This window comes from Thalassolituus marinus (genome assembly GCF_020320395.1).
GTDB classification, from domain to species: Bacteria; Pseudomonadota; Gammaproteobacteria; order Pseudomonadales; family Oceanobacteraceae; genus Venatoribacter; species Venatoribacter marinus.
Genome location: NZ_JAEDAH010000046.1, coordinates 13,954 through 71,624, shown reverse-complemented (window position 1 = coordinate 71,624; position 57,671 = coordinate 13,954). Strand labels below are relative to the sequence as shown.

The window sequence follows — 57,671 nt, the reverse complement described above, 5'->3', positions numbered from 1 at the left end:
GGTTGCTTGTTTGCCAGAAAACCAAGGACCGACAAAGTACCATTCATTTCTGTAAAATAAATCCGTACCCCAGCAATCAGGAGGTGATTCCGAGCCACCATATACCCGCTCCCACTGCCCCTTTAATATGTTCATCAATCCGGGTTTAACACCATCAACAGAATCACCATCCCCAAAAAGACCAAAAACTGGATTCGACCTTGGCGCTTTAAAATAAAAAGCAGAGTCATCAAATATCCACTTATTATTGACAGGAGTCGTCAGATACGGTCCACGAATTTCGTTTGCTTTTGGGTGCACATTTCTAGGGTGTTCAAAAGGAAAGAACTTCAGCCAATCCCACATAGAAACTCTACCTGTTATCTCATGGTCACGCGGTGTATTCTTCAACAACTTCAACCTGCATCTACGTTCGCGCTCTCTGGCTCACAGATATTTACGATCTGTGAGGAATGAACATCGATTCATCAGCGGATTTAACCTCCCGCTCCTTAACTTTCTTTCCCGGCTTGTCTTTAAACAGCGGCCATGGCAATTCACCAAACTCTTCAGTGATCGACATATCCGGGCATTCTTCTTTCAATTTGTTCCACTTCGCCAACGTAGACTCACCAACCGTCATATGCATCGAATTAATAATCGAATCACACAGTTCCATTAAAGGTTTAGTTCTCATCTCATCGCGGTAGATTGCAACACCACCAAAATCAAACATAACCTGAACAAATTGATGATCAGTAACCGGAAAAAAAACAAGCCGCCTAAGCATAGGGTTATCCTTTCCACCATTGTGTATATGATGGATATCGCAGACCACCGCCTGGATCGTTGAAGATAACGGCATAACACGCCAGTTTAACGGCCCCCGGTAAATAGACTTCTTGCCTGAGCGATGATACCCATAAGTGCTATCAAGGTAATCCGCGACAGCCATCTCAAAGACTCTTGGATGAAACAGACTGGTCTTTAAAAATTTTGAGTCCTTATCTGCTGAAATAAGAGTCCCGTAAGCTGATAAGGCTGCCTGCCTGCCGACAAACCACGGACCAACGAAATACCAGGTGTTCGCATAGAACAAATCTCTGTCCCAGAAGTCCGGGGGGGCATCACTATTGCCACTGTATACCCTCTGCCAGCTACCCTTTAATATATTTTTCAAGCCGGGTTTAACCGCGTCGACGGAATTACCATCCCCAAAAAGGCCAAATATAGGATTGGCCCGGGGGGCTTTAAAATAAAAAGCACAGTCACCAAAAATCCATTTATTTTTGATAGGTGTACTCAGATAAGGCCCACGAATCTCATCTGGCTTTGGGTGTTTATTTCGACGATCTTCAAAAGGAAAGAATTTCAGCCAGTCCCACATAGTTCTTTATCCTCTGTCGTGGCGTTCTTTCAGTTTTTGAAAGATAAACTGAAGTGCGCCGACAGTCCCCGTAACGGTTCCTGCCGTAGCAAGCCATGGTGCAGCACTACTGCCCAGAGCCGCCATCGTGGAAGTAGCACCCAATGCACCGATGCCAGCAAGCGTATTGCCTACCATAGCCCCGGTATATACCTCGCCACCAAAATCATTCCAGCCATAGGGATCTTTTTTATCCGCTGCTCGCTGAAAATTACCAACCGTAGCACTAAGAGCCGCCTTGACGTGGCTACCACTACGAAGAATGTCTTTATCAGCCAGCATTCCCATTTTTGTTGCCGCCTTAAAAGCTGGTTTTGGATCGGAGCTTGACCAACACATTTTCACAATATGCTTCTGATCATTAAAGGAGACGCCTTTTTTTTCCAGAGTTGTCAGCGCCTGAGTGAATACTACTGAGCCCCCCCGCTCAGAGGACCACTCAACGCCTTTACTGCTTCGTGACTGCTCCATTTCGTTTGCCAAAACCGCAGCAAAAGCGTAGGTTTTATTGACTACAGCAGCATTATAATTTCGCATTCCTTTAAGCTTCTCCCCTAATGGAGAATAGAACAGATCAAAATCACACTTTATAGCAGCGTTACTACTGAACAGTGTTTCTAATCTTTTTTCTGCTTCTTGTGCTGCTTCTAAGGGACTTGTAAAACGGGGATCGGCAATCACTACCTGGCGATTGTTTTCAGACAAAATTGGACCATCCTTTCTAAATTTTACTTCCACCTCACCTGTGTCCTTAGACACACTATAAACACCCGGTTTTGCCTTACTTCCTCGCTCAATAGTTTTATACTCATCACTCAAGTCCAGTCTGGTAATCGCCAGCGTATCATTCGGACGCCGTTCTACAGTGGCGGCGATACCCGGCACAAAAACCACTACTTGCTGAAAGCTGTTGGTTTTGAAGTCATTGATATTGGGAATAAAGACATTGGTCTTGCCACCCAGACCGGTGGATAAAGCTTCCAGTTGCTTTAATGCCATCAGCGGGTAGTAGTAACCCTCTCTGGCGGCTTGTGCGAGTATCTGAGCCGCCTTATGGGTTACAGGAGTGAAAACGACTCTTTTGCCGATATCCGGGCTGCTAAGCTGCAAGCCCTCTGATGTTTTTACCAGATTCATCCAGTCAATCCCTTTGACAAATATTTATATACATTCCTTTAGCCGGCTGGCCAACCGGCAAGGCAATATACCATAAGAATCCGGTGATTCACCGACCAAATAGGTATCGCACCATATCACTAATAAGGAAGTGTGAATCAGATCAGGACATAGATTAAGGAACCCAGAGCTACCCGGGTTTTACTCAGAAAAGCAGCAATCAACCAATGCTTTCGGCGTATTATTAATGCCATTAATTATTGGTGAGGCATAGCTCATAATTTTTACCGACTGGTCAGAAGCAAAAACCCTACTCAGGATTTGAAGGTTGTGATCAGGCAAAAAACAGCGGCTATCATCATTCCTTAATGTTCAACGCTGCTGCCATCTCATACGAGCCTGCGCAAGATAGTGCGCCATCAGACCTTCCTGATTCATTTTCTGCAGCTCGGCACTGATGCGTTGCTTCAGCTCTGGCGTGTTACAGGCCGATTTAAGAGACATGGTCAGATACAAGGGCTCACGACTGACGGGCACCTCAAGCATCTGCAGATTGGTAATCTGCGCCCGTTCAATGTAGGCCAGCCCCGGCTGTTCCTCGTACAGCAGGTAATCCACACGGCCGTTGCTGATCATACGCAGTGCCTGCTCAAAACCACCGACCTGCAGAATACTCAGATGTTCTCGGGCATATTCATCGAAGGCCTGACCGAAGGAATTGTTGATCACGGTGACGCCGCGCTTGCCAACCAGATCGCTGAAATCACGGAAGTCGAAGACGTTGTTGTTGCGCACCCACAGTACAGAGCGCGTTTCCTGAAAGGCCGGACGAAGATAATCCATGCGTTCACTTCGGGCTTTGGTGTAGAACGCTCCCGCGATCAGATCAATATTGCCGTTAGCAACCTCTTCCTGCGTACGCCCCCACGGCCCGACAAACTGCACCTGCACAGGGATGCCTATGCGTTCGCCAAGCGTAGTCATCAGCTGTGTGATGGCGCCATCAAGAGCGTCTGTATTGTCGGCAGCATGCCACAGATAGGGAGGATATTCAGCGTTACCGCTGGCGGTCAGAGCCGTGCAATCAGCTCGGGCGAACAGTGGTATACAGAGCAGCAGGAACGCGCTGAACAGCTCACGCATCTCAGACCTCACCATTGGCGTTAGGAATATCGACTGAGATTGAGTATAGCTGCCCTGTCATCTGACGACAGTATTACTATGGCCCGTCAGGGAAAATCAGGCAGCAGAGAGCTCTGCGTCAAGTTCATCAATGGCCGCTTTCATCAGAGTGTGACAGCGTTCGGATAGCTCTCGCACATCGGCCTCACCCAGTCCGTCGGTGCTGACCGGCTCCAGGTAGCGGCCAAGACACGGGCCCGAGTGCAAACGGTTCAGATCGATATGCTTATGAGTGCTACTGAATACGATAGGCACAATTGGCAACCCTGCTTCAATCGCCAGCGCAAAGGCGCCGCTCTTGAAAGGTTGCAGGCCCTTACCATTACTACGGGTACCTTCCGGGAACATATAAATGGCACGTTGGCGGCGGCGCACAACCTCGGCCACCGACTTCATCGTGTCCCAGGCTTTCTGCTTATTCTGACGGTTGATATACAGATTGCCGGCCAACCAGAAGGCCAGACCGAACACAGGGATATAACGCAATTCTGTCTTACCCAGAATCGCGATATTCTTCGGCAGCATCGCTGTGCAGATAAAGACGTCGAGGACGTCCTGATGGTTGATAATGTACACCGCTGGCTGCTCGCCGACCGGCGAGTCGTTCAGTGCTTTGAATCGTACGCCCAGCACCGGACGCAGAATTAACGACATCCAGCTGGCACACAGGTGGGTGTTATTACGATGAAAAGGTCGAACCAAACAAACCAGCAGAGTGGCACAACACACCAGAAGGAAATGTGAAGCCGTGATGCATGCCCGGATACTAAATAACATTGATATTCTCGTTCTTATTATGCAGATAACGCTAACGGTCCGGCGCAGACACTGCCGGATAAAACGGAGGCCGTCATTGTCGTTATTACCCGTCTGCGCACAAGGCGCAAACGGGCCATCTGTCGGTCACTCAGCGTAAAAACAACTGGTAGGCCATGTTGTCACTTTCGTCCCAATAGCCGTAGCCAAGCTCTTCCAGAAATGCGTGCAATTGCGCCACTTTATCGTCAGAGACCTGCAACCCGACCAGTACGCGCCCATAAGCAGCGCCGTGGTTGCGGTAATGGAACAGGGAGATATTAAAGTGTTTCCCCAGTTTGCGCAGGAAATTCAGTAATGCCCCGGGACGTTCAGGAAACTCAAAGCGGTATACGCGCTCATCGTTAACTGACGCCGGCGCATGGCCACCCACCATGTGACGGATATGGTACTTGGCCATTTCATCATCGGTGATATCCAGTACCGGGTAGTTCTCCGCCCGCAGTTCATCCAGCAGGTTCTGACGCGCCCCCGGTTCAGCACCAACTTTTACGCCGACATAGATCTGCGCGCGCTCATCATCGCCATAACGATAGTTGAACTCGGTGATCGGGCGCTTACCAATCAGACTGCAGAATTTCTGGAAACTTCCGGCTTTTTCCGCAATGGTAACCGCCAGAATGATTTCGCGGCCTTCACCGATTTCAGCCACTTCCGAAATGTAGCGCAGGCGATCGAAGTTAACGTTGGCGCCGCTGAGAATGGTCACCAGATTCTGGTTCTCACAGCCTTCTCGCTCAATGTACTTTTTCACCCCGGCAACACTCAGCGCACCGGCAGGCTCACACACTGCGCGGGTATCGTCGAAGATGTCCTTAATCGCTGCACAGATTTCATCCGGCGTGCAGGTGATCACTTCATCGATGTGATCCTTACAGATTTCCCAGGTGTTCTTGCCGATCTGCGCCACCGCCACACCGTCGGCAAAGATACCCACCTGCGGCAGCACAACCCGCTGCTCTTCTGCCAGCGCTGCGGCCAGACAGGCAGATTCGGTGCTTTCGACACCAATCACTTTAATTTCCGGGCGCAGGGCTTTGATATAGGCCGCAACGCCAGCTGCCAGACCACCGCCACCTACAGGCACAAATACGGCATCAACCGGGCCGCTGAGCTGACGCAGGATTTCCATACCAATAGTACCCTGACCAGCAATGACTTCCGGGTCGTCATACGGGTGGATATAGGTCATACCTTTTTCTTCCACCAGTTTCTGCGAGTAGGCGAAGGCATCGTCAAAAGCGTCGCCCTGCAGCACCACACGGGCGCCGCGAGCCTTTACCGAGCGCACCTTGATATCCGGCGTGGTACGCGGCATCACGATGGTGGCTTTAATGCCCAGACGCTGAGCCGCCAGCGCCAGACCTTGCGCATGATTACCTGCCGATGCAGCAACAACGCCTTTGGCTTTTTCCTCATCCGTCAGCTGTACAACCTTGTTGTAAGCGCCACGGATTTTGAAGGAATACACCGGCTGCTGATCTTCACGTTTAACCCAGATCTGGTTACCCAGTCGCTCACTGAGAAACGAAGCAATGTGCAGTGGCGATTCAATCGCAACATCGTACACACGGGCAGACAGAATCTTTTTCAGGTAATCGTTAAGCATGGGATTTTCCGGATCAGACAAAAAAGCGGCGCGAATCGCACTCAGGGGACGCATTGTAACGCATCAGCGCTTATAATTCTTTCAGTCCTTTAGCCAACAGACTCTGCCCAATGACTCAAGATGAACTGAAAAAAGCCGTCGGCCAGGCCGCCGTCGACTATATCCGCCCACACCTGGAAGATGACAGCATCGTCGGTGTTGGAACCGGCTCGACCGCCAACTGTTTTATTGATGCACTGGCCCAGTACAAACACCTGTTTGATGGTGCCGTTGCCAGCTCGGAAACCTCGGCCCAGCGCCTGCGCGACCACGGCATCCCGGTTTACGATCTGAACGCAGTAGATGGCATGGATTTCTACATCGATGGTGCAGATGAAATCAACGAGCACCTGGAGATGATCAAAGGCGGTGGCGCCGCACTGACCCGTGAAAAAATCGTTGCTGCGGTGGCCCGTGAATTTGTCTGCGTTGCTGATGAATCCAAACTGGTTGAACGCATGGGTACCTTCCCGCTGCCAGTGGAAGTGATTCCAATGGCGCGCTCCTTCGTTGCCCGCGAGCTGGTTAAGCTCGGAGGTGATCCGGTTTATCGTGAAGGTGTTGTTACCGACAATGGCGGCCACATTCTCGACGTGCACAACCTCAGCATCGCTTCCGCCATGGAGCTGGAAAGCAAGATCAACCAGATCACTGGTGTCATCACCAACGGTCTGTTTGCCCTGCGCCCTGCCAACGTGTTGCTGCTTGGCACCCAGGACGGGGTCAGAACCATTAAGGCGAAGTAAGTCACTATGGTTTTCAGCAAAGGATTGCTGCGCCGGGTTCTGCTGATTGCAGGCCTGGCACTGCTACTCAGTGCAGCCGTTCTGGCCGCCCTGCCTTCTCTGTTGAAACCAGCACTCAATCGCTGGTTGCCGGGAGCTCTGTCTGACAACGAGCAGACCATCGCTGTCATCAGCCAACTCAGCTGGACCCGCATTGGCATCGACGAGTTGCTGCTGCCACTGCCTGACGGCACAGTGATTCATCTCAACGACCTGCAAATCCGTTTTCATCCGAGCGAATTGTTTCAGGGCCGCTTACGCACCCTCAGCGCCGATAGTCTGAGCGTTACCCTGCCTGCCCCCAGTGCAGTGAAAGTCGCCGCTGCGGCCGCCGCCAACGCGGGCGAAAAAGCCCGCAGCCAGTTTAACCAGCCGGTTTCCATCCCGGCCTTTGCCCAATGGCTGAGCCTGCCGGCGGAGCGTGTCGACATCCACCGGTTCAGCCTGCAGCACCCGGCTCTGAGCGCCGATCTGAGCGTCAGCCTGACACCGGAATTGTGGCGTGTGCACGGCCAGTTACAGGTGGATAACCAGCCACTGCCGTGGAATACCGAATTTCAGTTACAGCAAAGCGGCGACTGGTTATTACTGCTGGCAGAAAACGAAGTCCTGCTGACCCAGACCTCCGGACACATAGCCCAGACTGAGCAGCACACTATGATCAGTGTTGACCAGCGTCTCGATCTGCAAGCCCTGAGTCAGCGTCTGCCGCAACTGGCCGATCTGCCATTGCCACTGCACAAGCTTACCCTGAAAGCGGAAGTCACACTGCCGAACGAAGGCATTTTGCCGGCCGACGCCGTACTCGGTGCTGCCGCGACACTGACCACTCATGCCGCACCGCTGCCGGGTGGCGTCGACTGGCAGCAAGGCAGCTGGTTGATATCAGTCACCAAACCCAATGCTGAAGCCGACTGGCAGCTGCGCCTGGATAGTCAGCAACAACAGGTCAGCGTGAGTGGGCTGCTGGACGATGCGGATGTACAGGTTCGTTCGCAGCAGACCCTGACCGGTTTCTGCACACCGCAATTCAGTCTGTGTGAGCTCGAGGGCGACCTGAATAACAACCTGACGGTGGCCGCCCAGCAGCAGGCCAGCCTGAAACTGCAGCCTGCCATCAACTGGCAGCAGGACAGCGCACTGAGTGTGGTACTGCCGCTGCAACTGGATACATCATCCGATCTGGCCAGCGCACTGCAATTGCCACTGGCCGACAGTCAGCTAAGCGGCGAACTCATCGCCCTGCTAAGCCCCGACGGCGACTGGCAGGTAAGTACCATTCCCGGATTCAGTGCACGACTGCAGCCCTTCGCGGTCAGTGACTGGCAGGTTTCAGCACTGACTCTGACGCTGCTGCCACAGCTTTATGTGCACGGTAATTTCAATGCCAGAGATGCCGCCGGCAAGCTGTCTATGGAACCTGTCATTGTGCAAATGAGCCCGGCGACACTCAGCCAGTCGGCCAACGCTGACAATCCGGGCTCAACCCTGCAGCTGGCGGCCAGCGAACTGCAATGCCTGCCCGAAGCTCATAGTCAGGGTATCAATGTCCGCTGTCAGTTTGATGCCGGAGTGGATGCCTCCGACGTCAATGGCTGGCCACTGCCTGCAACGAAGATCAGCGGGCCGTTCACGCTGGCCATAAATGATCAGAGTGGTGAACAGCAGATCAGTGCCGACGTCAGCATTCGCGCCGCGCTCGATAAACTGACCATGCGCCTGCGCCTGGAGCACAACCTGATCAGCGCTGAAGGTAATGCTCAGTGGTACCTCAATGACACCTATCTCGACTGGCACAGTCTGCAACTGCCGACCATGGCGGCGCTGAGTAAAATCGAGTGGCTGGGAGGCTCTGTATCAGGTCAGGGATGGGTCGACTGGAGTCAGCAGGCCGACGGCTTTTCCTTTAAGCCGGACCTTACGCTGCGCGCTGACAACCTGAGTGCGGTTTACGACAGCAGTATCGCGCTGGAAAACTGGAATGCGCTGATTTCACTCCGTCGGCCGTTCAGTGGTGACTACCTGCTGGATGCGCAGCTCAGCGGTGCCAGCCTCAACCCCGGCATCGAACTGAAAGATATTCTGGCACGCAGTCAGACCCGTATACCGGCAGATTTCTCCTACGCTGTCGCCGAAATCCATGAAATGCATACCGATGTACTGGGTGGAAGAATTCACACACCACTGATCCGCTTTGACAGTCGTAAAGACATCAACGCCTTTGGTATTGAACTGGAGCATATCCAGCTGGCACAGATCGCAGCACTGGAGGCCAACGCCCAGGTGAATGCCAGCGGCACACTGGATGGACTGTTGCCAATTGTGATCAGCCCGGAGGGAGTCAGCATCCCTGGCGGAACACTGTTCGCTCGCGCACCCGGCGGCGTCATTCAATACAACAATGCAACCTCTGAAGCACTGGGACAAAGCGACCAGACCGTCGGACTGGCAATGCAGTTACTGCAGAACTTCCAGTACGAGCAGCTGAAAAATGACATTCAGTATCAACCCGATGGCGAACTGAATCTTGGCCTGCAGTTTCAGGGGAAGAACCCCGACTTCTTTGGCGGCCAGAAAACTCACCTTAATGTTAACCTCGAATACAACCTGCTCGACCTGCTCGAAAGCCTGCGCGTGACTCAGGATGTCATCAGTCGTCTGGAACAGAAATATCAGTAATTAGCGCCATACGATATGGCCTGATACAAACCACTCATATTAATTCCCACCATATACGCCAATTTTATTAATGACGTTTATCTTCTAATTTATCTGCAATTAATGGAACCATAGAACCATAATTTAGAAAGTTAACACCGTTTACTAAGGGCATTTCATGCCAGTGTTCCATTCCCCGGGTATTTTCATTTACCTCATAAATATCAACTGTGCTTCAATCCGCCGCCTATAAAAATAAAACAACATTCTCACGGTAAATATTATGAGCACATCCAATAAAGTCGTCCTGATTGAATAACCATGATCCGCGTGGCCTGAGCCGCAAACAACGCTAATCATCTGTTAATCCGCATCGTTAATGCCACAAATCTTTGTCCGGCCTTACGGTCTGCTATTGCCTGAAAAGGGGTTCATCATGACTCAGAAAAAAAGCAAATTATTCTGCACGTTTTTACCAATAAAACGCGTATCCATTAAGCAGTTTAAAAATATGTATACGCTTTTTTCCCAGTATTATGAGAATACCGATCTGGAAACCTTCCTCAACGATATGAATAAGAAAAGCGGCGTCTTTGTCCTGCGCGAAAAAGACACCGGCCATATTGTTGGTTTCAGCACCTGGACAGTAATGCCTTTAAGCTTTGGCAAGAAACCAACAATGGGGATTTTCAGTGGCGACACCATTTTAGAAAAACGCTACTGGGGCAATAAAAAACTGCAGCAGGCATTTGCCTTGCGCCTGGTAAAAATGAAGCTTAAACATCCGGGTACACGTATTTTCTGGCTGCTGATTTCCAAGGGTTATAAAACCTACCTTCTGCTGGCGAATAACTTCATCCGTCATTTTCCTAATCACCAAAGCCGCAACACCCGCCTTGAACAGGTAATTGATCTGTATTGCGAACAGCTGTTTCCGCAATATTACGATAAGGAAAAGCGGCTGCTGGACTTCGGCGACAGCTACCAGTTCCTGAAAGGCGATGTTGCCGAAATTACCGAAGAGATGCGCGGCGCCAATGCCAGAATCCGTTTCTTTGATGACGTCAATCCAACCTGGCGCCGTGGTACCGAGTTACCTTGCGTCGGTGAAGTTTGCATGGGCACGCTGCTGTCGTTTTTCCACAAACAGATCAGCGGACGCAGTCGTCAGTTACCGGCGGCATGAGGCACAGGTTATGGCTTTATCTTCATTACTTCATCGTGCCTCGTTCGCTCTGAGCCGACGCGGCAGTCGTCACTTTAAAGAGGCGACCTTTAATTTGCAGGACACCCAGGTGCGTCGGCTGCGGAGTATCATGGCACTGGTTGAGGGCACAGAAACAGCTGCCCGCTACAGCCTCAGTACAGCCACCTGTCCTGTACGTTTTGCCCGCCAGGTACCACTCAGCAATTACGAAGACTGGCAGGCCGCCATCCAGCGCCAGCGTGACGGCGATGGCCAGCTTACCAGTGAAACATGCGAGCGTTACCAGCCCACCAGTGGCTCCACTTCACAGGTGAAGTGGATCCCCTACACGCCAGCCTTCCTGCACGAACTGGATCAGGCCATTGCGCCCTGGATAAGCGATCTCTATCAGCGCTACCCTGCAATCCGTCATGGTCGCCACTACTGGTCCTTATCCTGGGTGCCGCAAGCATTGCGCAGTGAGGCTGCCAGCGTTAATGACGACCTGAAATTACTGCCCTGGTGGAAGCGGCTGTTTATGGCCGGCACCATGGCAGTACCGGAAAATGTTTCACTGGCGCCAACGTCAGAATTATCGATGTTTGCCTCGCTTTGCTACCTGGCGTCCAGCCGGGATCTGACCATGATATCGGTCTGGAGCCCGACCTTTGCCATCGGACTGCTGGACACGCTGGCACAACAACGTGAGGCAGTATCCCGGGTATTGCTGTCGGGTCGCTGGCCAGCCGACAAACCTGAACTGCGTTATCTGAAAGCACCGAAGCAGCGCCATAACGGCCGGATTCTGCAGCAATGGGATGGCGCTATTAACGCAGCAACAACCGCTGCGCTGTGGCCGCAACTGGCATTGATCAGCGCCTGGGATACCTCATCTTCAGCCAGCTGGGCACAACAGCTACAGCAACTATTTGCTCACTGTAAGTTCCAGGGCAAAGGCCTGTGGGCTACAGAAGGCGTAGTCACCTTTCCCCTCAACGGCCAGTATCCACTGGCGCTGGAAAGCCATTTCTACGAATTCGAAAATCTCGAGAACGGTGAAGTTCTTTTCGCCTGGCAGCTGCAACGCGGTATGCGTGTGCGGCCGATTATTACCACCGGTAATGGCCTGCTGCGTTACGTGACCAAAGACCAGTTGCTGGTCGATGGTTTCCTTAACCAGTGTCCGAGTCTGCGTTTTATTTCGCGCCTGTCCGGCACCGATATGGTGGGCGAAAAAATGTCGCCGGAAGCCGTGCTGAATCTGTTTGATCTGCTGAGCAACCAGTTCGCCATCAAACCTGTCAGCTTGCTGGCGGTTCCGGGCAAACAGACCGACAGCAAACCCGGTTACCTGTTGTTGGCGGAAGGCAATGCGGATGCCGTTGCCGCCGTCAATGAACAACTGGAAGTGCTGCTGAATGAGCATTTTCATTACCGTCTGGCACGTGAACTCGGGCAGTTGCAGAGTGCCCAGACACAGATCAGCAGCAACGCCATGGATACATATATGCGTCTGCGCATTGCCAGTGGTGCCGTTGCCGGCAACATCAAAGTCGAACCGCTGACGCTGTGTCCTGAAGCTGCTGATTTACTTCACCACAGCGAGCAGCGGGAGGCCATCAGCGCATGAGTGAATACACTATTCGTCCGGCCCGCGCCGGGGACTCTCGCGGCTTACTGAATCTGCTGTCATCCACCGCGCAGGAAGGTGCTGTTCGCCTGACGTTTGAGCGAGAACCGGATTATTTTCATGCTGCCAGTGTCAGCACCAGCTCTCCGGAAATCTGGGTCATGGATCATCAGCATGCCGGTATTGTTGGCACCTTCAGTATCGGTAAACGTGCGGTATTTGTTAACGGTGAAAAAACCGAAGTGCGTTATGGCAGCGACCTGCGCATACATCCGGCATTTCAGCGTGGACGAGCGCTGTTTCGCATGTTTGGCCAGTATCGGGAAAGTATGCAAAACGACTGGATGCAAACCGTGATTCTCGATGACAACAAAGCATCAATGAATACAGTCGGCAGTGGCCGCAACATCCTGCCACAGTATGTACCCGCCGGTCATTTCACTACCCGCCTGATCAGCAATCGCAAGCGCACCGCATTACGTACATCCCGCGCCGTGCGCCGCGCTGACGTTAATGATATTTCAGCGATGCAGGCTTTCTTCGATCGTGAAGCAGCCAACAAACAGTTTTATCCGTGCTATGACTTTTCCCTTATCGGCAGTGATGACCCCTACTATCGCGGCCAGTCCTTGCAGGATTTCTTTATCCTGGAAGAAAAAGGTGAAATCACAGGCATCGCTGCACTGTGGAATCAGAAGTCATTTAAACAAACGCGGGTTTCCGGTTATTCCGGTTCACTGAAATATCTGCGCCCGGTCTACAACGCCAGCACCCGTTTTACCGGCATGCTGCCATTACCAGCCGTCAACGCCGTTAACCGTTACCTGACCCTGCATTCGGTGGTGGTAAAAAATAATCGTCCGGCGCGTTTCAGCAAGCTGCTGAACACCATCCGCCGCATCGCTCGCCGCTACGATGTGGATGGCATTGCCTGTGGTTTCGACAGCCGCGATCCATTGCTGAAAGTACTGCAGCGCTGTCCGGGACACACACTGACCAGCCAGCATTTTCTTGCGACCTATCAACCCGAAGCCATTGCCGATATTAATCTGTCGACGCTGGTATATCCCGAAATCAGCCGGTTGTAATTATTCATGTCACAGACAACAGACTACATCGCACAGTGGTACGAAGTTCGTGAAGAAATGGGAATCCCGGATACCATTCATTTATTTTTCCACAACCTCAGCAGCCGCCAGCAGGAATGGCAGCAGCATCGCCACCGCGATATGGATGGTATCGGCATGATCGCTAATACCCTGGAAGATATGGGCTATCAGTTTCCGTTATTACCCACCTGCCGCGACAAGCGCGAGCCGGGACTGCTGTCAGTCTGGAAACAACAACGTCAGCTGCCAAAGGACACGGCTCCAAAGCAGGTGCAATGGAAGTATTTTCGCGCCCAACACAACACGGCCTGCAACGATCCGGTGGTCGATATTATACAGCCAGCCCTGCTTGAACATCTGAAAGACTGCGCAGCCATGCGTCAGGTGTCACTCGCCAGTTTGTTGCTGGCCTGCCTGAACCGTGCGGCCTTCGAGCTGTTATTAAAACCAGACAGCACCGCCTACTGGTTTTATCCGGTCAACGTACGCGATCAGCTTAATGGCAGTAGCGATCGGGGTAATCGCTCCTCTGGTTTTTACCTGCCGGTGAAATACGACAGCAGTGCCGAATCCATTCACCAGCAAGTTCGCGAACGTTTCCGTAGTCAGCAACACTGGTGGCTGTGGAAACAGGCGCACATTGGTCGACTGGTTGGAAAATCCGGCGTGCGCTGGATTTATAAAACACTCAGCCGTAAGCAACATTATCTCGGCTCATTCAGTTTTCTCGGCGACTGGTCGATGCCGCAGCATCCGCAACTGGTGCTTGGCGTGTGTGGTGCCGGTACTGAAAATTATCCGATCGCCACCGGCATTACTGAATGCAATCAGCATATGTCGCTGGCGCTGAAGTTTCATCCCAGCATCTGTCGCGATGCACAAACATCTGCCCGCTGTCTGCAGCGCTGGATCGATATCCTGAAGGAAGAATCCGCTTATGAATAAGCTGTTGCCGTCACTGCTGGGCTGGGGCGCTGGTTTTGTTGTTACCGCATTAGCCGCGACTTACCTGATTGTGCAGGCGCCGCATCCGGATGCCGCCGCCACGGCCATTGCACCGCTGGCGGTACCGGTCACCAGCGTCACCCTGAGCGATGTTGCCATCCCGGTCATCAGCCATGGCAGGGTCAGTGTTACCCGCGAACATCAGCTCAGTGCCGCGGTGTCTGGCCGGGTACTGGAAATCAGCAAAGCATTTGTTAATGGCGCTCATATCGAAAAAGGTACGCTCTTACTGCGCACCGATCCGCGTCCATACGAACTGGAAGTTCATCAGCGCCAGTCGGACCTGGACCGCATGCTGCTGCAACTGGAAGAAACCCGCGCACTGGCAGAGGTTGCCCGCAGCCAGTCCGCCGACAGTCCGTTTGCCCGTTACATTCCGCAGATGCGTTTTGCCGAAAGTCAGGCGGCGGCCGCACGCGAAGCGCTGAAATTCGCTCGTCAGCAATTACGAGATACCCGCGTATATGCTCCCGTCAGTGGCCGTATTACCGGAGTGATGGTGCAGCCCGGTCAACAGGTATCGGCAGCTACCGTACTCGGCTTAATTCAGGATGACAGCTGGCAGGAAATCCGCTTGCCGGTCAGTGATCACGAGGCACACCTGCTCGGTATTAATGCCGATGACGGTGCAGGCGATTTCTCTCAAATCAGCGTCAGCCTGCGCACCTCAGAACAAGGGCCGGTATGGCCTGCGAAAATCGTGCGCAGTGAAGCTGAACGCGGACAGTTTCAGCAGATAATTCTGGTTGCACACCCGGATTATTCTGCCCGGCCAGGCACTCCCCATCTTCTGGCCGGTACTTTTATTTCTGCCGAAATACGTGGTGCCCAACGCAGTGATGTGCGCGTTATTCCACGTTCGGCATTGCAGGCTGATGATCGCCTGTTACTGCTTGAGCAGGGCAACCGCATCGTGACCCGCGATGCCGATATTATTCATCGTGGCCGCGATCTGATTTATCTCAGTAATGATTTACCGGCGGGAACCCTGCTGGTGAACAGCCGTCGCCAGACACTGCTGACCGGTACGCAAGTGACGCCGGTCAACAGTGACACTCTGGCCGCCACGCCGGAGAACTTTTAATGGATGCATTAATCCGCTGGTTTGTTGGCCACCGGGTGGCAGCCAATCTGGCGATGTTTGCCATTCTCGCTGCCGGTGTTGCCATACTGCCTTACCTGCGTCTGGAACTGCTTCCTAACGTCGAACTCGATCGAATAAGTATTCAGTCACAGTACCCCGGCGCTTCGGTCAGCAGCGTAGAGCAGCACCTGTGTATTCCACTGGAAAATGCCATTCACGATATTGAAGGGGCACAGGAGCTGATTTCCTGGTCTTACCCCGGACTATGCTCCATCACACTGGATATTGATGGCCAGACGGACAGCCGCAGCGCGCTGGCCACTATTCGCAGCCGCCTGGCCGATCCAACGCTGGTACCAGCAGAAGCAACTACTCCGGATGTGCAGGAGCTACTGGTGCGCAACCGCGCACTGCGGATTATCGTCAGCGGTAACGTGCCTTATGGCGATTTGCTGGCCAGCGCTCAGACCCTGCGCAGTGAATTACTCAGTTCGCCCTATATCAGCCAGGCCGATGTCAGCGACCGCGAAAAAGCAGAAATACGAATCAGCTTTTCCACCTTTAATCTGCAGAAATATGAACTGAATCTGCGCGATATTGCCAGCAGCCTGCGCCACCAGACCGGAGCCGTTGCAGGAGGTTATCTGCAGACCCGCGACGGTGATTTACTGATCGCAACACCGCAGGTGTTCCGCTATCGCAATGACTTTGCCAGCCTGGCGCTGGCTGCCGATCCGCGTGGCGATATTATCCGCAGTGGTGATATTGCCGATATTACTGACAGTCGCCAGCAAGCGATGGCACTGGCGCAGTTCGATGGCCAGCCAGCACTGGCACTGGACGTGTACCGCACCGGCAACGAAGACATCACCCTGCTGTCTCGTATCGTACGTCAGCACCTGCAGCAGCGAGCACCTCAGGCCGGAGTAGAATTCACCATCTGGGACGATCAGGCGGTAAACTTCAGCGCACGGGTGGAGCTATTGCTCAGCAATGCCTTCAGCGGGCTGCTGTTATTGTTTATTGTTCTGCTGCTATTTCTTAACGCCCACCTATCCTTCTGGGTAAGTGTTGGTATTCTGATTGCTTTTACCGGCACTCTGTTTGTATTACCAGCGACAGCGACCTCGGTTAATTTTATCTCGCTGTTCGCATTTATTCTGGTGCTCGGTATCGTCGTCGATGACGCCGTAGTCGTCGGCGAATCCATTCACAGCCAACGCCAGAGTGGGCTCGATGGAACTCAGGCAGCAATCACGGGCACCAGCGCCGTCGCGCGGCCGGTATTGTTTTCCGTGATCACCACCATTGTCGCTTTTACCCCGTTAATGTTTTTGCCGGGACCGGAAGGCATGCTGATCAGGGCGGTGCCCATTGTGGTTATCTGCACGCTGCTTTTCTCGCTGTTCGAATCCTTTTTTATTCTGCCGGCACATCTGAAAAGTGCTCCACTGAGCAACAGGTCAGTGCCGGCTTTATCTGCCCTGCAACAACGTTTCAGTAATGCACTGCAGAGCTTTATTCACACTGTTTACCTGCCTTTTCTGCGGACTGCATTGCGCCAGCCGCTGGCGATTATTATTGCCTTTATTGCTGCCTTTTTTCTGTGTTTGTTACTGATCAGTCAGGGCTGGCTGAAGTCGACGCTGATGTCGACCATTGAAGGTGACATTATTACCGCCACGGTGATGTTCCCACAGGGCTCATCCAGACAGACCACACAGCAAGCGCTGCAACAAATGACCACAGCAGCTCGCGCTGCCGAAGCCAGCAATACGGACAAACCCGGCACCATGATCCGCCATATTTATGCGGTGGTTGCACCGGATGATGGCCCTTCCAATCAGACCGTGTATAACCGCAGTTATCATCGAGGTCAGGTGCACCTGCAATTACCTCCGGCCGCAGAGCGCGAATTTTCTGCAGCCTTGTTTATTCAGCAATGGCGTCAGCAGCTGGGGGCTGTTGCCGGGGCCGAAAACGTAACCTTTTCCGCCAGTATCAATCCGGCAAAGGCCGATATTCAGATCGAATTTTCCGGCAATAAACAGACACAACTGAATGAAGCGGCGCGCCGTCTGAGCGATTATCTGAACCGCCTGAATGGTATCTACAGTCTGCAGCGCCTGCCGGACAACAGTGCCCCGCAACTGAATCTGCGGCTCAGCGATCAGGCTATCAACATGGGCCTGACGCAGGACAGCGTGCTACAGCAGGTGAATCAGGCATTTTACGGTCAGCAGGTGAGCCGCTTTTTCGATCAGGATGAAGAAGTCATCGTCTGGGCCGGTCTGAATGAGCAGGAACGAGCCTCGGCCTGGTACCTGGAAAATCTGCCGGTTGAATACAGCCCCGGACAAACCGCTCCGTTGAAAACCCTGGCAGATATTTCCCTGACCAGTGTGAATCCGTTTATCCGACATTTTATGCGCCAGCCGGTTGTAATGGTGTCGGCTTACGTCGACGCTACGCATAACAATGCCGAAACCATCCGCCAGCAGTTGTACCACGGTGTACTGGATGAAATGGTTGCCGACCTGCCCGGAGTGCGCTGGGATGTCGGAGGCTACCAGCGCGCAGTGGATTATTTTCTGCAGATTCTTGGCCAGTATTATCTGCTTGCCATCGGTCTGATGTATCTGCTGATGGCCATTCTGTTTGCATCCTATTTTCAGCCGCTGACAGTGCTGTTCGCTATCCCCTTTGGTCTGCTGGGTTCAGTAACCGGGCACGCCTTACTCGGACTGGATCTGACTCTCTGGTCGTATGTCGGCATGGTGGCTGTGAGTGGCGTAGTGGTGAATGACAATCTGGTATTACTGGATCGGATCAACCAGCTGAAAGCCCGTGGCAATGATACCCTGACGGCGGTAATTGAAGGCTGTGCCAGCCGTTTTCGCCCGGTTCTTTTGACGTCGCTGACCACGTTCGCTGGGGTACTGCCACTGATCAGCGAAAGCAGTGTGCAGGCCAAACTGCTGATTCCGATGGCGACTTCGCTTGGCTTTGGTGTGCTGTTTGCCACCCTGATCAGCCTGCTGCTGGTACCGGCCTTATGCCTGCTGGCCGACAGACGCCGCCCGGCGCTTCACCAGCCATCACAGGCAGAAGCAATAACGCAGGCCGGATAAGGTCTGCGTTTATTAACCACAAAGATACGTGCCGGTACCTACGGCAATCAGCAAACCTTCTTCGTTGTGAAATTCCATACGGGTAACAGCAACCTTGTTACCGATACGCAGCAGCGTGGCACTGGCGACAAATTCCTTACCCTTGCCCGGATGCAGAAAATCCACGCGCATATCAATGGTGCCCAGCTTGGCCAGTTTCTGCGGACGTTCGTTTTTCGGGATCTCATTTTTGTGCATCCGCTGCCAGGTAGCCACCAGCGCCATGGCCCCACCGGTTACATCCAGCGCCGTGGAAATTGCACCGCCATGCAGAATTCCCTGCAGCCAGTTACCGACCAGGTCGTCACGCATATTCATGGTGAATTCACAGCGAGTATCGCTGAGCAGCTTCGGCTTAAGGCCCAGTAATTTATTAAAGGGAATCTGGTCGAGAAAATTCATGGCCAGGTTCAGTTCGGTTTTACTGAACCCTTCTGTTTGCAATGTCATGTACTGACTACCTCTGATGTTCTTATCGTTATTGATCCAGCAATCAATGCCGGACATTGTTAACAGCCTGCATCCGGTAGTCAAACCCTGAGGCCGGTAGTGACCTCAGGAGATTACGCCTGTTCAGCCAGCTTCGGCCTGCTGCGCGGCCGGTGAGCGTGCGATGTAGGCCAGTGCCTGTGCCGTATCGCCCTCGTGCACCGGATGGAAACGCGGTGACAACCAGCGCAGCGTCGCTTTGAACAGGAAGCTGAACGCTGGTACGTGATCAGTCCGGCGACCACAACGTTCCATTTCCCGTGTCATTTTCAGCCAGCCCCAGCGCCCAATTTTCTGTACCTTCGCATCCTTATCCTGCGCTGCCAGAAAACGGGTACCAGTGAAAACAAAGTAGATAAATAACGGAAATACAAACGCCATCAGCAGCTGACGACTCAGATAGAAACCCAGTCGGGTTTTACACAAATGACGATGCAGATCGAACGCCACGGTGCGGTGTTCGACTTCTTCTGCCAGATGCCATTTGAACAGATCCGCCATCACCGGATCGGCTTTATCCCAACTGGTGTTATCCATTGCCCACTGACCGAGAATACCAGTGAAATGTTCAACGGCTCCAATGATGCCAACCCTTGTCACCAGCCACTGACGCTCCAGCCATTTCCACTGCAGCCAGCGCTGCCCCAGAGGTTCTTCACCGAGCAGGGTTTTAAACAGGAAGCGGACTTTTTCCAGATAGGGTTCACACTGAACATCATGGTGCTGCAGATAACTCTGTGCTTTGGTATGCACGCGGGAGTGCACTGCCTCCTGACGGATAAATCCTTCGACGTCTTCGCGCAGTTCGGCGTCACTGACCATTGGCAGCGCCTTGTTGTACACCCTGCAAAACCACAGCTCGCCTTCCGGTAATAACAGATGAATCGCGTTGGTCATGTAGGATGCCAGTGGGTCCTGAGGAATCCAGTGCAGCGCTGTGTTATTCAGGTCAAAACGAACCTTGCGAGCCTTCAGCAGGTGACGTTCATTGTTATCAGTCATGTCAAACACCCTCCGGCAGGTGTGATCCGTTCAGTGGTGTACGCGCCGGTGCCGATACTCGTGCTGCGCGTAACTCTGCATCTTCTTTGTTGTTGCTGACGGCATGGGCAAAGCCGCGAATCCATTGCGCCATCAGCGGGGCATGAGTCAGCGGAGCCCAGTGTGTTGCATCCAGATCACGGCGATAAAGGTGCTCAACCCATTCACCCAGCTCATCAAACAGTTGCGTGCCGACGTAATTATCACGAGTCGGTACGATCAGCTGCACCGGGCAATGAGCGTAGCGCTTCTGCGGACGCAGCATTTTGCCGATGAAGTTCGCGCGATACAGGCGAACCCCGATAACACCGTCGTTAGCCTGAGTCGGATTATCGTCCGGCTCGCTGACCTCTTCGCGCAAACGCAGGTAGCGGTTCCATTGCGCCGCAATCACCAGACGCCACAGCAGAGGTGCCAGCACGGGAATCTGAAAAAACACGATATACCAGCTGGCAAACAACTGACGAATACCGGCAAAGATGCGTAACGGTGACAACGAAAACAAATGGCTGCGCATCCAGAAACCCATGTGATCAAGGCACGGTCCGGAGACACTGCTGAACGAAATAATACGGCCCTGCAGCAGTTCAGTCGTAACCGATTCCCAGCTCTGAATAGAGCCCCAGTCATGAGCCGCCAGGTGGAAACGCTGGCCCGGAATAATCGCATCGGCGACAGCTTTCAGATCCTGCGCCAGCAACGGCATACGGTAATCCGCTACCCGTGCCGGTTTATCCGACTGGCCTGCGCCACGAACATCATAGGCAATGACAAAAAATTCGTCGGCAAGTTGTGCGGCAACCTGATCCCAGACACTGTGATTGTCCGGATAACCGTGTACCAGTATCAGTGCCGGATTCTGCGGGTTGCCACGGCTTTCTGCATACAGGTTGATGGCGCCGGTTGTTATGGCGTGACGAGTGACCGACATAACTGACTCCTTTTTTATTGTTAGCTCTGGATCTGCAAGTCGATGAGACCCGGTGAGAAGTGCCGGGAAAGTAGCAAACAATGCCATTGCGGCTGCAGGTTCCGCCGCGCCAACTTTTTCGGCCCGATTGCCCACATACCGGCAAATGAGAAACCTGATGGAATAAAAAAACGGGAGCCTTAGCTCCCGTTTTTTACAACGCATTCATGTCATCAATGAATGGTCGCGTGCCAGCGCTGATTACTGCCACCATGTACCGCATACAGAATCAGTGTACTGCCATTGCCGCCGGATACATCCAGCACCTGATTCACATCGATACGTGAACGCAGCAACTTACCTGCGTAATTGAATTGCTGTGCCGGGTTACTGGCATCGCAGTCACCCAGTTGCAGCACTGTATGGTCGTAGATCTGACCATCCGGAATTTCCAGACATTTCATCCCTGCTACGCCATTAATCATCAGCCCGGTGCCGCTGTCGTAACGCCACTGCTGATTATCACTGTCATTGCAGGCTTCCAGCGCCACCAGCGCACCGGTGTGGCTACCACCCACCGCACTGACGCACTGCCCCGTGGCTTCGCTACGGTACTGGGCGTAGCGGTTCTCCGACGACATCAGGCGCAGTTCCCACTGCTGATTTTCACCTCCGTGGTAACCCCACTGGCCGACATTGGCGCCATTACCAGTACCGTAGGCATCGGCAACGATATTGCTGTTGTGCTTACTGGCCAGTTTATTGCCACTGTAAGTCCAGCGCAGGTTATCTGAATCGACACAATCCCAGATCACCACACCGCCATCGTTGTACGCCTGACCACGGTTATCCAGGCACTTGGCCGGATTGGCTTTGTTGCGGAACATCTGTGCGTTTCTGTCGTACAGCCACTTCTGGTCCTGAGACGTCAACTGACAATCCCACAGCTGTACGTTCACGCCATTGCTCAGGTTGTCGTCATTACCCGGAATATCCATGCACTTTCCGGATTTACGGTTAACGATAGAGACCCAGTCCTGATCGTCCTGAGAATACTTTGGCGAATCGTTGGCGAGTGAACGTTCCCACATTTCCAGATACGCTTCGGCAGAATTCATAACCGACTCGTAAATACGTGAACTGGCGTGGGTGCGGATATCCTGAATGTGATCCGCCACCAGACCGTAATGCGCCAGACCTTCGTTGTTCAGGTCAAACACACGGTTACCGGTTTTTTGTTTGTCGATGACGATGCCAGCTTCGGTAACAAACGGATACTGCAGCGGATTGGTATCGGTATCACTGCGCGGATAGGCCTGTGAACCAATACCACCCATATCGGTAGAAAACGGCACACCCACCCGGTAACCAGTCGGTTCAATCAGATCAATAAACTGACCAATGCTCCATTCCAGACTGCTGGAACTGCTGTTGTACGGCGCCATCATGCCACCGGCAGCCGCGATACGTTCATGCACTTCATGCGGCGAACCGTCCGGCTTACGGTTCTGGTGACTGTGACCAGAAATAACACCGGAGTAATTGCGGGATTCGACGATATCCATAATGAAGCGAGCGGTTTTGGTAGAGGTGTGGTCAATCTCGATAATCATGCCTTTGTCGATCATGCGGTTAACCAGATACACACCCAGATCACTCAGGCCGTGAGTATTGCAGTGTCGACGGCTTTCATCGTACTGCGGGTTCAGACCAATGGCGGCGACAATATCTTTTATCACCGGCACATCGCCCAGCAGCGGGAAGCCACTGATCATGGTGCGGCCGTCGGTTTCTGCATCACAGGCTTCGGTCTCAAAGAAGCGGCCACTCGACAGCCACTGGCCGACGTTAATAAAACCGTCCTCCATACGCGCGCCGCCAAACTGGTTGTCGAAACGGTGAATCGGATACATCACCCGCACACCGGCGTCATAAACTTCCTGCAGCTGACGTTCAACGCTTTCTTTGCTGCAGCTGTCTTTCAGACCACAGTTGAACAGCTCAGACACCTCGATACCCATCAGCACCGCCAGCTTGCCATCAGCGATAACCTCACGTGCTTCCTTCGGTGTTTTAACCAGACGGAAGAAGCCTTTACCCGGCCCACCCTGCTGCGCATCGATGTAATCCTGCATCTGTTTCAGACGCTGAATCTGCAGATGAATACTGGCCATGGTGTTGCAGTTATTCGGATTGATCCAGCTGGCCGGATTCACCGTTTTCTGCACACTACACAGCACCTCGTTTTCCACCAGATGAGTCACCATCATCTGTAAGCCACCTTTATGCGCACGTTCAATCCACTTGTAGTAGTACTGCATGTGCGATACCTGGCGGCGGTTCGGCCAGGATGGGAAATCCGGCCAGCCACGGGTGTCATACCGATGATTCACATCGTCGTAGCCCATCAGGTTGCCAATAATATCCAGTGCGCCCCACGGGCCGTGATCACCGGAACTGTCATTGAGCGCAGTTTCAACGCCCCAGCGATGGAAGGGCTCACCATGAATCATTTTGCCGCCCATGAACTCATAGGAGGTAATGTGAGTATGTGGGTCGATAGCGCCGCGTACCGGCGTTCCGGCATCCCCTGCGGGCAGGTCGCCGTAGGCATTCAGTTCAGCTTCCGGAAACGGCTTACAATCATTCTGCGGCACCAGACGGAAATTGGTTTCAGAGCCTTCATTGGTCGGGTTGAGAATATCGATCACATACAGGCCGCCGTTGGTGTAGTAACCGGTACCGCCATAGTTGTGACGCAGAATCCTGGCCAGCTTCGGACCATAGAAGCTGTAAAGAAAGGTGCCATCATTCTGCTCACTGGCGCTGATTTTGAATTCGGCAAATTCACCGGCGTAGCGACCAGCAGAAATCTCGTTGGGCAGATGCGTGGCCAGATAGCGGCCATCTTCATCGGTCAGCATGAAATGGAAGAATGAGGTCGGCTTGAAATAAAAACTCGCAGCCGAGCCGATATCCGTGGCACGGAACTGCCAGCCAAGACCATCATCAATGGCACCACCTTTGGTGTAGCGATTCATGTACTTGCCATTGGTCGGTGACTGAATGGCGTAACACCCCTGAGCCAGCTGATGCACGGCATTTTCGGCATCGGCGCGGTCTTCAACCGGAGCGGGTGCCGGTGGTGGTTGAGATAATGCGGAGGCTTGCTGTGCGCCGCAGATCAGCCCTGTGAATAACAGAGTCTGGCAAATTACGGTGCTCAGCTGGCCGCTTAAAGAGCGTGCTGAGTATGTCATTATTGTTGTCCTGTTTTTCGGGCAGCAGGCTGATTCAGCCTGCTGCATACCAAACCGGACACCAGCGTTTCCTCCCAGCCGGCATCCGGGCCGAAGGCCAGCATGGTCAGTAGCGAAGATTTTCACGTAGGGCGATTCAGGCCGCAGACTGTGCAAAACCTGAATTTCACGAATCACTCAGACGAAATGCGACGCCCGCTATCACCCTCCGGGACAGCCGAATCACTACTGAGAACATAATCACTAACAACAGCGTCAGCCGGTTTTCTGGCGTCAGAAATCAACGGCGGCCGAACAACACAATTTCAGAGCACAACCTGTTGTCAGAAATTAGCCCAGACACTCCCACCAGCGGATAACGCTTTGCTCATCAAAGCGTCACATAAGCCTGTCATACTACTGCCTGAATCTGTGTGTTGCAGAAACATAATCAGTAGGCGCTCAACAAAGTTGCGTTATATCAGAGCGATTTCAGGCTAAAATCGTCATACTTTTCTTTTCTGCTTCCCGATCAGGAGATCCCCCATGGCTTTCAGCGATGCCCAACGCTTTTTCCCGGAAACCCGCATGCGCCGTATGCGTCGTGACGACTTCTCTCGCCGCCTGATGCGCGAGACAGTGCTGACCACCGACGACCTGATCTACCCGGTGTTCGTGCTGGAGGGACATGAAGAGCGTGAAGCGGTGGCCTCTATGCCGGGCGTTGAGCGCCTGTCGATTGACCTGCTGGTGAAAGAAGCCAAACACCTGTACAGCCTGGGTATTCCGGCGATGGCTCTGTTCCCGGTAACGCCGGCCAGCGCCAAATCTGAACTGGCGGAAGAAGCGTTTAATCCGAACGGTCTGGCGCAGCGTGCTGTGCGCGCCATTAAAGATGCCGTACCGGAAATGGGCATCATGACCGACGTAGCGCTGGACCCGTTCACCACCCATGGGCAGGACGGCATCATCGATCAGGAAGGTTACGTACTGAACGACCGCACTGTTGAGACGCTGGTGAAGCAAGCGCTGTCGCACGCCGAAGCTGGCGCAGACATCGTTGCACCATCCGACATGATGGACGGCCGTATCGGTGATATCCGTGAAGCGCTGGAAGAAGAAAGCTTTGTAAATACCCGTATCATGGCGTATTCCGCTAAGTACGCATCGGCGTACTACGGCCCGTTCCGTGATGCCGTTGGCTCTGCCGCCAACCTTGGTAAAGCCGACAAAAAGACCTATCAGATGGACCCGGCCAACAGCAACGAAGCCCTTCATGAAGTAGGTCTGGATCTGGCCGAAGGCGCCGACATGGTAATGATTAAACCGGGCATGCCATACCTGGATATCGTGCGCCGCATTAAAGATGAATTTCAGGCGCCCACCTTCGTCTATCAGGTGAGTGGTGAATACGCCATGCACAAAGCCGCCGCTCTGAATGGCTGGCTGGACGACAATGCCGTGATGTGTGAATCCCTGATGTGTATCAAACGCGCAGGCGCAGATGGCATTCTGACTTATTACGCAAAACAGTACGCCGAGTGGATTAACGGCTGATCTCCGTAAGGACGGATTATGACTGACGCAAGCAGCGAAATTAAACCTATCGACCTGAACAGCAGCGAGTACTACATCAACCGCGAACTGTCGCACCTGCAGTTTAATATCCGGGTGCTGGAGCAGGCGCTGGACGATACCCACCCGCTGCTTGATCGTCTGTTTTTCCTGTGTATTTTCAGTAAAAACCTTGATGAGTTTTATGAGGTTCGGGTTGCTAACCTGACACAGCAGCTGGTGTATGCACGCGAGCAGGCAGGGGCGGATGGTATGCACCCGCAACAGGTACTGAATGCCATACACACGCTGTGCAGTACCACCGTTGAGCGTCAGTACGAAATTCTCAATGACACCATGCTGCCAGCACTGGCTCAGGAAAATATCCTTTTTCTGCGTCGCGCAGACTGGACCGAGCAGCAGCGTGAGTGGGTACGCAGTTATTTCGAAGACAGCATCCAACCATTAGTCAGCCCGATTGGTCTGGATCCGTCACATCCGTTCCCACGACTGGTAAATAAATCGCTGAACTTTATCGTTGCCCTGGAAGGCAAAGATGCTTTTGGGCGTGAAACCGGCCTGGCAATTATTCCGGCGCCCCGTTCTCTGCCGCGTATTATTCGCATTCCGGATGAATTAGCCGGCGGTGGCGATAAATTTATTTTCCTATCGTCGATGATCCACGAATTTGCCGACGACCTGTTCCCCGGCATGAGCGTCAAAGGCTGCTACCAGTTCCGCGTTACCCGTAACGCCGACCTGGAAATCGACCATGACGACACCGCCGACCTGGCCACCGCACTGGAAGACGAACTGCACTCGCGTAACTTCGGCGAAGAAATGCGTCTTGAAGTGGCCGACAACTGCCCGGAAGAATTAATTAACTTCCTGCTGAAGCAATTCAATCTGGAAGCCAACGACCTGTATAAGGTGAACGGTCCGGTCAACCTTGGTCGCCTGATGGAAGTAATCGGCCAGATCAATCGTCCGGATCTGCAATACACCACCTACACTCCGGGTCTGCCAAAACACATTAAATTCAATAAGAGCATTTTTGAAAGTATCCGCGAAAAAGATGTTCTGTTACTGCATCCGTTTGAATCCTTCACACCGGTAGTCGACCTGCTGCGGGAAGCTGCAAAAGATCCGAACGTGAAAGCCATTAAACAAACGTTGTACCGTACCGGTGCCAAATCGGAAATCGTTAACGCACTGGTGGATGCAGCGCGCAGCGGCAAAGAAGTCACAGTGGTTATTGAACTGCGCGCACGCTTTGACGAAGAAGAAAACCTCTACCTGGCCAACCGTCTGCAGGAAGCGGGCGCGGTGGTTGTATATGGTGTAGTGGGCTATAAAACTCACGCCAAAATGATGCTGATTGTGCGCAAGGAAGGCGATAAATATAAACGCTACGTACACCTGGGCACCGGCAACTATCACGCCGGCAACGCCCGTGCTTACACCGACTACAGCTTTATGACCTGTGACGATTCCATCGGTGAAGACGTACACAAGGTGTTCCAGCAATTAACCGGTATGGGTGAAGCACTGCGCATTAAAAAGCTTTTCCACGCGCCGTTCACACTGCACAAAAAACTGATTGAGCTGGTTGATCGGGAACGCGCTAACGCCGAAGCAGGAAAGCCTGCGTTAATTCGCATGAAGGCCAACGGCCTGACCGAACCGAAGCTGATTAAGGCTTTGTATAAAGCCTCTCAGGCGGGCGTACGTGTTGAGCTGATTATCCGCGGTATGTGCTGCCTGCGCCCGGGCATTGAAGGTGTTTCAGAAAACATTGAAGTGCGCTCAGTGATTGGCCGTTTCCTTGAACACTCGCGCGTTTATTACTTCCTGAACAACGGCAAAGACGAAATTTACGCCGCCAGTGCCGATCTGATGGAACGTAATCTGCTGAACCGTGTGGAAACCGCATTCCCGATTGAAAACAATAAACTGAAGGAACGGATGAAGTCCGAGCTTGAGGTTTATATGCTGGATAACTGTCAGGCGTGGATTCTGCAGCAGGATGGCAGCTACGTTCGTGCGCAACCAGCCGCAGATCAGGAATTGGTTAAAGCACAGAGCATCCTGCTCGAAACCCTGGCCGCCAGCGCAGGTTAAGACAGCATTTTCACATACCGTAGCAAGGATGCTTCGTATGTATAAATCGGGGAAGATGACTACGTGCACAACATAAATAAAATTATCCTGACTCTGTTAACGATACTGTGTACTGCGCAAATCAGAGCTGCTCCAGAAAACACCAATAGTTTCAGTACCCTTTGCGCTGCTTTCAGGGAAGCTCAAACTCATTCAACAGACGAGTTGAAAATGAGTGCGTATGTGAATCAGGTCATCAAACAAAGACTATCCGGGACAGACGCTGGAAACGTAATGAGTGCAGTAGTACAGCTGCCTCCTGGGGAGCGCTATGCAGTAATCAAAGAGTCAGCCGAATACTCTTTGGGAATTGATTGGGACTGCAAAGAAATGAAGTCCCTGATGAAAAGTGCCGATCACTGAGCCGAAGCTGAGCCTCAACTTACATGAAGCTCAAAGCCGCCCGCTTTCTGGGCGGCAACCTCACCCTGTAAATCCCGCGCCGCCAGTCCATGCTCCTGCAGCCAGCCTTCCGGCATCCGCGCTTTAAGCACATCGCCGTCGACAGATAACTCCGGTACAGGTACCGGATACGCGCCGCGGCCATGATTCAGTATGACCGCCAGACGCAGTAAACGGGTGAGCCTCATAGCAACAAGCTGACGACTGCTGGCTAAACCTGCAAAGGCTTCGGCCGCCCATTTCCGACGATGACAGCGTACCAGCGCGGCCAGCTTCGCCTGCCCCTGCCGGGTAAAACCGAGCATATCCGCATGCTGCAGCAGGTAAGCACCATGCTTATGAAAACCACTATGAGCGATGGTAAGGCCTACCTCGTGCAGTTCCGCCGCCCAGCCCAGCAACTGTGCCGACTGGTCTTCCAGTTTCCACTCTTTCTGCACCTGCGTGAATAACGCCAGTGCCATGTCTTTCACACGTTCCCCCTGCGCCGGGTCGACGTAGAAGCGCTCAGCCAGAGAGCGAATCGTGCGCTCACGGACATTTTCATGGGCAGAGCGGCCTACCAGATCCCACAAAGCACCTTCGCGCAGGGCGCCATCGGAATAGATCATGCGCTCCAGCCCGAAGGTGTCGAATACCGCCTGCAGAATGGCCAGACCGCCGATAAACACCTGACGGCGTTCAGGCTTAACACCTGGCAGGGCAACGTCATCCACCGTTTTAAACTGCATCATGTGTTTACGCAGTTTTTTCATACCAGCCGACGTAATCCCTTCACTGGCCCAGCCGTTCTGAATAATGGCCTGCTCTGCGGCACGAATACTGCCGGACGAGCCCACCGCACTGTCCCAGCCCAGCTTTTTATAGTCGGCTTCGATATTCAGCAGTTCCTGACTGGCAGCGGCCACTGCTTCGTTAAAGCGCTCTTCGGTAATTTCTCCATCCGGGAAGAAACGGCGCGTGTACGACACACAGCCCATATGCAGACTTTCCAGCGCCTGCGGTTCAAAACGCTCGCCGATAATAAACTCGGTGCTGCCACCGCCAATATCGACCACCAGACGTTTGCCGGCATCGTCCGCCAGAGTATGCGCCACACCGAGGTAGATCAGACGCGCCTCTTCACGACCCGCGATCACTTCAATCGGATACCCCAACACCTCTTCAGCGCGCTCAATAAACTGCTGGCGGTTACGCGCCGCGCGCAGGGCGTTAGTGGCCAGCACGCTGACGCGCTTCGGATCCATACCCTGTAAATGCTGTCCGAATGCACGCAGGCACTCAATGCCACGCATCATAGCTTCTTCTGACAGCATGCCCTGAGCGTCCAGTCCGGCTGCCAGCTGTACCTTCTCTCCGCGCTTTTCGATGGTGCGGATTTCACCCTGAAACTCCTGAGCAATAACCATATGAAAGCTGTTGGAGCCTAAATCAACGGCCGCGATCAGGTCATGTGCCGGATTCTGGGTTTCTGTCATAGTTCATTCCCGAAAACATCGTTCTGCCAACTGCAATAAAGCAGCAGGCAGCACCAGAAAACATCTGCAGGGCTTTGATTCATAAAGATTGCCCCCATATAGTCTGAGACTATGCAGCGCCAGATATCTTACGTCCAGTCCGGAACATACAATTGATTCCCGACAAAGCCGGCGTACAATGCTGGGCTAAACCGACATTCCACAGGGGAAACACATGAGCGATAACATCCTGACCGTATCCGACGACTCTTTTGACGCTGACGTACTGGGCTCCGACCTGCCAGTACTGGTGGATTTCTGGGCTGAGTGGTGTGGTCCTTGTAAAATGATTGCTCCGGTTCTGGAAGAAATTGCAGAAGAGTATGCCGGCAAGCTGAAAGTGGCCAAACTGAACATCGACCAGAATGAAGCGACCGCACCTAAGTTCGGTATCCGCTCTATTCCGACTCTGATTCTGTTCAAGAACGGTAACGCTGAAGCCACCAAGATCGGTGCAATGAGCAAGTCAGAACTGACTGCATTCATTGAGCAGGCGATCTGATCTGACGCTTTGCCCAGCCATCAGAGCTTCGACTTTGGTGGTTTTTCTGCACATCCGGGGGGATATTCACCGCGGATGTGTAGACACCCCCAAATAATGTGTCTATAGTCTGAACACATATCTGGAGTTCTCCTACTCCGCCCTCGCCTGATAATTCGTCGAATATCCCAATCCAACTGTAATAACACCAGCCTTTATGAATCTTTCTGATCTCAAATTGAAGTCCGTTCCTGAGCTCCTTGAAATTGCCAAGGAAATGAAACTCGAGAACGTGAGCCGCACCCGTAAGCAGGACATTATCTTCGCAATCCTCAAGAACCACGCAAAAGGTGGTGAGGACATTTACGGTGATGGCGTTCTGGAAATTCTGCAGGATGGATTCGGATTCCTGCGCAGCGCGAACAGTTCTTACCTGGCTGGCCCTGATGATATCTATGTATCACCAAGTCAGATTCGTCGCTTTAACCTGCGTAAGGGTGACGAAGTATCCGGTAAGATCCGTCCGCCAAAAGACGGCGAGCGTTACTTCGCACTGCTCAAAGTTAACGCGATTAACGGCGACAAGCCTGAAAACACCAAGAACAAAGTACTGTTTGAAAACCTGACACCACTGTTCCCGCAGGAGCGCCTGGTGCTGGAAGTGGGTACTGGTTCTACCGAAGATCTGTCCTCCCGTGTGCTGGACCTGATTGCTCCGATTGGTAAAGGTCAGCGTGGTCTGATCGTTGCTCCGCCGAAAGCTGGTAAAACCATGCTGCTGCAAACCATCGCGCAAGCAATTACCCGCAACAACCCGGAAGCCGACCTGATCGTTCTGCTGATCGACGAACGTCCGGAAGAAGTAACCGAAATGAAGCGCTCTGTGCGCGGTGAAGTGGTTGCTTCGACCTTCGATGAACCACCAGCCCGTCACGTACAGGTTGCTGAAATGGTTATCGAAAAAGCCAAACGTCTGGTTGAACACAAGCGTGACGTGGTGATTCTGCTCGATTCCATTACCCGTCTGGCTCGTGCGTACAACACCGTAGTGCCGTCCTCCGGTAAAGTACTGACCGGTGGTGTGGATGCCAACGCACTGGAAAAACCAAAACGTTTCTTTGGTGCTGCGCGTAATGTTGAAGAAGGTGGCTCTCTGACCATCATCGCCACTGCACTGGTTGATACCGGCTCCAAGATGGATGAAGTTATCTTCGAAGAGTTCAAAGGTACCGGTAACCAGGAACTGCACCTGGATCGTAAGATTGCAGAGAAACGCATCTACCCGGCCATCAACATCCGTCGCTCCGGCACACGCCGCGAGGATATGATGTTCGATGAAACGTCTCTGCAGCGCCTGTGGATTCTGCGTCGTCTGCTGACTGAGATGGAAGATGTTCCGTCCATCGAATTCCTGCTCGATAAACTGCGTCAGACAAAAACCAACGACGAGTTCTTCGACAGCATGCGCGGTGGCAAATAAGCCCGGCGTAATGAAAAAAGCCTCCTGACGGAGGCTTTTTTTATGTCTGCAATAACCATCAGCGTCCTTCACGCACCTCCTGAAGTGCTTGTGCCAGACGCTGTTCCAGGCGCTGTTTCACCTCACCTGCAAATGCTCGAGAATATTCTGATTGTCCGGCAACTCAACATCGCTGAGCGATAGCGGGTAGTCGCTTTTACTGCCGCGTCTCTGTATCACTTCACGCACGACAGCGCGATAGAGGTCGCCACCGTACTGCCAGGCGCTGAACTCGATACCATCGCAGTAAATCGTCGCCTGACGCTCGGCATCCAGAGCGCCGCGCAGGTCGATGCTCGCCGTTTGCTGCGACAGATCGGGAACCCGACGACGAATCACTTCAAAATCCACCGTACGGTTTTTACGCCGGATTTCAGTCAGAACAATTTTACGGTTTTGCACCCGACCATCCTGCAGCTGCCAGCGCTGGTCGACCTGACGCAGAAATCTCAGTAACGGCATCAGCCAGAACTGACTACCGTGTTCGGTGTCCGGCCATTGCTGATGGATCAGCGCACCTTTTTCATCGACGAAGTAAAAGTACACTTTGCGATCATGGCGCCAGTAATAGATGTGCCAGAGTCCTGCTCTGGCTTCTGCAAAAATCAGGCGCAGCGGGCTGTTCAGCAGCGCCGCACGATCCAGCGTATAGGAGATGAACGTCCGCGATGGGCGCGCCAGCAATGCCAGTAGTTTCATCGGCGAATCAGCAGAACGCAGCTGCATCCCTTCGCGCCGTCCCTCAAGCAGATACCAGTTATCGGCCGCTTCAATCAGATACGGCGATTTTGGCTGCTCGATAAAATGAGTCTGCACATCAGCAATCAGTTGTTCGACCCGTAACCGAATCGCGCTGGCGCGGGATGCGCAGTGACAGTGAACATGCATGGCTGGCCAGCCGTGCTTACGCGCATAAGGCAGCTGCTGCAGAATATGCTGCAGACATTGCAGCATGGCGGCTTCGCCAGCAAAGCGTTCCACCACCCACTCGCCCCAGCTGTTGATACAGATAAGATCCAGTGTCAGCACCAGATTCTCGCGTGCGGAGCTGTACCCCAGAGCGTCATCACGGTTGCTGATTTTCTGCATGCCACGTCGACTCAGCTCGTGCTGAGGATCCACACCGACGTTCACCATCAGGTGCCAGGCCACAGGATGTGCGGGCTGCAGGAAATTCTTCGCTGCCGGTTTAAACGGCACCAGAGCTTTGATAACGCCTGCCACTTCTTTCAACTCATACTGGCTCAGCGGGTTGTGGCTGGGATAAATCGCCATCTGCGAATAGTTATCCAGCAACCCGTTAAAGCGGGCAAAGCACAGCAATTCAACCAGCCCCGGCGACTGCCGCAGTACCTGCTGCTGCTCCAGTGCCTCATCATCACTGCGATAAAAAATGCCCGGGATCAGTTGCCACACTTTGCGCTTCAGGTTTAAGGCCAGTTTTTCCTGCGCCAGCGATGGACTGATGCCGGGGTTAATATCAACGATCTTGCCGGGACGAGTATCAAAGGCGGCGTACAGGCGATTGCCGAGCGTCTGCATATCCTGGCGACTGATGTGCAGCCGGGTAACATACTTCTGACTGAACGCCGCCAGAAAACGATAACTGCCAAGCATCTCGCTGATCAGGGCATTGCGTTCGCGGGCAACCCGCAGCGGCGACCATTTCGGCCGCTGATCGAGATCGGCGAAGGTATCCTCACTCCAGCCCCAGTCGCGGCAAAGTCCGAGCATGGTTTGCGCCCGCCAGCTCTGACGTTGTGCCGGATTCATTTCCGACAGTGGCATTTTCACTTTGTAGTAGAACGCGCGCCGGGCCAGCTCTACACGTTCGCGATTGCCCTCTTTTTCCAGCTGTGCCGTCAGACGTGCGAGCAGCAACAGGTAGGCATCATTGCTGCCGACATCGGTGATACCGCGGTGAACACGTTCTTTCAGATCCCAGCACAGTGGGCGCATGTTCGGATACTGACCAGCGTAGTGGCGAGTCAGCAGCAGTTTCAGCAGCGACTTGTAGGGATCGGACAAGCCTTTGTTCAGTTGCCAGAGTCCGGCACCGACAAACTCAGCCGGTGGGATACTGGGAATAGCACCAAAATCCAGCCAGTGATCCCGGTGCACACGATGGTGCTCCAGCAGTTCATGCCAGAAATCATCGGCGTGACGTTCATGTTCGGTTGGAATCAGCCACCAGCGTGGCTGACACCCAGCCAGCCACAACGCACTGCGGTAAAACTCATCCAGCAACAGCATGTGCTGACTACTGCCGCAATCTTCGCCTTCAGCAGCCTGACTCTGGCCACTGCGGAAAGCCGACAGATTCATCAGAAAGAAATGCAGCTCCACGCCCTGACTGTCAGCCCAGCGTTCTATCAGATCACATTTGCTTTGCAGCGCAGCAATATCTTCCGGCGGCAATGATTCGTCGTAGCACAGCCACACATCGAGGTCGCTGCTACGTGCCTGAGCCAGCGAACCAAGACTGCCCATCAGATAAACTCCGCGAATCTGGCTGGCACTGAAGCCTCGCGGCAACTGAATACCACGCGCCAGGGTCTGTAACGACTGCAATGCCTGTCGTTCCGGCGTGTAGTGAGCGATACCACAGGGAATACTGTTATTAATAAACCCCGGCAGACGCGGGTTATTTACATGCAGCAGAACGGGCAGCACATCCAGTACGACCTGCTGTCTGCTTCCCATCAGCCCACGGGCCACTTCCAGGCGCGCCGTGTTCAATGTCAGAAATGAACTCTGCCACTGATGGACCTGTTGCGGGGATATCTGTCTGGAGGAGGAATACGCCATCTCATGAGTATAGACAGCGCAGGAGAATCCGGTGGCCGTATGCCACCGGATAGCATCCGAAAGACCTTATTTCATCAGGTTACGGATGTAGTTCGGCAGCGCAAATGACGCCACATGCACATCGGCATTGTAGTAACGGGTCTCGAATCCAGCCCCCGCAACGCGTGCCTGAATCTGCTCTGCAGTCTGTTGGCGCAGGGATTCATCATCTGTCGCCCATGCCAGGCTCATAAAGCCACCGATATAAGTCGGTACCGGCATCACATAGAAGCTGGCATCTTTATACAGTTTGCCCAGACGCTGATAGGTATTGGTCAGCTCGTCACCCTGCATAAAAGGTACGCCGTTCTGTGCCACCATAATGCCGCCTTCTGCCAGACAGTTGTTCTTCTCGTCGGCATAGAAATCGGAGGTGAACAGCACCTCACCCGGGCCGATAGGATCGGTGGAATCGGCGATAATAACGTCGAACTTGTCCTGGCAGCTGGCCACGAACTCTTTGCCATCGGCGATCACAATGTTCGCGCGAGGGTTGTCGTACGCGCCCTGAGAGTGGTTCGGGAAGTACTCTTTGCACATATCGATGACGCTGCCGTCGATCTCAACCTGAGTCACGTGTTCAACGTTCTGGTGACGCAGCACTTCACGCAGGATACCGCCATCACCGCCGCCGATGATCAGTACGCGCTTAGGGTTCGGGTGAGCGAACAGCGGCACGTGAACCATCATCTCGTGGTAAATGAACTCATCTTTTTCCGTAGTCTGAACCACGCCATCGAGCAGCATGACACGACCCATAAAAGGCGTCTCAACGATCTCCAGATACTGATGTTCAGTCTTAACTTCGAACAGTTGTTTGGTCACTGTGAAGGACTGCGCGTAGCCATCGTACAGGGTTTCGGAAACGACTTTCTTTTCGGACATGAGGATACCTGCAGGTGAATAAGTGAAATCGGGCCGCAGTATAACGGATTGCGCTGGCTAACCGTAGCGCTCTGTCAGGACTGGCCAGCCGGGGAATTGGCAGTAACCATCTGCTTTCGGCCATCAAAACGGTCGTACAGACGCTGATGGGCAGCACGAGACAACTCATCCTCCCGCTCATCGTAACCACGAATCCATTCCAGCAGCATCGGCAGGTTGGCATTCTGTGCGGCTTCAGACTCGTACTTGTGCGGTTCCCAGGGGCGCGAGCGGGCATTGCGCAGACAATCTTCCAGCGGCAGGTTCATGAAGATCATTTCATTGCACTCATCCACCAGCATGGCCAGCAGATCTGCATAGCAACCTTCGGCAATCCAGCCATCCGACTGGCCGATAATCTCCTGCATGGCCTGATAGCTCACCGCAGGAGCCTGCCGTATTGGTGGCACTTCATCGCGCCACGCCAGGGTGTCCAGATCCAGGTGAGGTAAGCCCTCACTATCCGCCAACTGGCGTGCCAGTGTACTTTTACCTGAACCGGAATTTCCGAAAATCAGTATTTTTCGCATCCCAACGTCCTGTTTGCTATGCCTGCCGTGAAAAACAAACGGGGCCATATGGCCCCGTTGTCTGCAGTGTTGGATCAGTCTTTGGCGACCACTTCCATGGCATCCACATTCTGGAAGCCGCGAGGCAGTTTATTGCCACGGCGACCGCGTTCACCGAGGTAGTGCTCAAGGTCGGCGAACTTCATTTTCAGGTGACGCTTACCGGCATGCACCAGCAGGGTATCATCCTGACCGAAGGCCACCGCACTGACCATCAGCTCTTCACGTGCTGCCGCACGAGCGCTGTTAATGCTGATCATCTTGTTGCCTTTACCGCGCGCCATCTGTGGCAGATCGGCCGCCGGGAATACCAGCATACGACCTTCATTGCTGACCGCTGCAATCCAGGATTTTTCCGGATCAGCAATTTTCGCCGGCATCATCACACGGGCATTGTCCGGCACGGTAATCAGTGTCTTACCGGCTTTGTTCTTGCTCTGCATATCGGCAATGGTACCGATAAAGCCGTAACCGGCATCGGTGCACAGCAGATACTGCTCGTCATCCTTACCCATCAGCGCCGCCATAAAACTGCTGCCGGAAGGTGGATTCAGACGTCCGGTCAGAGGCTCACCCTGACCTCGAGCCGACGGCAGGGTATGGGCTGCCAGACTGTAAGAGCGTCCGGAAGTATCGAGGAAAATGGCATTCTGGTTCGACTTGCCCAGAGCACTCGTGAGGTACTTATCACCGGCTTTGTAGCTGAGGTTCTCAGCATCGATATCATGACCTTTGGCGGCGCGCACCCAGCCCTTATCAGACAGCACGATAGTGACCGGATCAGCGGACAGCAGTTCCGTTTCACTGAAGGCTTTAGCTTCACCACGCACGACAACCGGCGAACGACGCTCATCACCGTACTTTTCAGCATCGGCGGTGATTTCTTTCTTGATCAGGGTTTTCAGACGACGCTCAGAGCCCAGTGTTTTCTCAAGGAAATCACGCTCTTTTTCCAGCTCATCCTGCTCACCGCGAATCTTCATTTCCTCAAGCTTGGCCAGATGACGCAGTTTTAACTCAAGGATGGCTTCTGCCTGGGTATCACTCAGACCGAAACGCTGCATCAGTACCGGCTTAGGCTCATCCTCACGACGAATGATTTCAATCACCTCATCGATATTGAGGAAAGCCACCAGCAAACCTTCGAGGATATGCAGACGCGCCAGCACTTTATCCAGACGATACTGCAGACGACGACGCACTGTTTCCGTACGGTAGCTGATCCACTCGGTCAGCATGGTCTTCAGGTCTTTCACCTGCGGACGGCCGTCCAGACCAATCACGTTCATGTTTACGCGGTAGTTGCGTTCGAGATCGGTGGTGGCAAACAGGTGAGCCATCACTGCATCGGTATCCACGCGGTTGGACTTCGGCACAATCACCAGACGTGTCGGATTTTCGTGATCGGATTCATCACGCAGATCCGTTACCAGAGGCAGCTTCTTAGCCTGCATCTGAGCCGCGATCTGCTCCAGAATCTTAGCGCCGGAAACCTGATGTGGCAGCGCGGTAATGACGATATCGCCGTCTTCCACAGTATACACGGCGCGCATTTTCACCGAGCCACGACCCGTGCGATACATTTTCAGCATTTCATCACGCGGAGTGATGATTTCAGCTTCGGTAGGGAAATCCGGCGCAATGACGTGCTCGCACAGATCGTCCAGCGACGCCGATGGCTCGTCCAGCAGACGAATCACAGCACTGGCCACTTCGCGGATATTGTGCGGCGGGATATCGGTCGCCATGCCCACAGCAATACCCGTAGTACCGTTGAGCAGCACATTGGGCAGGCGCGCCGGCAAAGTAACCGGCTCGTCCATTGTACCGTCGAAGTTCGGCTGCCACTCCACCGTGCCCTGACCCAGCTCACTGAGCAGCACTTCGGCATAAGGGGCCAGACGCGATTCGGTATAACGCATCGCGGCGAAGGACTTCGGATCGTCCGGCGCACCCCAGTTACCCTGACCGTCCACCAGCGGATAACGGTAAGAGAATGGCTGCGCCATCAGTACCATGGCCTCATAACAGGCGCTGTCACCATGCGGGTGATACTTACCCAGCACGTCACCCACGGTACGGGCCGACTTTTTGTACTTGGCCGTGTATTTCAGGCCGAGTTCGCTCATGGCGTACACGATACGTCGCTGAACCGGCTTCAGGCCGTCACCGATGTGCGGCAAGGCACGATCGAGAATGACGTACATGGAGTAATTCAGGTAGGCATTTTCGGTGTACTGCTTTAACGACTGGCGTTCAACGCCATCGTCGGTATAGCTGATCTGATCTGTCATAGTTCCTCAGAGTCAGGTCTGAATTATTATGGGCAGGATTATGACGGACGCAGCGGTAATGGCCAACCGCCACACAACACGCTCGCCGCAACATAGCCCGGCGTATCAATCGTCCTGCCGGTTTTCGTCTTTCACATAGCGTTCGTAGAAGGCACCGCCATCCATCGGCCGCGCATACAGGTAGCCCTGCATCCACTCACAGCCGATGCGTTTAAGCGTCTGCTGCTGCGCTTCAGTTTCCACGCCTTCGGCAATCACGGTCAGCCCCAGGCTGCGCGCCATCAATACGATGGCACGGATAATTTCATAGTCGTTGACGTCGTCGTTGATATCGCGCACGAACGACTGATCGACTTTCAGCACCGTCACCGGCATGGATTTGATCTTGCTCAGCGATGAATAGCCAGTACCAAAGTCATCAATGGCGAACTCAACCCCTAGCGTACGCAGCTGATGAATCTGCTGATTCACTTCCGTCGTGCCCGACATCATCAGCGACTCCGTGACCTCAAGCTCCAGCCACGCTGGGTTGAAGTCGAGGTGTTCCATAATGCGCGCTATGGTGTTGGCAAAGCTGGCATTAATCTGCACCGCCGAGACATTAACCGCAATCTTATCCAGCTGCAGTCCCTGCTGACGCCAGAACATAAACTGCTGGCAGGCAGAACGGACTACCCAGAAGCCCAGTTCGCTGATCATGCCACTGGTTTCCGCCAGCGGAATAAACTCATGTGGCGAGATCATACCGCGCAGCGGATGCGACCAGCGCAGCAGCGCTTCTACCCGACGGGGACGCTCCTCACCGATATGAAACTGGGGCTGAAAATGCAGTTCAAAGTGATGGCCTTCTATCGCTGAGCGCAGATCCTGCTCCAGCGACATACGCGAGTGCATGGTATCGGTCAGTTCGCGGTGATAGTCGTAAGAACGGTTACGCCCCAGCTCCTTGGCTTTATGCAGCGCAGCATCGGCGTTACGGATCAGTTCGTCAACGGTACTGCCATGCTCCGGATATACCGCAATCCCGGCACTGGCAAACACGCTCAGCAGGTGGCCCTGCAGACTGTATGGACGCGAGATAACTTCCAGCAACTGCCCGCATTTTTCCTGCACCCGGCTAACGTCATCAATACGGGTCAGTACCACCACAAACTCATCGCCGCCCAGACGCGCACAGATGTCCGAGTCACGCACATTGTTATGCAGGCGATGGGCAACATCCTTAAGCAGCAGGTCGCCCACGTCATGGCCAATGGTGTCGTTAATATCTTTGAAGCGATCGAGATCAAGGAAGATCACCGCCAGCGCTTCGCCGGCGCGGCGACAGATCTGCAATGCATATTCGAGCTTTTTGTTCAGCAACAGGCGGTTGGGCAATCCGGTGAGCACGTCGTGGTGGGCCAGATGCTCCAGATTTTCCTGAGCCTTTTTCAGTTCAGTGATATCACGACTGAGGCCGAAGACCCCCATAACATCGCCGTGCTTACTGAAAATCGGTGTTTTCTGCGTTTCCAGCAGAATCGTTTCACCATTAATGCCCTGAACCCATTCCTCATTCACGTTGGCATTACGCCGGCCAATGGCTTCACTATCCTTCTGGCGGAAGAAGTCAGCGGTTTCTTTATCGAAAAGATCGTAGTCTGTCTGACCGACAGGCTTTACCCCAAAAAAGTCATTGAAGCGCCGGTTACTGAATTCATAGCGTCCATTCACATCCTTGTAAAACATCAGATCAGGGATCGAATTGAGGATATCCTGCAGCAGCGTGGTACGTTCATCGAGTTGTTCATCGCTGAGTCTGCGCCGGCGGTTTTCTGTCCAGACAAACAAGCCAACGGCGACACAAAAAACCGCAAACGATAATGCCAGCAGTATGTGTGTGCGGTAGCGACTGTAAAAATCAGGATCACGATTAAGCCATTCGACGCTGGCTGGAAATGCAGATTCTTTATAGCCGTAATGAGCAACCACCTGAGCATCAATTAGCGTCTTGTAGTCACCGTGCCACTCCACCTGAATATCGTCCGGTGAAATGTGGTTCAGCACCATAGCCCCCATGGCGGCCGCCCGTTGCGCACTGGCTTTAAGGTCGACGACAACTCCGCCAATCAGTCCGCTGCCAATGCCCTGTTGCCACAAGTGCCAGATCGGAGCACCTGCTTCCAGTGTCAGATAGCGCACAGCCAGTGGGAAATCCCGCGATTCCTTTAGACGATCCTCCCGGGCAGAGACCAGCAGAACCGGTTCATTGCGAATAGTATCGAGCGACTGCGCCATCTCTTCCCAGCTGAGCTTCGCCAGCGAGTGCTCAACAATTGTCTGCCCCAGACTGCTGATTGCCTGGCGGATCTGCTGCATCTGCGGCTCATAACCCGGCAATCCATCGGTGATCACGTGCAGTCGTTCAAAACCCGGATAAACATTACGCAACAGGGCAATCTGCTCGTACACCGGCAGGGTTTCCTGCAGTCCGGTATAGCCGCCACGCGTTCGCAGCTCACGCACCAGATCACCGTTATGGACCCCCATAAACACCACCGGCACATCGTTAAACAGATTGCTCTGCTCTCCCGCCACCAGTGTCAGTGCCGCATCCCCGGCGGCAATAATCAGATCGTAGCGCTCACCGTTTTCCATCTTGGCAGACAACATACGGCGATAGGCATCGATATATTCAGGACTGCGGTGAAACTCCGCGTCCATAAACTCGGCATGCACCTGCAGAGACATATCCAGTGGCTGACTCAGGCCGTTGCGCAGCGTGTTTACAACGTCAGAAGCAAAAGGGTAAAGAGGATCAAAGGAGAGCAGCAACAGAATCTGACGGGCCTTCTGGTCCGCATGAATAGCAAAGCTACTCAGACTGATCAGACAGCCCACAACCACCAGCAGCGATTTTATTCCGTTCGCCATACTGCCCTCATTTGCGGAGTCAGGCTCCGGTTTATACACATCCCTGTGTGCGAGTCTTACGCAAGCTCCGCTTCGTTGCCGCGGTTTTCCAGCCAGTTCTTGCGATCACTGGCGCGTTTCTTGGCCAGCAACATATCCATCATTTCATTGGTACCATCACCGGGCTCCAGCGCCAGCTGCACCAGACGGCGGGTGTTCGGATCCATGGTGGTCTCGCGCAGCTGCAGCGGGTTCATTTCACCCAGACCTTTAAAGCGCTGCACGTTGACCTTGCCGCGTTTATTCTCGGCTTTAATGCGTTCGAGAATGCCCTGTTTCTCGCTTTCATCCAGGGCGTAATACACCTCTTTGCCCAGATCGATACGATACAGCGGCGGCATTGCCACATAGACATGCCCCTCAGCCACCAGTTTGCGGAAATGACGCACAAACAGTGCACATAACAGTGTAGCAATGTGCAGCCCATCCGAGTCGGCGTCGGCAAGAATACAGATTTTGCCGTAACGCAGGCCGGACAAATCATCAGAGCCCGGATCAATACCCAGCGCAACGGCAATATCGTGCACTTCCTGTGAAGCCAGAATCTCACTGGAGTCGACTTCCCAGGTGTTCAGGATCTTACCGCGCAGCGGCATAATGGCCTGAAATTCACGATCACGAGCCTGCTTGGCGGAGCCACCCGCCGAGTCACCTTCCACCAGGAACAGCTCGCCGCGCTCACTGTCCTGACCACTGCAGTCTGCCAGTTTGCCGGGCAGCGCCGGGCCCTGAGTGATTTTCTTACGGGCAACCGTTTTCGATTTGCGCAAACGCGACTGCGCACTGGAGATCGCCAGTTCGGCAATCTGCTCCGCCTGCGCGGTATTTTCATTCAGCCACAGGGCAAAGGAGTCTTTCACAACACCGGAAATAAACGCCGAGGCTTCGCGCGAAGACAGTCGTTCCTTGGTCTGACCAGCAAACTGCGGGTCAGCCAGTTTGGCCGACAGGACATAAGAGCAACGCTCCCACAGATCATCCGGCGTCAGTTTGATACCGCGTGGCAGTAGGTTGCGGAACTCACAGAATTCACGCAGCGCATCCAGCAGACCGGAGCGGAAGCCATTCACATGGGTACCACCCTGGGCGGTCGGGATCAGGTTAACGTAACTTTCCTGCAGCAGCTCACCACCTTCTGGTTGCCAGTGCACAGCCCAGTCGACGCCTTCGGTGGTGCCGGTCATGGAACCGGTGAAGGGTTCAGCCGGCAGTACCTCATAACCAACGGAGTGAACCTTGAGGTAATCTTTCAGACCATCCTCGTAATACCATTCGGCACTGTCTTCGGCGTTCGGTGCATTGAATTTAATGCGCAGCCCCGGACACAGAACGGCCTTGGCACGCAGCACATGCTTCAGACGCGGAACGGAGAATTTTGCCGAATCAAAGTACTTGGGATCAGGCAGGAAACGGACACTGGTACCGGTTTTCTTCTTACCGCAGGTATCCACCACCTGCAGATCGAGTGCTTTATAGCCGTCTTTAAATCCGATGCGCTGCACCTGGCCATCTCGCCAGATAGTGACTTCCAGCACCTGCGACAACGCATTCACCACGGACACGCCCACGCCGTGCAAACCACCGGAAAACTGATAGTTGTCGTTGGTAAACTTACCACCAGCGTGCAATTGGCTGAGAATCAGTTCCACACCAGAGACGCCATGCTCCGGGTGAATATCGGTTGGCATACCACGGCCATCATCCAGCACCGTCATTGAGCCATCACCGTGCAGGGTGACTTCCACAAAACTGGCATGGCCGGCCAGCGCCTCATCCACCGAGTTATCGATTACTTCCTGCGCGAGGTGATTCGGGCGAGTGGTATCGGTGTACATACCCGGACGCTTACGTACAGGATCCAGACCACTTAAAACCTCAATCGATGACGCTGTGTATTGCTTTGACATTCAAACCTCTGGCTGCCAGCGGAATTCCATACTTAATGGATGGAGTATAACGATAAGAAAATGCGAAGTCAGATACCTGAGGTGGCTCATTCCGTGCCGCAGTCGGTATGACAGGCAGCGGCCCAGCTCAGCATCATGGGCATACGCTCGATAAAGCGCTCAAAGCTGTGATTGCCGCCCCCTTCCACCCAGCTGGCACAATCGCGATACAAGTCTGCAGCCTGACGATAATCCAGAGTTTCATCGCCCGTCTGCAGCAGTAGCAGCAAACGCTCGGGGTGGGAGATATGCGCGCAATCCATAGTCTGCAGCTGAGCAATATGTTCCAGAGTGAGTTCGTGCTCCTCACCGCTGTAGTAATGGGTATTCGGCCCCAGGTAATGTTCAAACAAATCGAACGGCCTTACCGCCGGATTCACCAGCACCGCAGGCACACCTTCGGTTTCAGCCAGATGAGTGGCGTAGAACCCACCCAGAGAGCTGCCAATCAGATAAACCTGATGGTACTCAGACTGCATACGCTTTAACTCGTGACGCGCCAGCTCAATCGCCCTTGCTGGTTCGAAGGGCAACTCAGGCACGGACAATCCGTCATGGGGGAGATGCTGCTGATAATAAGACACCAGCTGCTGCGCTTTCAGTGAGGCAGGCGAGCTGAGAAAGCCATGCAGATACAGGCAGGCCGGATAACGTTGCGACAAAGAAACCTCAGTAACCTTTAACCGAGTAGTCGATCTCGAACTCAATCCCTTCAACCCGACTGATCCCGGTATCGATTGCGCCATCCTGTTGCAGATCCAGCCAGCGATACCCTGGTGCGACGGTGTCGACGGAGAAATCTTCAGAGTTCGGCGTAAACTGCACACAGGTAGACGGAGTAGAGAGGAAGCGGACGCCATTAATCATCTGATCACTTTCCTGATGAACGTGCCCCCACAGCACGCACTTCACATTACCGAAGCGCGCAATCAGGCTCATAAATTCATCGGAATTTTTCACACCGATACGATCAATCCAGGTGCTTCCCATAGGAATCGGGTGATGATGGAAGCTGATAAGAGTATGCAGATCCGGGCGTTCCTGCAGTGCCTGCTCCAGCAGTTCCAGCTGCGCAACCGACAAGCGGCCATAGACAGCGCCTTCGACCTGGGAGTTCAGCAATACAACCTGCCAGTGTTCACTGCGGATAATCTGATTGAGGTGTTCTGTTCCGGCGGCAACCGAACGCATTGTCTGCGGGTTATCATGGTTACCTTCGAACCAGAATACCGGGCACTCAAATGGCGTCAGCGCGTTATGGAGATGCTGGTAAGCCTGCTCAGTACCATCCTGAGACAGATCTCCAGTGACGAGGATAGCGTCGATATCACTGCGTTCTTCACGCACGATATCAAGCACACAGTTCATACTGTGCAGCGTTTTCATTCCCAGCAGATGCCCATCCTCTGGACCATTCAGATGGGTGTCGGTGATCTGAACCAACCGCAGCGTATTGCCTGATTCCAATGAATACAAACTGCACCTCGTCCCTAATTATTCTTGTCAGTGTCCAACTTTATCGGCGAACAGGCAATTTGACCACGATAAGGTTCACATTTGTCCGGGATTGTCAGACTTTATTCTTCGGCAAATTGCCCCGGCAGGGCCACCGTGGCCTCAATTCTACCGTGACGAATGCAGTGGTCCAGCCATTCTGCCAGAAAGCGGTTGAGCTGTACTTTCTCATCCGGCAAGCGCATGGCTGAATTCGGATAGGCGTAGCGACCTTCAAAGCGCTGCTGATTCTGGTACCCCAGAACTTCTGCCATCATCGCATCATGATAGAGCCTGACCTGCATCGACAACGGCTGTAACCATTGCGGACTCAGCCCTTCCTGATACACCGACAACATAGTCGTGTAACGATGATCTTCGTCAACAACCAGTCGTACACGAGCTTCATGACTGCTGCCGCTGAGCACAAATGTCCGTTCCGATTCCTCAGCAGGAACCAGCTTCATCAGACGCAGGTAATTGCCTTCACACAGAGCGGCCATTTCCTGCAGGTCAGGGACATAACGCTTACGCAGCTTCAATCATCGGTCTCCGCTTAACAGTTCGAAGGTGGGAGGTTATCGGAATCAACCAGTACTCTCCAGCGTCAGAATGAATCGGGCTAATACCTGCTGCGACTATCACTTTTCCTGATACTTGGAAGTGACGTCTGAATGGCGGATTTTCAGCCATTGCAGCGCCATAATGGTGGCAGCGTTATTAATGATGCCGTCTTCCAGCGCCTGCCAGGCTTCATCAAAGCTCAGCGACACCAGACGGATGTCTTCATGTTCATCAGCCAGACCATGAATGCCACCCACGCCTGCGCTGTCAATCAGACCACAATAAATCTGTACTCGTTCACTGGTTCCTCCCGGAGATACCCAGTAGCGGCAGACAGGTAATAACTCATGGTAGCGGCAACCTGCTTCCTCCAGAGTCTCGCGTTCGGCGACCTCGGCATAGGTCTCGCCGTCTTCGACCATGCCAGCAACCAGTTCCAGCAGCCAGGGCGACCTTTCATCATTCAGCGCACCAATGCGGAATTGTTCCGTCAGCACCACAATATCGCGCTGCGGATCAAACAGCAGTACGCACACGGCCTCACCCCGTTCAAACAGTTCGCGCTGAAACTCTGGCGTCCAGCCACCCGCAAAGGTACGGTGTCTCAGGCGAATACGATCGATACGAAAGAAACCCTTGTAGCCAGTCTCGGTGCCGGTTACCTCAACATCGTCTGGAGTGAACGCCTGTGGAATCATACTTGACCTACCTATATTACTGTTTAAGAATATTCTAACGTACGACGTATCAGCAGCCTGCACTATGTGTTGCTGCCTGTGGAACAATCAGTGCAAATTTCGACCGATTTTTTCTGCTAGAATCCGACGAACAAATATTTATAACGCTGCGAAAGGCAACTATATGAAAAAACTGCTCTCACTGACGACTGCCCTGCTGGCTTCCGGCACCGTCTTCGGCGCCGACCTCAGTACTATTTATCAGCAGGCCGCCAGCAACGACGCGGAAATTGCAGCTGCCCGCGCCACCCGTGAAGCCAATGGCTACAACATCACCATCGCCCGCGGCGCCCTGTTACCACAGGCTCAGGTTTCTTATACCCACTCTCAGATTGAATCCGACCTGAGTGGTGCAGTATCGACCGGCACAACGATTGTCGATACTGACATTGAAAGTGATTACGACCGCGACCTGCTGCAGCTATCGGCTTCTCAGACATTATTTAACCTGAACAGCTGGTACACCTACCAGGCAGCCCGTACCGGTGATGAAGCCTCTGCGCTGCAGCTGCAACTGGCGGAACAACAGTTACTGCTGCGCACTGCCCAGGCGTATTTCGATGTACTGCGAGCCAAAGACAACCTGTCTACTGCTCAGGCAGAAGAAAAAGCGGTCAAGCGCTCGCTGGAGCAAACCAAGCAACGCTTTGATGTGGGTCTGATTGCCATCACTGAAGTGCACGAAGCTCAGGCCGGTTACGATCTGACCTACGTAAACCTGCTGGGTCAGGAAGCAGCGCTGGACATCAGCTACGAAGCACTCGAGCAACTGACAGGACAGCGCTTTGATGCCGTTTCACCTCTGCGTGACGACGTCGCGATGGAAGCCCCGCAACCCGTCAATGCTGACGAGTGGGTAACTTCCGGCATGGACAAGTACGCCGGTCTGCTGCTGGCTGAAGCCAACAAAGACGCCGTACGTATGCAACGCAACGCGACACGCTCCAACCATCTGCCAACCGTAACCCTGTCAGGTGCCTATATGGATGGTGATCAGCAGAGCCTGGACGCTAATGGCGATCCATACGACGGCTCAATCACCAGCATTCAGCTGGAAGTATCCATGCCTCTGCTGGCCGGCGGTTCTCTGTATGGCCAGAGCAAACAGGCCGCTCTGAACTTTGCTGCGGCGGACTATCAGCTTGAGCAACAGCGCCGCGCGGTAAAACAGAACATTCGCAGCCTGTTCCGTCAGGTTAAAACAGATGCTCTGAACATCAAGGCGCGCAAGCAGGCCATCACTTCTGCCAAGAGTGCTCTGGAAGCAACGGAAACCGGTTACAAAGTCGGTACCCGTAACATCGTTGAAGTACTAACTGCACAGAAAAATCTGTACAGCGCACAGCGCGATTATGCTAACGCCCGTTACGATTACATCATCAACTTGCTGACACTGAAGTTCTATGCCGGCACATTGAATGAAGCTGACATCCAGATGCTCAACGGCTGGTTAACAGCCGCCTGATCATCCGGCATTAAAAAAGCCCCGCAGTGCGGGGCTTTTTTTATTTAACGGCTTACGTCAGATCAGAATTTGTATTCCAGACCAACGCCGTAGTACTGAGCATTTACGCTTTCGTCGTCAGACTCTTCACTGGTCATGTAGACGAAGGTTTTCGCCGCTTTCGCCAGTTTGTAGTCAGCACCGATGCTGTAGCTCACGCCGCCTTCTTCCTGGATGTCAGAAGCACCGTACTGAGCTTTCAGCGTTACGTCGCCGCTCACTTTTACCGCAGCAGAAGCCATCCAGCCATCAACACTGTCAGCGCCGTCAACTTCTGTCGTTTCCCACAGAGCACCCAGCTGAACAGCACCTACTTTGTACTGAGCAACAACACGTGCCGCATCAACGCCTTCACCGCTTACTTCGGTGTCGTATGCATACGCAACGTAGATATCACCACGGGTGTATGCCAGGGAGGCAGACAGACCGTTGTTTACAGCTTCAGATTCAGAGTTGATGTGATCAACCGTTGCTACCAGACCAGCCATGCTCGGAGAGGTGTACTGAACACTGTTCTTTTCACGGTTTTCACTGGCACTGATGATATGCTTGATGTCACCCTGCAGGTCGTTGAACAGGTCGATTTTTTTCTGCGCCGCTTTAAATGGTGTATCAAAGATACCTACCTGTACCTGACCGAAACCGCCCTTAACACCTACAAATGTGTTGCGCTGAGCGAACGTACGGTCACTGTTCTTGTCACCATCATCAATGAATGTTTCAAACTCAGCCTGGTAAATACCAGTCAGGCCGCCATCCAGTGCGATTTTGCCTTTTACACCCAGACGAGAAGCGTTTGAGTTCAGCTGGTTGATGTTACCGGCGTCTTTCTGCTGCACAGATTCCTGCGCAACATTCACTTTGCCGTAAAATTCTGGTTTTTCGATTTCAATGGTTTCCGCCTGTGCTACGAATGGAGCAGCTGCTACAGCGAGGGACAAAGCAATTTTTTTCATAATACGTTCCCAAATAGTTGTCGTGCTAAACGAGCCCGTAGTCCGGGTCTGTCATCCTGTGTCAGACCCGCCATGAGGCAGACACATGACAATTATGTTTCCGAAACATTACAGAAATATGACAACAACGACATTTATTGCAGAATCGTGACAGCTTCGTGATATTTCGATGACATTAGCGGAGTCATACGTCTCATTCAGTTAAGACCACAATCGTGAAGACTTCCTGTCAGTTATTTGCCAGAAAGATGACAGGCATAAAAAAGGCCGCCAGGGATAAATTCCCGGGCGGCCTTTTTTCAGGTGCAAATCAGTCTTTCGCCTGCTCTTCGATTTCAGTCAGAGAGCTGTGACGAACGTCCGTACCTTTCACCAGGTAAATCACCTGTTCAGAAATATTACGCGCGTGGTCACCAATACGTTCGATGGCTCGCAGAATCCACAGAATATTGATTGCCTGACCAATAGAACGCGGATCTTCCATCATATAGGTGATCAGCTCACGCAGAGCAGAAGCATACTGCTGATCCACGCGCTTATCGGTACGCACCACTTCGACGGCACCTTCCACGTCATGACGGGTGAATGCATCAAGTGCACCGGAAATCATTTTTACAACTTCCGCACCCATATAACGCATCGCCTGCTGACACAGTTGCGTGTTGGCACTGTCACCAACTTCCAGCGCATGGAAGGCCACTTTGCTGGCTTCGTCGCCAATACGCTCGAGGTCGCGTACAACACGGGATACGGCCAGAACCATACGCAGGTCAGATGCGGCCGGCTGGCGACGCACCAGAATCTGGGTGCATTCGTGATCGATTGCTACTTCCAGCTTATCCACTTCGTCTTCGCGGCGGATGACTTCATCGGCCAGGCGGGTATCGCCTGAACAGATCGCTTCGATAGCATTAGCGACCTGACGCTCGACCAGACCACCCATGCCCATCATGTGATTACGGATGGCTTCCAGGTCAGCATTAAACTGACCGGAAATGTGCTGATTAAAATTCATTTCCATCTGACGTCCCCTTAACCGAACCGGCCGGTAATGTAGGCTTCTGTTAATGAGTGCTCGGGTGTAGTGAACACCTGATCCGTTGGGTTAACTTCAATCAGCTGACCCATGTGGAAGTACGCGGTACGCTGAGATACACGAGCTGCCTGCTGCATAGAGTGCGTTACGATAGCGATGGTGTAATTTTCACGCAGCTCATCGATCAGCTCTTCAATTTTAGCGGTTGCAATAGGATCCAGTGCAGAACATGGTTCGTCCATCAGAATAACTTCCGGATCAACGGCAATGGTACGCGCAATACACAGACGCTGCTGCTGACCACCGGACAGACCTGTGCCAGGTGCGTGCAGACGATCCTTAACTTCATTCCACAGACCTGCACGCTGCAGGCTCTTCTCTACGATTTCATCCAGATCAACCCGGGAGTGCGCCAGACCGTGAATACGCGGACCATAAGCGATATTGTCGTAGATTGATTTCGGGAACGGGTTTGGTTTCTGGAACACCATACCAACGCGAGCACGCAGCGGTACAACATCCACTTTCGGGTCGTAGATATCTTCGTTATCCAGTTCGATCTTGCCGGTCACGCTGCAGATATCGATGGTGTCGTTCATGCGGTTCAGACAGCGCAGGAAAGTCGACTTACCACAACCAGAAGGTCCAATCAGGGCGATAACTTCGTTGGAACCGATGTCCAGGCTGACATCGAAAATTGCCTGTTTCTCGCCATAAAAAACACCGACATTACGGGCTGTCAGTTTCGGGCTTTCGACCAGTGGCGAGCCACAGGTTGTATGGTTTTCAATGATGCTCATAATTCGTAATCCAGATCTTGTATTCGTTACCTGTTACCAACGACGCTCAAGACGGCGACGCAGCATCACGGCAGCTGTGTTCATAACCACCAGGAAGCCCAGCAGGACAATAATGGCTCCGGAGGTGCGCTCGGTAAAGGCGCGTTCAGGGCTGTCTGACCAGAGGAAAATCTGAACAGGCAGCACGGTGGATGGGTCATTAATAAAGCCCGGTACGTCCACCACAAAAGCAATCATACCAATCATCAGCAACGGTGCCGTTTCACCCAGCGCCTGGGCCATACCAATAATGGTACCAGTCAGCATACCTGGCAGAGCCAGCGGCAGTACGTGATGGAAAACCACCTGTACTTTCGATGCACCCAGACCAAAGGCCGCTTCACGAATAGACGGTGGAACCGCTTTAATCGCCGCACGACCAGAAATAATGATGGTTGGCAGCGTCATCAGTGTCAGTACCAGACCACCCACCAGCGGTGTTGAACGGGAAACACCAAAGATATTGATAAAGATCGCCAGACCCAGCAGACCGAACGTAATAGACGGTACCGCAGCCAGGTTGTTGATGTTGATTTCAACAATTTCCGTGATGCGGTTCTTCGGCGCAAATTCTTCCAGATAGATTGCCGCAGCAACACCAATCGGGAAAGACAGCAGGAAGGTTACCAGCAGGGTCAGGAAGGTACCTTTAATCGCACCATGAATACCGGCCAGCTCTGGCTCACGAGAATCACCATTGGTGAAAAACAGCGTGTTGAAGCGAGTCGTCAGCATGCCCTGTTCGATCCAGCTTTCCATCCATGCAATCTGGACTTCAGACATACGGGTGTTAATGCCTTCCACACCGCGGTCGTGTTTGAGCCACTGATCAACATCGTCATCGGCGATCAGGTCAAAGGTCACCGCCTGACCAATCAGTCCCGGATTTGCCTGTACCGCTTCAATCAGCTGCCAGGCGGCACCAGCACTGATCATGGAATACAGCTGACGACGCTCTTTACGACCGTCCGGCTGAACCATTTCCTTAAAGTGATTTTTCAGCAGACCTTCAAAGTTGGCTGCACGGATTTCGTCACTGCTGGAGTTTTTATTCAGTCCCAGATAGTCGGCATCCAGTACCACTTCAGTACGGATAACGGTTTGCGAAAACGCCGCCAGACCTTTGGACAAAATGTCACCAAACAGCACCACCAGACACAGCAGGCCGAACAGCACAGAAATCAGACCATAGACACGGAAACGCTTTTCCGCCGAGCGGCGACGCTTCATGCTGGCCTCTACTTTTTGACGAGTAGTCATCGATGTATCAGTCATATTGTTCCCGGTATTTCTGCACAATTTTCAGAGCGACATAGTTCAGCACCAGGGTCACGAGGAACAGCACCAGACCCAGTGCAAACGCAGCCAGCGTTTTCGGTGAATCGAATTCCTGGTCACCGACCAGCAGGGTAACGATCTGAACCGTAACCGTCGTTACACTATCCAGCGGGTTCAGTGTCAGGTTTGCCGCCAGACCTGCAGCCATGGCTACAATCATGGTTTCACCAATCGCACGGGAAACCGCCAGCATCACTGCACCAACGATACCCGGCAGTGCCGCCGGAATAACCACCTGACGAACCGTTTCGCTGCGGGTTGCGCCCAGACCATAACTGCCGTCACGCAACGACTGCGGCACAGCGTTAATCACGTCATCAGACAGTGAGGATACGAATGGGATGATCATTACACCCATAACAAGGCCGGCTGCCAGCGCACTTTCAGAAGAAACTTCCAGTCCCCAGCTGGCACCAATACTACGAATAACCGGAGCAACGGTCAGTGCCGCGAAGAAACCGTAAACCACGGTCGGGATACCGGCGAGAATTTCCAGTGCCGGCTTGGCGTAGGAACGTACACGCGGACTGGCATATTCAGACAGATAAATGGCCGACATCAGACCAATCGGCACTGCAATAAACATGGCGATGGCAGAAATCAGCAAGGTACCAGCAAACAGCGGTACAGCACCAAAGCTACCGGAGGAGCCTGACTGATCAGCGCGCAGAGCAATCTGCGGCGACCAGCTGGTACCAAACAGGAACTCAAACACGCTGACTTTGCCGAAGAACATCCAGGCTTCAAACAGCACCGAGGCCAGAATGCCCAGGGTTGTCAGTACCGCGATACCAGAGCTGGCAAACAGCAGCTTACGAACAATACCCTCAACCTCTGAACGGGCACGCAGTTGCGGCTGAACCCGACGCCAGGTCACTGCCACACCGAGCAGCGCAAGCGACAGCACGACTCCGGAGTGCAGAATATTGGCGCGGGACTCCAGAGCCACCAGGTGTTCTACGGCTGGTTGAAGTTCAGCTACGGCACCCACGCCAGCGGCTGATGCCAGGTTATGGACTTTGCTGATCGCCAGCTGGATATCCGCAGAACTTCCCTGTTGAACGGCCTCGGGCAATTGAGCCACCAGCAGGTGATCAACGACTGGACCTTCCGCCAATGCCCACAACAGCAAAAGCAGCAGCGGTGGGAGGCCTGTCCACAGTGCGACCAGGGCACCGTAATGGGTTGGCAGGGAGTGTAATTTCACTCCCTGTCCGGCGATAGCGCGAGCTCTGTTCCGGCCCAGCAGGTAACCTGCTCCGAGCAGAATCAGAACCACAATAATCAGGCTACTGTAGTTCATCGGTCATTGATCTGATGTAAGTTTTTGACATGCAAAAGCCGAGGCTTTGGCCTCGGCTTTCACTGCGGGTCGACGACTCGCGATTACTTCTTCAGAGACAGTGGAGTCAGTGCTTTAACAGACTCTACAACCTCGTTGTATGCGTCCTCAGTCAGAGGAATCATACCTTTGTCCGCCAGGTAACCATCTTCACCCATTGCACGCTCGGAAGTGAACTCAGCCAGGTACTCTTCGATACCAGGAATCACACCGATGTGAGCTTTCTTCACGTAGAAGTACAGTGAACGGCTTACCGGGTAAGCGCCTTCTGCGATGTTGTCGAAGGTCGGCAGTTTACCGTCTACAGTCGAACCCTGCACCTTATCTGCGTTCTGCTCCAGGAAGCTGAAGCCGAAGATGCCGAATGCATCCGGGTTAGCAACCAGTTTCTGTACGATCAGGTTGTCGTTTTCGCCTGCTTCAATGTACGCACCGTCTTCACGAACACCGTGACAAACCGCTTTGTACTTGTTCTTGTCATCGCTCTTCATCGCAGCGATGAACGGGAACTGCTTACAGCCACCTTCCATAGCCAGTTCAGCGAATGCGTCACGGGTACCGGATGTTGGTGGTGGACCCAGAACTTCAATTTTCTTCGCTGGCAGGACAGGGTTGACGTCTTTCCAGGTTTTGTAAGGGTTTTCGATCAGGGTTTCTGAACCGTCAGTGGCTGGAACCATTTTCGCCAGCGCCAGGAACATATCCTTACGAGAGATGCTCATGTGCTCTGCTTTAGCTGAGTTTGCGAAAGCAATACCGTCAAAACCGATGGTTACTTCAACGATTTCATCGATACCGTTCTTAGCGCACAGCTCCACTTCGGACGACTTGATGCGACGGGAAGCGTTGGTGATATCAGGAGTTGCATCACCCACACCGCTACAGAACAGCTTCAGACCACCGCCGGAACCGGTTGATTCAACCTTAGGAGTGCGGAAGTCGGTAGACTTACCAAAACGCTCAGCTACAACAGTAGAGAACGGGTAAACAGTAGAAGAACCTACGATGCTGATATAGTCACGCTGTGCCTGAGCAGTAGTGCTCATTACAGAGGCCAGCAGAGCCGCACCAGTTAACAGAGCTTTTTTCATTGTCGCTTCCTTTATTAAACCGAACCCGTTGTTTATCGGATCATGGTGATTTTGGATGGCGCCATTATTGGTTTTGTATGTTACAGAAATATGACAACTCGCCGTTTTGTGACACAACGATGACATTTATGTGACAGCCGATCCAGCACTGAAGCCAGATTTAATGCGGCTCACAGGCCTTTCGGGTTAATTCCTGAGCAATCCATGGCTATAATGCGCCGCTTTCATATTCCCGGATTGAACATGACGAATCTGCTGCATCTGCTCAACCTGTTTACCCGCCGCAGCGGTCAGGCCGTTCGCTGGCTGTCGCTGCTGATGGTCATTGCCTCCTGCCTGGTGGTGATCCTGCGCTACTCCTTTGATATGCCATCTATCGCTCTGCAGGAATCAGTGATGTACCTGCATGCCTCGCTGTTTATGCTGGGTGCAGCTTATACCTGGCAACAGGGCGGCCATGTGCGGGTCGACGTGTTCTATCGCAACTGGCCAGCAAAACGTCAGGCTCTGGTAGACAGAGCAGGCATTCTGCTGCTGGTGATTCCAACCTGCCTGTTCATGCTGTGGGTAAGCTGGGACTACGTTGCCAGCGCCTGGGCGATTGGCGAAAAATCCCAGGAATCAGGCGGCCTGCCATTCGTCTACCTGCTGAAAACGCTGATCCTGGTGATGCCGGTACTGATGCTGATTCAGGCACTGGCTGAATTTGGCAACACCTTCACTGGCGGTAAGGACGCAGAAGACAAGCATAGCGAGCAGGAGGCCCACTATGGCTGAGTTAATGCCGTTATTGCTGTTCGCTGTTATCTGTCTGGTATTGATGGCCGGCTTCCCGGTGGCCTTCACTCTGGCCGGCACCTCGCTGCTGTTTGCCGGACTGGGTGTACTGACCGGCACCCTGGATATGGCCTTTCTGCACGCGCTGCCAAACCGGGTGTTTGGCATTCTCAGCAATCAGATTCTGATTGCCGTGCCGCTGTTCGTATTTATGGGCGTGATGCTGGAAAAATCCCGCATTGCCGAGCGTCTGCTGCGCAACATGGGGCTGCTGTTCGGCCCGGTACGTGGCGGGTTGGGCTTCTCTGTTGTACTGGTTGGCATGCTGATGGCGGCCAGCACCGGCATTATTGGTGCCACCGTGGTGACAATGGGACTGATTTCGCTGCCGACCATGCTGCGTCAGGGCTATAGTCCGGCACTGGCCACCGGCAACATTTGTGCAACCGGTACTCTGGGGCAAATCATTCCCCCATCGACCGCACTGATTATTCTCGGTGATGTGCTGTCCAGCTCCTATCAGCAGGCGCAGCTGAAAATGGGCATTTTCAGCCCGGAAACCGTCTCCGTTGCCGACCTGTTTGTCGGTGCTCTGGTACCAGGCCTGATTCTGGTCGCGGCCTATCTGTTGTATGTCGGCGGGGTTGCACTGTTCCGCCCGCAGGCAGCTCCGGCCGTGGCTGATCGTCCGCCACTGAACCCAGCCTTCATAGCGGAACTGTTAAAAGGTCTGCTGCCGCCATTAGCGCTGATTATTGCCGTGCTGGGCTCCATTCTGGCGGGCATTGCCACACCTACCGAAGCGGCAGGTATTGGCGCCGGCGGCGCCCTGCTACTGGCCATTCTCTATCGTGAGTTTGACCTGCAACGTCTGAAAGAAGTTATGGATGCCACGCTGCAGGTGACCAGCATGGTCTTCCTGATCTTTATCGGTGCCGCGCTCTTCTCATTGGTATTCCGTGGCTTTGGTGGTGAGGAGTTGGTGCACAGCCTGTTTACCAGCCTGCCGGGCGGCCTGTTCAGTGCCATGCTGCTGGTGATGCTGGTGATATTCCTGCTCGGATTTATTCTCGACTTTATCGAGATCACCTTCGTGGTGGTGCCGATTGTCGCCCCGGTACTGTTTATGCTGGGTGCCGACCCGGTATGGCTGGGTATTATGATCGCCATTAACCTGCAGACCTCATTCCTGACGCCGCCATTCGGCTTCGCCCTGTTCTACCTGCGTGGCGTCGCGCCGGAATCTGTGCCGACCCGTACCATTTACAAAGGCGTGATTCCTTTCATCGTTATTCAGCTGATTGTACTTGGCCTGTTAGCAACAATGCCGCAATTGGCGACCTGGCTGCCGGATCAATTGTACGGTTAATCCCAAAGTCTAATTGCTGCCGGGTGTGCTGCTGACTGAAAAGCAGTACACTCCGCACAAAATAATTCTAACCCCGGAAATTCCCATGAATGACCAGCCAGAGGCCCGTGACGACTGCGAGCCGAAACCGGAAGGCGAGCTCACGCTCCGGTTAATTCCAAGCCGAAACGATACCAATGCACACGGCGACATCAGCGGTGGCTGGGTAGTCTCGCAGATGGACCTCGCGGCAGAAACCATTGCCAGCCGGGTTGCTCAGGGACGCATCGCGAACGTTGCACTGGAATCTGTGGTGTTTATGTCACCCATCCGTGTTGGCGCAGCCGTATGCTTCTATACCCGCCTGCTGGATATCGGCAGCTCATCGATTCGTATTGCGATTGAAGTGTGGACGCGCAACCCGAACGACAATGAGCGCCGCAAAGTGGTTGATGCGGTGTTTGTTTACGTCGCCATTGATGAGCAGGGTCGTATTCGCCGCGTTCCTAAGTGAACGCTGGAACAGGCTTCTGAGCGAACAAATAAAAAGGGCTGGTAAACCTGCCCTGCTGTCCCACGAGTTTTTCTTCAAACTTTTGTGGAATACTCAAGTCTCCATGTCCTCATAGAGGGGCCTTCCGATACGTCGGACCGCCCCTCTCGCCGGACGGGCGTGACTCCTGACCGCCATGGATGGCGGAAATGCAGGTTTTGCAGGAGCTAAAACCGGCCCGCTTCGCGCTGCCTGGCTCGTGATTCCTTGAAAACTTGATATTTCCTGACCACGCGCCCCATCGGCCATCCATGGCCGGGGCCGCTTGCCCGAGTCCCTTCGGGCAGATCGGAAATACTTCGCTTTCTGCGGCGAGTCCAGAGGCGCTATTAGCAGCAACCTCATAGCCCGATTATACGGATCACAGCAAAGTAAAATTCAGCGACTGAGTTGTTTTAAAGAGCAGCATCAAGGTTGCTATTCGCATCCTGGAGCGCCGAAATGAACGACGATT

Annotated in this window: 43 protein-coding genes (1 of these 43 running past the window's edge); 16 read left to right on the top strand and 27 right to left on the bottom strand. The window is 53.4% G+C overall.

The window, feature by feature from the left end:
• The 6 genes from I9W95_RS09855 to ilvA all read right to left on the bottom strand — a co-directional run.
• Window positions 1-345 carry part of the coding region annotated (locus I9W95_RS09855; protein ID WP_225674366.1) for a hypothetical protein on the bottom strand (this coding region is incomplete at its 3' end). The annotated region extends 462 nt beyond the left edge of the window, so 345 of the 807 annotated nt are shown.
• A 91-nt stretch (window positions 346-436) separates the two neighbouring features.
• Window positions 437-1,366 (bottom strand): hypothetical protein, encoded by a 930-nt coding sequence (locus I9W95_RS09850; RefSeq protein WP_225674364.1) that lies wholly within the window; start codon window positions 1,364-1,366, stop codon window positions 437-439.
• Window positions 1,367-1,372: 6 nt separating this feature from the next.
• Entirely contained in the window at window positions 1,373-2,542 is a 1,170-nt protein-coding gene (locus tag I9W95_RS09845; RefSeq protein ID WP_225674361.1) for a hypothetical protein, read from the bottom strand.
• A 351-nt stretch (window positions 2,543-2,893) separates the two neighbouring features.
• Complete coding sequence (locus tag I9W95_RS09840; RefSeq protein ID WP_225674359.1) at window positions 2,894-3,664, bottom strand: substrate-binding periplasmic protein; 771 nt, start codon at window positions 3,662-3,664, stop codon at window positions 2,894-2,896.
• A 96-nt stretch (window positions 3,665-3,760) separates the two neighbouring features.
• Complete coding sequence (locus I9W95_RS09835) at window positions 3,761-4,405, bottom strand: lysophospholipid acyltransferase family protein (protein WP_225674357.1); 645 nt, start codon at window positions 4,403-4,405, stop codon at window positions 3,761-3,763.
• Window positions 4,406-4,610: 205 nt separating this feature from the next.
• Complete coding sequence (gene ilvA / locus I9W95_RS09830) at window positions 4,611-6,182, bottom strand: threonine ammonia-lyase, biosynthetic (RefSeq protein ID WP_225674356.1); 1,572 nt, start codon at window positions 6,180-6,182, stop codon at window positions 4,611-4,613.
• Between the two features lie 56 nt (window positions 6,183-6,238).
• Between ilvA and rpiA the strand changes: the two genes are divergently transcribed.
• The 8 genes from rpiA to I9W95_RS09790 all read left to right on the top strand — a co-directional run bounded on the left by rpiA (window position 6,239) and on the right by I9W95_RS09790 (window position 18,755).
• Window positions 6,239-6,913, top strand: coding sequence for a ribose-5-phosphate isomerase RpiA (gene rpiA, locus I9W95_RS09825; RefSeq protein ID WP_225674354.1), 675 nt, complete (start codon window positions 6,239-6,241; stop codon window positions 6,911-6,913).
• Window positions 6,914-6,919: 6 nt separating this feature from the next.
• Window positions 6,920-9,631: a YdbH domain-containing protein gene (locus I9W95_RS09820; protein ID WP_225674352.1), complete on the top strand. Its 2,712-nt coding sequence runs from the start codon at window positions 6,920-6,922 to the stop codon at window positions 9,629-9,631.
• A gap of 490 nt (window positions 9,632-10,121) precedes the next feature.
• Complete coding sequence (locus tag I9W95_RS09815; protein ID WP_225674350.1) at window positions 10,122-10,796, top strand: hypothetical protein; 675 nt, start codon at window positions 10,122-10,124, stop codon at window positions 10,794-10,796.
• 10 nt (window positions 10,797-10,806) lie between these two features.
• Window positions 10,807-12,426, top strand: coding sequence for a GH3 family domain-containing protein (locus I9W95_RS09810; RefSeq protein WP_225674348.1), 1,620 nt, complete (start codon window positions 10,807-10,809; stop codon window positions 12,424-12,426).
• Complete coding sequence (locus tag I9W95_RS09805) at window positions 12,423-13,514, top strand: hypothetical protein (RefSeq protein WP_225674346.1); 1,092 nt, start codon at window positions 12,423-12,425, stop codon at window positions 13,512-13,514. Before I9W95_RS09810 ends, I9W95_RS09805 begins: the two co-directional genes overlap by 4 nt.
• Before the next feature lie 6 nt (window positions 13,515-13,520).
• Window positions 13,521-14,480, top strand: coding sequence for a hypothetical protein (locus tag I9W95_RS09800; protein WP_225674344.1), 960 nt, complete (start codon window positions 13,521-13,523; stop codon window positions 14,478-14,480).
• Window positions 14,473-15,624, top strand: a complete 1,152-nt coding sequence (locus I9W95_RS09795) for an efflux RND transporter periplasmic adaptor subunit (protein WP_225674342.1) — start codon at window positions 14,473-14,475, stop codon at window positions 15,622-15,624. Before I9W95_RS09800 ends, I9W95_RS09795 begins: the two co-directional genes overlap by 8 nt.
• Window positions 15,624-18,755 (top strand): efflux RND transporter permease subunit, encoded by a 3,132-nt coding sequence (locus I9W95_RS09790; protein WP_225674340.1) that lies wholly within the window; start codon window positions 15,624-15,626, stop codon window positions 18,753-18,755. The genes I9W95_RS09795 and I9W95_RS09790 overlap by 1 nt, the downstream gene beginning before the upstream one ends.
• Window positions 18,756-18,767: 12 nt before the next feature.
• Here I9W95_RS09790 and I9W95_RS09785 read toward each other — a convergent pair whose 3' ends face one another.
• The 4 genes from I9W95_RS09785 to I9W95_RS09770 form a co-directional block, all read right to left on the bottom strand.
• A complete protein-coding gene (locus tag I9W95_RS09785; protein ID WP_225674338.1) occupies window positions 18,768-19,244 on the bottom strand; it encodes a thioesterase family protein in 477 nt (158 codons plus the stop codon).
• 123 nt (window positions 19,245-19,367) lie between these two features.
• The gene (locus tag I9W95_RS09780) at window positions 19,368-20,285 is read right to left on the bottom strand and encodes a metal-dependent hydrolase (RefSeq protein ID WP_225674336.1); all 918 of its coding nucleotides are present in this window, start codon (window positions 20,283-20,285) and stop codon (window positions 19,368-19,370) included.
• 1 nt (window position 20,286) lies between these two features.
• Window positions 20,287-21,255 carry an alpha/beta fold hydrolase gene (locus tag I9W95_RS09775; RefSeq protein ID WP_225674332.1) on the bottom strand — a complete coding sequence of 323 codons (969 nt, stop codon included), beginning with the start codon at window positions 21,253-21,255 and terminating at the stop codon, window positions 20,287-20,289.
• 212 nt (window positions 21,256-21,467) lie between these two features.
• A complete protein-coding gene (locus I9W95_RS09770; protein WP_225674330.1) occupies window positions 21,468-24,494 on the bottom strand; it encodes a ricin-type beta-trefoil lectin domain protein in 3,027 nt (1,008 codons plus the stop codon).
• A gap of 525 nt (window positions 24,495-25,019) precedes the next feature.
• Here I9W95_RS09770 and hemB point away from each other — a divergent pair.
• Window positions 25,020-26,030: a porphobilinogen synthase gene (gene hemB / locus I9W95_RS09765; RefSeq protein ID WP_225674328.1), complete on the top strand. Its 1,011-nt coding sequence runs from the start codon at window positions 25,020-25,022 to the stop codon at window positions 26,028-26,030.
• Between the two features lie 18 nt (window positions 26,031-26,048).
• A complete protein-coding gene (gene ppk1 / locus I9W95_RS09760) occupies window positions 26,049-28,148 on the top strand; it encodes a polyphosphate kinase 1 (protein ID WP_225674326.1) in 2,100 nt (699 codons plus the stop codon).
• A 416-nt stretch (window positions 28,149-28,564) separates the two neighbouring features.
• On the opposite strand, the gene ppx is transcribed toward ppk1, so the two are convergent.
• The gene (ppx, locus tag I9W95_RS09755; protein ID WP_225674324.1) at window positions 28,565-30,067 is read right to left on the bottom strand and encodes an exopolyphosphatase; all 1,503 of its coding nucleotides are present in this window, start codon (window positions 30,065-30,067) and stop codon (window positions 28,565-28,567) included.
• A gap of 214 nt (window positions 30,068-30,281) precedes the next feature.
• Here ppx and trxA point away from each other — a divergent pair, with 214 nt between their 5' ends.
• The gene (gene trxA, locus I9W95_RS09750) at window positions 30,282-30,608 is read left to right on the top strand and encodes a thioredoxin TrxA (protein WP_225674322.1); all 327 of its coding nucleotides are present in this window, start codon (window positions 30,282-30,284) and stop codon (window positions 30,606-30,608) included.
• A 196-nt stretch (window positions 30,609-30,804) separates the two neighbouring features.
• Complete coding sequence (gene rho, locus I9W95_RS09745; RefSeq protein WP_225674320.1) at window positions 30,805-32,067, top strand: transcription termination factor Rho; 1,263 nt, start codon at window positions 30,805-30,807, stop codon at window positions 32,065-32,067.
• 117 nt (window positions 32,068-32,184) lie between these two features.
• Here rho and I9W95_RS09740 read toward each other — a convergent pair whose 3' ends face one another.
• From I9W95_RS09740 to I9W95_RS09695, 10 genes are all read right to left on the bottom strand, one after another.
• Complete coding sequence (locus I9W95_RS09740) at window positions 32,185-34,914, bottom strand: class I adenylate cyclase (protein WP_225674318.1); 2,730 nt, start codon at window positions 34,912-34,914, stop codon at window positions 32,185-32,187.
• 66 nt (window positions 34,915-34,980) lie between these two features.
• On the bottom strand, window positions 34,981-35,838 hold the full coding sequence (gene speE / locus I9W95_RS09735) for a polyamine aminopropyltransferase (RefSeq protein ID WP_225674316.1): 858 nt from the start codon (window positions 35,836-35,838) through the stop codon (window positions 34,981-34,983).
• Between the two features lie 74 nt (window positions 35,839-35,912).
• Window positions 35,913-36,407, bottom strand: a complete 495-nt coding sequence (locus I9W95_RS09730) for a P-loop NTPase family protein (protein WP_225674314.1) — start codon at window positions 36,405-36,407, stop codon at window positions 35,913-35,915.
• A 74-nt stretch (window positions 36,408-36,481) separates the two neighbouring features.
• On the bottom strand, window positions 36,482-38,740 hold the full coding sequence (parC, locus tag I9W95_RS09725; protein ID WP_225674312.1) for a DNA topoisomerase IV subunit A: 2,259 nt from the start codon (window positions 38,738-38,740) through the stop codon (window positions 36,482-36,484).
• A 105-nt stretch (window positions 38,741-38,845) separates the two neighbouring features.
• On the bottom strand, window positions 38,846-41,653 hold the full coding sequence (locus tag I9W95_RS09720; protein ID WP_225674311.1) for an EAL domain-containing protein: 2,808 nt from the start codon (window positions 41,651-41,653) through the stop codon (window positions 38,846-38,848).
• A gap of 56 nt (window positions 41,654-41,709) precedes the next feature.
• The gene (parE, locus tag I9W95_RS09715; protein WP_225674308.1) at window positions 41,710-43,599 is read right to left on the bottom strand and encodes a DNA topoisomerase IV subunit B; all 1,890 of its coding nucleotides are present in this window, start codon (window positions 43,597-43,599) and stop codon (window positions 41,710-41,712) included.
• Between the two features lie 86 nt (window positions 43,600-43,685).
• The gene (locus I9W95_RS09710) at window positions 43,686-44,300 is read right to left on the bottom strand and encodes a YqiA/YcfP family alpha/beta fold hydrolase (protein ID WP_225674306.1); all 615 of its coding nucleotides are present in this window, start codon (window positions 44,298-44,300) and stop codon (window positions 43,686-43,688) included.
• 7 nt (window positions 44,301-44,307) lie between these two features.
• Window positions 44,308-45,114 carry a 3',5'-cyclic-AMP phosphodiesterase gene (cpdA, locus tag I9W95_RS09705; protein WP_225674304.1) on the bottom strand — a complete coding sequence of 269 codons (807 nt, stop codon included), beginning with the start codon at window positions 45,112-45,114 and terminating at the stop codon, window positions 44,308-44,310.
• A 101-nt stretch (window positions 45,115-45,215) separates the two neighbouring features.
• A complete protein-coding gene (locus I9W95_RS09700; RefSeq protein WP_225674302.1) occupies window positions 45,216-45,674 on the bottom strand; it encodes a DUF1249 domain-containing protein in 459 nt (152 codons plus the stop codon).
• A 99-nt stretch (window positions 45,675-45,773) separates the two neighbouring features.
• Entirely contained in the window at window positions 45,774-46,394 is a 621-nt protein-coding gene (locus I9W95_RS09695; RefSeq protein WP_225674300.1) for an NUDIX domain-containing protein, read from the bottom strand.
• Window positions 46,395-46,557: 163 nt separating this feature from the next.
• Here I9W95_RS09695 and I9W95_RS09690 point away from each other — a divergent pair, with 163 nt between their 5' ends.
• Complete coding sequence (locus I9W95_RS09690; protein ID WP_225674298.1) at window positions 46,558-47,898, top strand: TolC family outer membrane protein; 1,341 nt, start codon at window positions 46,558-46,560, stop codon at window positions 47,896-47,898.
• A 62-nt stretch (window positions 47,899-47,960) separates the two neighbouring features.
• Here the strand turns inward: I9W95_RS09690 and I9W95_RS09685 are convergent, their stop codons facing one another.
• From I9W95_RS09685 to I9W95_RS09660, 6 genes are all read right to left on the bottom strand, one after another.
• Entirely contained in the window at window positions 47,961-48,893 is a 933-nt protein-coding gene (locus I9W95_RS09685; protein WP_225674296.1) for a porin, read from the bottom strand.
• A gap of 310 nt (window positions 48,894-49,203) precedes the next feature.
• Window positions 49,204-49,914 carry a phosphate signaling complex protein PhoU gene (phoU, locus tag I9W95_RS09680; RefSeq protein ID WP_225674294.1) on the bottom strand — a complete coding sequence of 237 codons (711 nt, stop codon included), beginning with the start codon at window positions 49,912-49,914 and terminating at the stop codon, window positions 49,204-49,206.
• 11 nt (window positions 49,915-49,925) lie between these two features.
• Window positions 49,926-50,729, bottom strand: a complete 804-nt coding sequence (pstB, locus tag I9W95_RS09675; RefSeq protein WP_225674293.1) for a phosphate ABC transporter ATP-binding protein PstB — start codon at window positions 50,727-50,729, stop codon at window positions 49,926-49,928.
• A 33-nt stretch (window positions 50,730-50,762) separates the two neighbouring features.
• The gene (gene pstA / locus I9W95_RS09670) at window positions 50,763-52,043 is read right to left on the bottom strand and encodes a phosphate ABC transporter permease PstA (protein WP_225674291.1); all 1,281 of its coding nucleotides are present in this window, start codon (window positions 52,041-52,043) and stop codon (window positions 50,763-50,765) included.
• Entirely contained in the window at window positions 52,036-53,409 is a 1,374-nt protein-coding gene (gene pstC, locus I9W95_RS09665; RefSeq protein WP_225674289.1) for a phosphate ABC transporter permease subunit PstC, read from the bottom strand. Before pstC ends, pstA begins: the two co-directional genes overlap by 8 nt.
• An 83-nt stretch (window positions 53,410-53,492) precedes the next feature.
• Window positions 53,493-54,539, bottom strand: coding sequence for a substrate-binding domain-containing protein (locus I9W95_RS09660; RefSeq protein ID WP_225674287.1), 1,047 nt, complete (start codon window positions 54,537-54,539; stop codon window positions 53,493-53,495).
• Between the two features lie 243 nt (window positions 54,540-54,782).
• Between I9W95_RS09660 and I9W95_RS09655 the strand changes: the two genes are divergently transcribed.
• The 3 genes from I9W95_RS09655 (at window position 54,783) to I9W95_RS09645 (ending at window position 57,178) form a co-directional block, all read left to right on the top strand.
• Window positions 54,783-55,316, top strand: coding sequence for a TRAP transporter small permease subunit (locus I9W95_RS09655; RefSeq protein WP_225674286.1), 534 nt, complete (start codon window positions 54,783-54,785; stop codon window positions 55,314-55,316).
• A complete protein-coding gene (locus I9W95_RS09650; RefSeq protein WP_225674284.1) occupies window positions 55,309-56,685 on the top strand; it encodes a TRAP transporter large permease in 1,377 nt (458 codons plus the stop codon). The genes I9W95_RS09655 and I9W95_RS09650 overlap by 8 nt, the downstream gene beginning before the upstream one ends.
• Before the next feature lie 85 nt (window positions 56,686-56,770).
• The gene (locus I9W95_RS09645) at window positions 56,771-57,178 is read left to right on the top strand and encodes an acyl-CoA thioesterase (protein ID WP_225674282.1); all 408 of its coding nucleotides are present in this window, start codon (window positions 56,771-56,773) and stop codon (window positions 57,176-57,178) included.
• Window positions 57,179-57,671: the final 493 nt, after the last annotated feature.

Coding starts and splice junctions, on each gene's coding strand:
- phoU (WP_225674294.1), bottom strand. CDS start 49,914: ATGGAAATGAATTTTAATCAGCACATTTCCGGTCAGTTTAATGCTGAC.
- I9W95_RS09810 (WP_225674348.1), top strand. CDS start 10,807: ATGGCTTTATCTTCATTACTTCATCGTGCCTCGTTCGCTCTGAGCCGA.
- I9W95_RS09730 (WP_225674314.1), bottom strand. CDS start 36,407: ATGCGAAAAATACTGATTTTCGGAAATTCCGGTTCAGGTAAAAGTACA.
- I9W95_RS09795 (WP_225674342.1), top strand. CDS start 14,473: ATGAATAAGCTGTTGCCGTCACTGCTGGGCTGGGGCGCTGGTTTTGTT.
- I9W95_RS09805 (WP_225674346.1), top strand. CDS start 12,423: ATGAGTGAATACACTATTCGTCCGGCCCGCGCCGGGGACTCTCGCGGC.
- I9W95_RS09815 (WP_225674350.1), top strand. CDS start 10,122: ATGTATACGCTTTTTTCCCAGTATTATGAGAATACCGATCTGGAAACC.
- I9W95_RS09660 (WP_225674287.1), bottom strand. CDS start 54,539: ATGAAAAAAGCTCTGTTAACTGGTGCGGCTCTGCTGGCCTCTGTAATG.
- I9W95_RS09685 (WP_225674296.1), bottom strand. CDS start 48,893: ATGAAAAAAATTGCTTTGTCCCTCGCTGTAGCAGCTGCTCCATTCGTA.
- pstB (WP_225674293.1), bottom strand. CDS start 50,729: ATGAGCATCATTGAAAACCATACAACCTGTGGCTCGCCACTGGTCGAA.
- I9W95_RS09775 (WP_225674332.1), bottom strand. CDS start 21,255: ATGTCGGTCACTCGTCACGCCATAACAACCGGCGCCATCAACCTGTAT.
- trxA (WP_225674322.1), top strand. CDS start 30,282: ATGAGCGATAACATCCTGACCGTATCCGACGACTCTTTTGACGCTGAC.
- hemB (WP_225674328.1), top strand. CDS start 25,020: ATGGCTTTCAGCGATGCCCAACGCTTTTTCCCGGAAACCCGCATGCGC.
- I9W95_RS09800 (WP_225674344.1), top strand. CDS start 13,521: ATGTCACAGACAACAGACTACATCGCACAGTGGTACGAAGTTCGTGAA.
- I9W95_RS09820 (WP_225674352.1), top strand. CDS start 6,920: ATGGTTTTCAGCAAAGGATTGCTGCGCCGGGTTCTGCTGATTGCAGGC.
- pstA (WP_225674291.1), bottom strand. CDS start 52,043: ATGACTGATACATCGATGACTACTCGTCAAAAAGTAGAGGCCAGCATG.
- speE (WP_225674316.1), bottom strand. CDS start 35,838: ATGTCCGAAAAGAAAGTCGTTTCCGAAACCCTGTACGATGGCTACGCG.
- rho (WP_225674320.1), top strand. CDS start 30,805: ATGAATCTTTCTGATCTCAAATTGAAGTCCGTTCCTGAGCTCCTTGAA.
- ilvA (WP_225674356.1), bottom strand. CDS start 6,182: ATGCGTCCCCTGAGTGCGATTCGCGCCGCTTTTTTGTCTGATCCGGAA.
- I9W95_RS09790 (WP_225674340.1), top strand. CDS start 15,624: ATGGATGCATTAATCCGCTGGTTTGTTGGCCACCGGGTGGCAGCCAAT.
- I9W95_RS09720 (WP_225674311.1), bottom strand. CDS start 41,653: ATGGCGAACGGAATAAAATCGCTGCTGGTGGTTGTGGGCTGTCTGATC.
- I9W95_RS09850 (WP_225674364.1), bottom strand. CDS start 1,366: ATGTGGGACTGGCTGAAATTCTTTCCTTTTGAAGATCGTCGAAATAAA.
- pstC (WP_225674289.1), bottom strand. CDS start 53,409: ATGAACTACAGTAGCCTGATTATTGTGGTTCTGATTCTGCTCGGAGCA.
- I9W95_RS09770 (WP_225674330.1), bottom strand. CDS start 24,494: ATGACATACTCAGCACGCTCTTTAAGCGGCCAGCTGAGCACCGTAATT.
- I9W95_RS09655 (WP_225674286.1), top strand. CDS start 54,783: ATGACGAATCTGCTGCATCTGCTCAACCTGTTTACCCGCCGCAGCGGT.
- ppx (WP_225674324.1), bottom strand. CDS start 30,067: ATGACAGAAACCCAGAATCCGGCACATGACCTGATCGCGGCCGTTGAT.
- ppk1 (WP_225674326.1), top strand. CDS start 26,049: ATGACTGACGCAAGCAGCGAAATTAAACCTATCGACCTGAACAGCAGC.
- I9W95_RS09645 (WP_225674282.1), top strand. CDS start 56,771: ATGAATGACCAGCCAGAGGCCCGTGACGACTGCGAGCCGAAACCGGAA.
- I9W95_RS09780 (WP_225674336.1), bottom strand. CDS start 20,285: ATGACTGATAACAATGAACGTCACCTGCTGAAGGCTCGCAAGGTTCGT.
- I9W95_RS09845 (WP_225674361.1), bottom strand. CDS start 2,542: ATGAATCTGGTAAAAACATCAGAGGGCTTGCAGCTTAGCAGCCCGGAT.
- parC (WP_225674312.1), bottom strand. CDS start 38,740: ATGACAGATCAGATCAGCTATACCGACGATGGCGTTGAACGCCAGTCG.
- I9W95_RS09840 (WP_225674359.1), bottom strand. CDS start 3,664: ATGCGTGAGCTGTTCAGCGCGTTCCTGCTGCTCTGTATACCACTGTTC.
- I9W95_RS09740 (WP_225674318.1), bottom strand. CDS start 34,914: ATGGCGTATTCCTCCTCCAGACAGATATCCCCGCAACAGGTCCATCAG.
- I9W95_RS09650 (WP_225674284.1), top strand. CDS start 55,309: ATGGCTGAGTTAATGCCGTTATTGCTGTTCGCTGTTATCTGTCTGGTA.
- I9W95_RS09690 (WP_225674298.1), top strand. CDS start 46,558: ATGAAAAAACTGCTCTCACTGACGACTGCCCTGCTGGCTTCCGGCACC.
- parE (WP_225674308.1), bottom strand. CDS start 43,599: ATGTCAAAGCAATACACAGCGTCATCGATTGAGGTTTTAAGTGGTCTG.
- rpiA (WP_225674354.1), top strand. CDS start 6,239: ATGACTCAAGATGAACTGAAAAAAGCCGTCGGCCAGGCCGCCGTCGAC.
- I9W95_RS09785 (WP_225674338.1), bottom strand. CDS start 19,244: ATGACATTGCAAACAGAAGGGTTCAGTAAAACCGAACTGAACCTGGCC.
- I9W95_RS09695 (WP_225674300.1), bottom strand. CDS start 46,394: ATGATTCCACAGGCGTTCACTCCAGACGATGTTGAGGTAACCGGCACC.